Here is a 57671-nt window from a genome sequence, read left to right as displayed (position 1 = left end):
GTCATTGAACTGCTTGGGCTTCTGCTGTGCCTGTGGGCCGGTCATCTGCATCGGCATACGACCCGTGCCGACCTGGAAGTCGACGGCTGCTGCGCCGACACCGATCAGAGAAGGACCTGCCTGATTCCCGTGGGCACCTTCCGGAGCGCCAACTGCACCCAACCCGTGACAAGTGGCGCAGTTTGCAACGAAGAGCTTTTCGCCCTCTTCGATGTCCTGTGCCGAGTATGTGGTGGTTGTCGCCTGGGCCTCGTTGACCGTACCGGCTACGGCGTAAAGACCGCCGGTAACCAGCAGACCCATAAGCAACAGGGCAATGGCCGCCAGCGGATGTCGCCGCTTTTGCGAAAGTGCCTTCACTTCGTGGTTCCTAACTCTGTGGTGCGTGTGCGTCGAATGCAGCTTCTTGAAATTCTGTCCTTCGTAGAAGAACAGTCAAGTAAGGCTTACTTCAGGAAGTAAATGATGATGAACAGTGCGATCCAAACCACATCGACGAAGTGCCAGTAGTAGGAGGTAACGATCGCTGAGGTCGCTTCAAAGTGCCCAAACTTCTTCGCGACATAGGCACGGCCGATGATCAGCAGGAATGCGATCAGGCCGCCAGCGACGTGAAGACCATGGAAGCCTGTAGTGATGTAAAACGCCGAGCCGTAGGCATTCGAGGAAAGCGACACTCCTTCTGACACGAGCATCGCGTACTCATAAGCCTGCACCGACACAAAGATGGCGCCCATGAGGAAGGTGAGCAGGAACCACTCGACCATTCCCCATCTGGCGACATTGAAGGGGCTGCCGGTTCGGCGGGCCTGAAGGCGTTCGGCCGCGAACACACCAAACTGACAGGTGAAGGAGCTGGCTACCAGGACGATGGTATTGACCAACGCGAACGGAACGTTGAGTTTTTCCGTTTCGGCGGCCCACATCTCTGGTGAGGTGGCTCGCAGGGTGAAGTACATAGCGAAAAGGCCGGCGAAGAACATCAGCTCACTGGAAAGCCACACAACGGTTCCGACGGAAACGAGGTTTGGACGGTTCAGCGTAGGATGCGCCGGGGTACTGGGGGCGTGGGTTGCAGTTGTCACATAGTCATTATGTCTATAAATCCGCCCAGTTCACCAATGCATCGGAACGCGTGGCGAGCGCCGAACGTTCCCAAGCCCCGGTATTCCGCGGATTGTCGGCAAAGTTAATATTCAGGCAGTTTCTACAATTCGTAGATAACCTAGGTGTGTGAGCCCTATTAGTGATGCCAAGACTGCCCTTCAATGGCCCGTTCTGATCTCGGCGCTGATCGCCGGCGACAACCTCAGCCGAGAGCAAACTCACTGGGCGATGAACACGATAATGGCCGGCGAAGCCACCGACGCGCAGATGGCAGGGTTCCTGGTGGCGCTCCGGGCGAAGGGCGAGACGGTCGACGAACTGACGGGCCTGGTCGATGCAATGGTCAGCAATGCCCGTCCGATTGACATACCGGGCGAGAAGCTCGACATCGTCGGAACCGGCGGCGACCGGCAGAACACCGTGAATATCTCGTCGATGGCCGCACTCGTTTGTGCAGGGGCCGGAGCACGCATCGTCAAACACGGAAATCGTGCTGCATCTTCGTCTTCGGGGTCAGCGGACGTTATCGAAGCACTCGGCGTGCGCCTGGATCTCCCCGTCGACAGGGTGGCTCAAGCCGCGGTCGAGGCCGGCATCACCTTCTGCTTCGCCCAGGTATTCCATCCGTCCATGAGGTATGCGGGTACAGTTCGCAGTGAGCTCGGGGTGGCTACGGCATTCAACTTCATGGGCCCCATGACGAATCCGGCGCATCCGACTGCATCCGCCATCGGCGTCGCCGACGCCAGGCTGGCACCCCTCATCGCGGGCGTCCTTGCTACCCGCGGACAGCGGGCGCTGGTATTCAGGGGAGGGGACGGTCTTGATGAGCTCACCACCACCGGCCCATCCATGGTTTGGGAAGTCCGCGACGGCAAGGTAAGCGAAACAGAACTCGACCCGCTCGATCTTGGCATCGCGCGTGCCACGCTCGATGACCTGCGCGGTGGAGATGCGGCCGCCAATGCGGAAGTAGTCCGGCGCACGCTGGCCGGCGACCGCGGCCCAGTGCGTGACGCCGTCGTTCTTAATGCTGCTGCTGCCTTGGTCGCTTTGGATGAGTCCGCCGAAGGAACTCTTCAAGAAAGGCTGGCGAAGGGTCTCGCCCAAGCTGTTGAAGCAATTGACAGCGGATCCGCAGCCGCGGCACTTGACCGTTGGATCAAGGTCACCCAGTAGGCCTGGCCCAAGACATTAAAGGCGTGTGGCCGGAGGATGAATCCTCCGGCCACACGCCTTGGTTCAGTTAGTGGTCGAATCCCAAAGAGAAGGCCGCGTCAAGGTCATGTTGGGAATAGGCGCGGAAGGCGATGTGCGTGGTTGTGGCTTGAACGCCCTCGACCTTGGAGAGCCGGTCCGCGATCACATCGGCAAGATCCTCATGCTTGGTGACCCGGGCAACGGCGATCAAGTCCCATTCACCGGTAACCGAGTAGACCTCGCTGATGCCTTCGATCTCCGAAATCTCCTGCGCGGATTCCGGAATCCGGGATGCATCAGTCTGGATGAGTACAAACGCTGTAACCACTTTTGCTGCCTTTCATCGCACCATTTATGCCTACAACCGAGGTTATGCCAAGGTCCGGCTTTTGCGTATCTTCATGACCAGCGCCGCGACCAGGCGCCAGCCGACAATAAATACGCCCAGTACCAACAGGGTCACGATTTGGAACGACACCGCGAGTCCTCCGCCGGCAAGTCCGCGCAGGAGGAGTCCGAAAACGACCGCGGAAAGCCAAACAACGACGGCGGCCGACCACAGCGACATAGGCCGGCGCCAGGCTCGGCCAAGGAGCCAGCCGATAGCAGCGCCGCCGGCAAAAGGCGCGGCGGTCAAGAGGATTCCCGGCACGTCCAGGTCGTGTTCGTGGGTGTCGCGTCCGATCGCTGCAAAAAGGACGATGCACGCGATGTCTCCGGCGGAAGCGAGGACTATGCTGGCCGTAGATTGTCGGGGAGCGATTGCAGAAGTCTTCACGAATCAAGCCTACGTCCCATCTCGGCACTTCCTAGGTGCGGTCGGGGCGATGGAGGACTCGGAGGAATGGTGAAAATCACACAGATTGCACAGCATGCCTCGGATCTCGACCGGGCCCGGGCGTTCTACGGGGACTTGCTTCGGCAGGAAGCAGCGGCCGTTTTTGACCCGCCGGGACTGGTCTTTTTCATGCTCGACGGCGTCAGGTTGCTCTTGGAAAGGGAAGCGCCTTCCGCGCTCATCTATTTGCAGGTACACGATGTGCACTCGGAGATCACAAGGCTGAGGGACGCCGGGGTTGAAGTAGTGGCGGAGCCGCAACTTATCTTCCACCATGACGATGGGACGCTGGGGCCTGCCGGCAGCGACGAATGGATGGCTTTCATCAAGGACTCCGAAGACAACACCATTGGCTTGGTAAGTCAACCATTGAACTAGCCTTGTCTGCTGACAAACAAAGCTGTAGCATTGTTAGTATGCTCACAAGGATGACGTGTTGTTGTGTACGTATTGACCGTTGATCAACGTAAGTCCAGGACGCGGGAGGACCTCGTTGGCCCGGTGATGGATGAGCTTAACAAGGACGCGCTGCGGCCGTTGATTCTCCCGTTTGACCGAACGGCAGGCGATGAGATGCAAAGTCTTATTGATGATGCTTCCGTCGCCTTGAGCATCGCGATGGAGTTGGCCATTAGTGGTCATTGGAGCGTTGGTATCGGAATCGGGGAAGTGCGAAAGCCTTTGCCGGATAATACTCGGGCTGCGTCAGGGGAGGCATTCGAGCGGGCGCGCACGGCGGTGACGGCTGCTAAGAATGCCTCCGGAAATATCGCCGTTTCGGGTCAGCGCCCTATGGCTGCACAGGCGGAGGCATTACTGCAGTTGCTGGTCTCCGTGGCGCGAAAACGCAGTGCCATGTCAGTTGAGGCGGGTATTCTGAGCGACCAGGGCCTCACCCAGCAGCAGATTGCCCGCCAGCTGGGGATTAGCCAGCAGGCCGTCTCCAGCAGGCTTCAGAGCGGGTTGTGGCAGGAATCGCGAAGGGTCCAAGCGGTCGCAGAGTCCCTTCTGGAAGGTGCAAATCTGTGAGTCTTGCCAGTCTGATTCTGCTGTGTCTGGCTGCCCTCATAGCGGTTCCGATGTATGGAGAGCGGTTCCGCGGCAACGGGAACGCCCGCTTGTATTCACTCAGTGCTATTTCGCTTCTCTGGTTGGGAGTGGCGGCGTTGCTGGCCAGTATCAGCGAGGGTGGTCTGGGAGGCGGCGTCTATGCATTTGCCGTGGCCGCCGCGGCGCTGGGCGGCGGGCCGCTGACTGTCAGTATCCTCACCCTGTCTTTCAACGCCTTGCACCCGGAGAACCGGGAGAAAGCTGAGAAGGAGCCTGTCCTTCGAGGGGGTGCTTGGATCGGCGTACTGGAGCGGACAGGCATCTCCGTTACGCTGCTGGCTGGCTGGCCGGAGGGGCTGGCGGTAGTACTGGCGGTGAAAGGTCTCGGCCGATACTCCGAACTCGGCCAGTCCGGCGCTGCGGAGCGGTTCATTCTAGGAACCTTCGCCAGCGTGCTCTGGGCAGCGGCTGCCAGCGGAATCGCCGTATTGCTCCGCTAAGAGGCGCGACGTTGCTTCGCGTCGTCGCTGTTTTGTGGGGCTGGTAGCGACGGCGGGGGATCGGTGCCATTGCGGTTGAACCGGACGTATGGCATAACAGGCACATGGCCGCCGTCGACCGAATTCAGGCAGAAGTGTCACTCAGTTGCTCGGTTGCCCATGCGTGGACAGTATTCGTGCATGAAAAAGGCCAGTGGTGGCCGGAGATGGACTTCTGGCCGGTTGCGGGCTCGCTACTGACGGAGCACTGGGAACTGGACGGCGTTTCGTTTCAGGCCACCGGTGTGGTCGAAGACGTGGTCGAGGGGCGCCGGCTCGTCTTTTCATGGCGTGAGAGTGATTGGGAACGTCCGACTACTGTCGAGTGCACATTTGACTCAGACGGAATGGGAGCACGGATCTGCCTCAGTGAATCAGGGTTCGCTGCGCTGTCTGATGGAGAGTCGCTTGCAGCCGATCATCGTGCGGGTTGGGCTTATCACCTGCAGACGCTCAAACAGCATGTGGACGAAACCAGTACGCCTTACGGCATGGGGGAGAGGCAATCAACAGAGGGAGTGCCGGGGCCGTCATCGCAATGACAGCACGATGCCGGATGGTGCCCGTATTTCTCGCGATCGGAGTCGGCTGGCGCGACATGCGACGGCGATAGTTAGAGGTTGTGGGTGGGACCGGGGGTTTCGTCGTCTTCCAGCGGCTGCAGCTTGCTGTCCGGCGGGTAGAGGTTGGACCCAGTGCGGTCCTTCAGCGTCAGAGTGGCGATCAGCGAGGCCGCCACGAGCAGGAATAGGTACGTCGAGACGGCGACGGTGGTGTTGAACGTGCCCACCAGTGCGGTGGCGATCGTGGGGGCGAAGGCCCCGCCGAGCACCGCACCCATCGCGTAGCTGATGGAGGCGCCGCTGAGCCGGATCCGGGCCGGGAACAGCTCGGCGTACAGGGCCGGCAGCGGCCCGTAGGACAGCCCCATGACCGCGCCAAAAACCACCAAGGCGGCGACGACGAGGATCATCTCGGCGGTGTCGATGAGCAGGAAGAGCGGGTATAGCCAGGCGAGCATGCACGCCCATCCTATGATGTACATCTTGCGGCGGCCGATGCGATCGGAGAGTACCGCGGAGACCCAGGTTGAGACCAGCCAGGCCACCGAGCCGAGGGTGATGATGTTGAGGATAGCATCGGCGTTCAAGTCCAGCTGCCTGGTGGCGTAGCCCAGGATGAAGCCGCCGGTGAGCATGTAACCGGCAGCGTTATTGCCCATGAAGATGAGCGTGGCCTGGATAACCTGCTTTGGGTGATGGTGGAAGAGGGTGGACAGCGGCGCGGTCTCAGTCTGTTTCGTGGCCTCCAGCTCATGGAACACCGGAGACTCCTCGACGCGGGTGCGGATGTAGTGGCCGATCAGGATCAGAACGAAGCTCAGCAGGAATGGCACCCGCCAGCCCCAGGCCAGGAACTGCTCGTCGGTGAGCGTGGCGGCGAAGACGGCTGTGACCCCGGAGGCCAGAAGCATCCCGGCGGGAACGCCCAGCTGCGGAAAGGCTCCAAACTTGCCGCGGTGTTCGGCCGGGGCGTGTTCGACAGCCATCAGAGCCGCCCCGCCCCATTCTCCGCCGGCGGAGAATCCCTGGACGATGCGCAGGAACACCAGCAGGATCGGGGCCCACACCCCGATTGTGGCGTACGTAGGCAGGACGCCGATGAGCGTGGTACCTAGACCCATGAGGATCAAGGTGATGATCAGCACTACCCTGCGGCCATACCGGTCGCCCACCCGGCCCATGATGACGGCTCCGAGGGGGCGGAACAGGAAGCTGATGCCGACGGTGGCGAACGAGACGATCGAAGCCATGGTTCCCTGTAGCGGGGAGAAGAACAGCGGGGCGAGGACCAGGGCGGCGGCGTTGGCATAGATGAAGTAGTCGTACCACTCCACCGTCGTGCCGATCATCGTAGCCCCTGCCACCCTGCGCTGTTGAGGGGTCATGCGGCCGGTCTCTGTCGATCTGGCGTTCACGACGACTCCTTCGTCCGGAAGCGACGGGCTCGCGCGGGGAGGGCCGGCCGCCGGTTTTCGGTCAACAGGTGGCGGAGAGAATGATGGCCGGCGTCATTGCCCGCGACACGCCCAGTCTACGGCTTGCGCGTCGCGGAATGATAGGGCGCGGTGCACCACGACACGACGCAGACCGTCGGCGCCATCCAAGACCGGACGCCGGTGATCCCCGTCGCCGGGGCTCGGTCACGATCCGGCAAAGAACCTGATCTTTCGACAGTGCATCTGGCAAGATTGCGAGCATGATCGAGATGCCTCGGCCGCCCGAGCCACCCTCCCTGCCACAGGAAAAAATCCGGGAGCTGATCGCCTATGCCGACGGGATGGCCGTTTTCATGGAGGCTGAAGTGGAACTGGTCAACGAGCTGGGCAGGTCGGCTAGCGGGAACGATTTGGCACGGATTATCGGGGGCTGGAAGTTCACCGCCCTGGCCCTGCGTGAAAGCTACGACGGCCAGCTCTGAGGCGGGCAATTGCGTCCTCCCGATCAGCGGGCCACGCCATCAAGTGCCTCCTATATCCCGCGCCTGCCGCGGGATCGAACGTGGATCGTCGCAAAAATAGGGCCGAATACCACGCGGTCACTGACCTCTTGGGAGAGACCAACCCACCCGGCCTTCGTCGTCTTTCCTGCCGCAGACCGTGACGCGGGACCCGGACGGCACCATCAGGGAGATCAAGGAGCAGAGCGGCAAGGACATCTGGCTGTGGGGGCGCTTGAAGCTCATGTACTGCCTGTTGCACACCGGCGTTGTCACGAAGTCTGGATGCTGGTCTGCCCGGCGTAAGGAGGCAAGGCAACGAAACATTTCGAGGATCGGCAGGACCTGAAGCTGGTAGAGCGGATCGTCGCGTATCCGGCGGAGGGCTTCATCGCATCAGCCTTCCCCAGAAGCGGCGAGTGACGCAGGTGGCGGGCCGCGCCATAGGGGGAGTGCCGGCGAGACGTGCCTTCCTCGGCAGGCCGCTTCAGTGATCGACCTAATCCCGAGAAGGAGCCGACATGCGCAAGTCCGCGGCAGCGATCTGGCAAACTGTGCATTCCGAAAGGCGGCGGCTCGCAGCTGATCTCACTGAGCTGCGCAACGACCAGTGGCGCGTCTCGTCTCTCTGCCCGGGATGGGATATCCACGATGTCCTCGCGCATTTAGTCGACACGGCACTGACCGGCCGGGTCTCCTTCGTCCGTGGCCTGCTGATTGCCCGCATGGACTTCGACCTGGCAAATGAGAACGGCATTGCCCGAGAGAAGCGGGAGGATCCGCAGGACACACTCGGCGCGCTACGGGAAGCTGCATTCCTCAGTCGCACACCGCCGGCGAACCTCTCAACACGCCTGGTCGAGGCCATCGTGCACGGAGAGGATATACGCCGGCCCGTGGGCATGGCCGGATGCTACCCCGAACTTGCCGTCGCCCAAGCCTTGGCCTACCAACTGCGCACCCCTGTCTCCTTTGGAGGTGGACGCGAACGGGCAGCAGGATTGCGACTAATCGACAGGAAGACCGGCGCAAGCTGGGGGCAGGGTGACGAGGTCGAGGCCGACTCCATCGACCTGCTGCTGGCAGTCTCCGGGCGCCTGGTGCCCCAAGAGAGGCTCAAAGGCACCGGCGCATCCCGACTGGTCGCGGCGGCAGCAGTCACATCAACTGCGCATGAATCGCGTCACCGAGGAGAAGTGGACGAAGCGATATGACGCGATGGCAGAACGACCGGCTCTGGGCGTTGGCGCACGCCGAGCGAGCCGCCCTGGCAGAAGACCTGTCGGGCCTCAGCGCCGAGCAATGGAGGCACGGCACTTTGTGCGGGCACTGGGATGTCGAGCAGGTCGTGGCCCACCTCACGGCCGCTGCCAGCTTGAACCAGTGGCAGTGGCTTCGCAGCATGCTCGGCGCGCGTTTCCGCCCCGACGTGCATAACCAGCGTCGGCTGACGGAGCGGTGCGGCCGGACACCGGCAGAAACGCTGGACTTGTTCCGTACTGTTGTCAAAAATACAACGGCACCTTCCGGACATATACCCGCCTACCTTGGCGAGGTCGTCGTACACGCTCAAGACGTCCGCCAGCCCCTGGGGCTTCACCGCGCACCGAGTGTCGAGGTGCTGACACCAGTGGCCGAATTTTTCGTCCGCCGCAACTTCACCGTCGCCAGCCGGACGAACGTCGCCGGCCTGCAGTTGCGGGCAGATGACGGCCTATTCGCCGCGGGTAGCGGTCCTTTGGTGACCGGTTCGACCCTTGCTCTGGTGATGAGCATGGCCGGCCGCGAAATTTATCTCGACGAGCTCGATGGCCCGGGCGTGCAAACCCTGCGGATGCGCCTCCAAGGTGCCAAGGCTTCTCATCACTCATTCAGAACCATCCGGGACCACGAGGGGGAGCCTCAGTGACTGCATTAGATGCGATAGCCAAAGTACTACTTGACATAATGTAGATTATCGGCGAATTATTTAAGCGGCTGGGAGTGGCGGAATGCCAGCGTTGCTCGGTGGCATAGAGGCGATGCGGTGGGAACTTCGGTTCCGCCCCGATGGCGACGCCTGCACCATAACTTTGCTGATGCTATTCACGGTGCGATTCGTGCAGTCGATCAACGACGACGATTGATGGCGTTACTTTGCATGAGCGTATTTCTGACCGCGTGCGTGGTTTTCAACGAGTAATCCTGCAGAGGCATTACTCCATGCGTGCTGGCTTGGATAACCCCAAATCAGCACAACTTGACATAACTAGTGCACCACCCTTGTACGCCCGGTCGTCGTCGTTGGACCTACATAGTCCAGCGGCCTGACCTGGCCGCAGCACCTGCTGAGCGATTTGCTGCGGGCAGTCTTCAGATGGCAAGCAGGTTGAGGGACGCGTCGTGGTGCTGGTCCGGGATGTCAGCGCCGCCATTCGGTAGGCGACGCGCCACCACTCCCCCGGCCATTATCCGTCGTGAGTCGGGGCGGCGACGACGCGCAGCACGGTAGTCGCCGCCCTTGGAGATCAAGCGCCCACGTAGGTGGCGAGATGCTCGCCGGTGAGGCCAGCGCGGGTGGTAACAAGCTCGGAGGGTGTTCCTTCGAAGACGAGGCGGCCGCCGTCGTGGCCGGCACCGGGGCCGAGGTCGATGATCCAGTCGGCGTGCGCCATGACCGCCTGATGGTGTTCGATGACGATGACCGATTTGCCGGCGTCGACGAGCCTGTCGAGGAGGCCGAGGAGTTGCTCGACGTCGGCCAGATGCAGCCCCGTGGTCGGCTCGTCGAGGACGTAGATGTCACCCTTTTCCGCCATCTGGGTGGCAAGCTTGAGCCGCTGCCGTTCGCCGCCGGAGAGCGTGGTGAGGGGCTGGCCGAGGCTGAGGTATCCCAGTCCGACGTCGGCGAGCCGGTCGAGGATTTTGTGGGCGGCAGGCGTGCGTGCCTCGCCCTCGTTGAAGAACCCCTCGGCTTCTGTCACCGACATTGCGAGTACTTCGGCGATGTTCCGGCCGCCCAGGGTGTATTCGAGCACTGCTGCCTGGAACCGCTTCCCCTCGCAGTCCTCGCAGGTGGATTCCACAGTGGCCATCACACCGAGGTCGGTGTAAATGACGCCGGCGCCGTTACAGGTGGGACAGGCACCTTCCGAGTTGGAGCTGAAGAGCGCGGGCTTCACGCCGTTGGCCTTCGCGAACGCCTTGCGGATCGGCTCGAGCAAGCCGGTGTAGGTGGCCGGGTTGCTCCGCCGTGAGCCACGGATTGCACCCTGGTCGATCACCACCACACCGTCGCGCCTGGCAACCGAACCGTGGATCAGCGAGCTCTTGCCGGAGCCGGCGACACCGGTGACAACACACAGCACCCCCAGCGGGATGTCGACGTCGACGTCCCGGAGATTATGTGTTGACGCGCCGCGTACCTCCAGCGCGCCGGACGACTGGCGCACTGTTTCCTTGAGGCTCGCCCGGTCATCGAGGTGGCGGCCGGTGATGGTGTCACTCCCCCGCAGCCCCTCTACGGAACCCTCGAAGCAGACGCTGCCGCCCGCGGTGCCCGCGCCGGGCCCAAGGTCGACGACGTGGTCGCCGATCGCGATCGTCTCCGGCTTGTGCTCGACGACGAGCACCGTGTTGCCTTTGTCCCGCAGCTGCAGCAGCAACTGGTTCATCCGCTCGATGTCGTGCGGGTGCAGACCGATGGTCGGTTCGTCGAAGACGTAGGTGACATCGGTGAGCGATGACCCGAGGTGGCGGATCATCTTGGTGCGCTGTGCTTCGCCGCCGGACAGGGTGCCGGCGGGCCGATTGAGCGAGAGGTAGCCCAGCCCGATCTCTTTGAAGGAGTCCAGCAGGTGCTGCAGCCCGTTGAGCAACGGGGCCACCGACGGCTCATCGAGGTCCCGGATCCATTCGGCGAGATCGCTGATCTGCATCTCGCAAAGGTCCGCGATGTTCTTGCCCTTGATCTTTGAGGACAGGGCTTCCTGGCTCAGCCGGGTGCCGTCGCACTCGGGGCAGGTTGTAAAGGTCACCGCCCGTTCCACGAACGCACGGATGTGCGGCTGCATCGCCTCGACGTCCTTGGAGAGCATGGACTTCTGGATCTTCGGGATCACGCCCTCAAAGGTGAGGTTGACCCCTTCCACCTTGATCTTTGTCGGCTCCGAGTAGAGCAGTTTGTGGAGCTCCTTTTGGGAGTACTTCCCGATCGGCTTGTCCATGTCCAAGCCGGCACCACTGAAGATGCGTCCGTACCAACCGTCCATGCTGTACCCGGGAACCGTGAGAGCGCCCTCGGCGAGCGACTTGGTGTCGTCGTACAGCGCTGTCAGATCGAAGTCGTTAACGGCGCCCATGCCCTCGCAACGCGGGCACATGCCGCCCAGCCGGTTGAAGGTCGCCTTCTCTGCCTTGGTCTTGTTGCCGCGCTCGACCGTGATCGCTCCGCTGGCCTTCACCGTAGGCACGTTGAAGGAGTAGGCATTGGGTGAGCCGATGTGCGGATCGCCAAGCCGGCTGAAGAGAATGCGCAGCATCGCGTTGGCATCGGTCGCGGTGCCGACCGTGGAGCGCGGGTTGGCGCCCATGCGCTCCTGATCGACAATGATCGCGGTTGTCAGGCCCTCCAGATAGTCGACGTCGGGGCGCGCCAGCGTCGGCATGAAGCCCTGCACAAAGGCGCTGTAAGTCTCGTTGATCATGCGTTGGGACTCCGCCGCGATCGTGGCGAAGACCAGCGAACTTTTGCCCGAGCCCGAGACACCCGTGAAGACCGTCAACCGGCGTTTCGGGAGCTCGACGCTGATGTCCTTGAGGTTGTTCTCGCGTGCGCCCTGTACACGGATCAAGTCGTGGCTGTCGGCAAGGGGCAGCGCAGGCGACTGAATATCCGTGTTGGTGACCATACTCATCGTGTCTCCATCTGTCATGGGGACGCCGCGGCTGTCTTCGACGGCGTCGTCCGGATCGGTCTAACCAGGTTCGTGCGGTGCTTCAACGGTCCACTGTCTACCTTAATCGACGTCGCCGCCCTCGTGTTTTGAACGTACGATGGCTGCATGTGGACGGGCCGGCAGCTCCTGCCGTTACAGGGCAGGAGCTGCCGGACATTCCTGCTGTTTCTGGTGGCGGTTTTTTCGCTGGCATCCTGCAGCTCCGGCGCTCCGGAATCTTTCCGCGACGCCGCATCCCCGGACCCGTCCGGCGGCCAATCCATGCAGCAGGACGGGCCTCCGGCCACCGTCGAGCAGCTCAGCGCGTCTGTTGGGGCCGCGGACGGCAGCAACAACGACGACGGCGTTGTGCTGCTGACAGTGGCGAACAGGTCCGAGGCAACCGTGCTTGTCCTTGCCGTGACCCTGTACTCACCGCGCTTCAGCGGTGGCACGGACTGGGTGCCGGACAGGTCCGGCGGAACGCGGCTCAGCCCCGGGGACAGCCTGTCCGTACCTGCCGCCTTGCAGCCTGTCCGCTGTCAGGAGGGCCTGGATCACCCCGAGGCGACCATTGCCATCACCGTGGACCGGGCCGAAACGGGATCGCTGACCGTGGAAGTCGCCGCCGCCGATCCGCAGGGCGTGTTGGAAGCCAGCTACCGGGACGGCTGTTCCAGCAGCGCCTGAGCAAACGCGCCTGAGCAATGCGCCGGAGCCAGTGCCTGGGAGCCTCCGCCCAAAGCAGCCTCCGCCCAGGCCACCGGTCGCCTGGGACGTGGATAGGATCAAGGCTGACGGACATTACCGGAACGGACGGAGAAACGCATCGTGTCAGGACTGAGGGCAGCCGACATCCGCGCAGCAGTGGCAGCAGCGCTGGAGCGGGAGCAGCTGCCGCAGATCGTCCAGCTGGGACACCCCGTGCTGAGGCAGGCTGCGGTTCCCTATGACGGCCAGATCGAGGACGCCGAACTCCACGCCCTGCTGGAGCTGATGCGCCGGACCATGCATGCCGCACCGGGGGTCGGCCTCGCGGCACCGCAGATCGGCATCCCCTTGCGCCTGGCGGTATTGGAAGATCCAGCCACCGTGGGGCCTGAGATAGCCAGCGCACGCGAACGGCAACCGCTGCCGTACTTTGCCGCGATCAACCCGCACGTCCGCACCATCGGCGAGCACACGGCGTCGTTCTTTGAAGGCTGTTTGTCCTTTGCCGGCTACCAGGCCGTCGTGGAGCGTCACCGGATAGTGGAACTCGAATATCTCCGCGCGGACGGAACGGTCAGGACCGAAGAATTCATCGGCTGGCCGGCACGCATTGTGCAGCACGAAACGGACCACCTTGACGGCGTGGTTTACATCGACAAGGCCGCCACCCGCTCGTTGTGCACCAGCGCGGAATACAGCAGCCGCTGGGGGCAGCCGACCATCGAGCACGCCCGCCAGGAACTGCGCTTCTGAGTTCAGCCGGCGGCCGGTTCCAGTTCAGCGGTTTCGCCCGACCGCTGGGGCTGCCCGGCTTGGTTCCGGGCGGTGGGCAGGTATGTGGCCCACCAGCGCAGGATCTCGTCGAACCGCTGCTTGCGGTGCCACGGCGTCCCGGCGCGCGAAAGCTCGTGGTTCTCCCCGGGGAAAATCAGCAGTTCGGCCGGCACACCGTGCTGCTTGAGCGCCACGTAGTACCGCTGGGCCTGTTCCAGCGGGCAACGCAGGTCTTCCTCCGAGTGGATGATGAGCGACGGCGTCCTGACGTTGCCGATCTGGGCAAACGGATTCTGGCTGCGGATGCCCTCCTCATCGGTCCCCGTGTATTCGCCAGAGAAGAACCAGCCGATGTCGCTGGATCCCACGAACGACGGCGGATCCAGATAGCCGCGCTCAATGATCGCGGCCGCGAAACGGTGGTCCTGGGAGATGGTCCAGGCGGTGAGATAGCCGCCGTAGGAACCGCCCATCACACCCACCCGGTCGCGGTCCAGCTGCGGATACTTCTCCTGCGCACCCTCCAGGAACGCGAGCACGTCCACCAGATCCACCGTACCCATGGCTTCCTTGATGGCCCGGCCATGCGCCTGCCCGTAGCCGGCGGCGCCGCGTGGATTGCACATCAGCACGGCATATCCGGCCTCCACGTAGACCTGGGCCTCGTCGAAAAGCCCCCAGCCGTACTGGGCAAAGGGTCCGCCGTGGATGTTCAGCAGTACCGGATGCGGGCCCTCCCCCTCCGGCAGCAGCACCCAGCCGTGCACCGGGTACCCGTCGGCGGCGGTGAAGGTCTCCTCCCGCAGCTCCGCCAGCGGCGATGCAGCGCGCAGGGCGGCGGAAAAATCGGTGCGGACATGCAGGCCCTCCGGGGTCACGAGCCCCACATCCCCGGCGGTACCGGGATCGGTAAAACTCACGACAAGCGATCCGCTGGCAGCACCTGCCCCGGTCACCTGGCGCTGGCCGTTCACCAGAACCTGCAACTCTCCCGCGGCACTCACGCGCAGCAGTTCCACGGATCCGCGCGTGCTGTTCATAACGACGACGGCGTCATCGGCCACCGCGACCAGCTCACCGCTGGTTGCACTCAGGTCGATGGTCTCGGCGTCGGTCAGCCTGCGGGCCGGAGCGCTGTTGTCCGTGGGCGCTACATAGAGGCCGGTGTTTTGTGCGACGAAGTCCGTGCCGCTTTCGCCGAGTTCGCTGCCCAGGAAGAACAGCCAGCGGCCGTCGGAACTGGGCGCCGGCAGGTCGGCGGCAAAGCGCTGCGCCGGCTGGTCCCGCAGGTTCGTGTGCTTGCGCAGATCCACTCCGTCCGTGTCGATGGAGTAGATGTCCGAGACCAAATCGCTGTCGGCCTCTGCATGCAGGGCGGCGCTGAAGTAGATGCGGCCGCCGTCGGCTGAGAACTGCGGCGATTGATGGTCCGCCGCGCCGCGGGTCAGCTGGACCGGCTCCGGCAGCGGCTGGAATTTGCGGCCCTCATCTTCAGCCTGCTTCTTCGCCCGGCCTGTCGGGGTTACCGGCGGTTCCGCCTGCAGGTCGGGCGCAGCCAGGCGGAAGAGCTGGGCGCGCTTGTCGTTGGTGTACCCGGCTCCGTTCAGGCGGTACTTATAGCCGGTGATCAGCCGGGCGTCCTCCGCGTCGGCACCGAGTCCCTCCACGATGCCGTAACGTCCTTCTTCCGGTACCGGTGCGGCAAAGACCAGACACGCCGAATCCGGCGACCACGCAAAACCGGAGACACCGAGCTTCCGGTCAGTCAGCTGGACTGGTTCCCCTCCCCTGCTCTCGACGGCGAAAAGCTGGGGCGCTTCCCCGGGTGCAGCGCGCAGGAAAGCCAAAGTGCCCCCGTCGGGCGCAAATTTCGGGGCGGTATCGCGGAAGCCGCGGGTCACGCGGCGCGGTGCACGGCCGTCGTTGTTCAGCGGTATCTCCCACAGCTGTCCGACATAAGCGTCCGCAGCGAAGTCCGGGCGGGTAACGGACACCACCGCGCGGTCCCCCTCGGGATGGATCGTCGGCGCGGAAACGGAATTAAGTAAAACAATCTCTTCAGACTTCATCTTTGTGAGCTTAGTCTCATGCCGGGTGCTTGGGCGAGTCACCTTTCGGTAACGTCGGCGACTGCCGTCTCGCTAGGATCGGTCTATGCCTTCACTCAGCGTGCCCTTGGAATCCGTCGACCTCCTGCTGTGCCCGGTGTGCGCCGAAGACATGCGGCCCAATGAGGGCTCGGTTGCGGGTGGGATCAGCTGTACGGCAGGCCACCGTTTCGACGGCGCCAAACAGGGGTACATCAACTTGCTCACCGGGCGCGGCACGTCTTTCACCCCGGACACGGCAGACATGGTTGCGGCCAGGTCCGCCTTCCTGGATGAGGGACATTATGACCCGTTGCTCCGTCAGGTCGCCGGTGCCGCTTCGGCATTGTTGGAAGGCGTCGACCGGCCGGTCATCGTCGACGCCGGGGCCGGTACCGGACACTATCTGGCTGCCGCCGTTGGAGCCGTGCCTGCGGCCAGGGCCGTGGCGCTGGATCTGTCCAAGTTTGCGCTGCGCCGCGCAGCGCGTTCAGTGCCGCAGGCACTGTGCCTGGTGTGGGACCTCTGGCGGCCGTTGCCCCTGGCCGGTGGTGCCGTCGATCTGATCATCAACGTCTTCGCCCCGCGCAATGCCGAAGAATACGCGCGGATCCTCAAGCCGGGCGGCCATCTGTTGGTGGTGACCCCGGCGCCCGGACATCTCGACGCCTTGAGGGCACGGCTCCCCCTGCTCGCCGTGGACGAGGACAAGTCGGACAAGCTGGCCGCGTCCCTGGCGCGGGACTTCACACCGGTGTCCGCGGACTCCCTGTCCGTGCCCATGCAGCTCAAGGGCGAAGATATGCGGAATGTGGTGATGATGGGGCCGAACGCCCACCATGCCGGCGCAGCTCTTGCGCCCGGCGATGCGGCGGCTGTGCACCAGGAACCGGAGACACCGGTGGAGGTCGAAGCCCGTTTTACCCTCAGCGTTTTCCGAAAGAGCGCCCGCTAGCGTCTCGAACGCAGGATCCGTTGCTCCCAGCGCGCCTGCTGTGATCACGAGTTGGCCACAGTTTCCGCGCTACAGCGAAGTTCGGGCTGGAAAGCGCCACAATTGCTGTCAAATCGGGCATGATGGTGCTGTGGACCACATGTCCGCTGTGGCATGTTCGTGGTCCCGCGTATCTACCTGCAACAGGGGGAACCGATGCTTGAATGGCTCGTTATCAACAGCTGGGTCCTCTGGCTGGCTCTGTTCCTTATTCTGGCGATCGTCGAGATGATGACGCTCGACCTGTTCTTCATCATGATGTCCTTCGGGGCTCTGATCGCCTTATTCACCGCACTGCTCGGCTGGCCGTTCTGGATCCAGGTGGTTGTTTTCTGCGTCGTGGCGCTGCTCATGGTTCTCGTGGTGCGTCCGGTAGGGCTGCGCCACCTGCGTCGCGGCCCCCGGGACCAGGCCACCAACGTGGACCGGTTGATCGGTGAATCGGCCATGGCACTGGAGCCGGTCACGGACCACTCCGGCATGGTCAAGATCGGTGGCGACACCTGGACGGCACGTTCGAGCGACGGCTCGCCAATTCCCGCGGGTGCCCGGGTAGCCGTGGCACGGATCGAAGGTGCCACTGCCGTCGTCTACCCTGCCGCGGAGCCAGGCCCTTATCCGGCGCAGTAAACCGGGCAAACGTCCGACCGGCACATCAACGCACTCAGCCTCACGGATGGCTCAGCATCCGGTCCTACGGCTGATGCGAATATCAACTGAAGGGTAGCTATGGATACCAATATCGGCCTTTGGATAGTGCTGCTGGTCCTGATCATTTTTATGTTCATTGTGTTGGTCCGTGCCGTCAGGATCATCCCGCAGGCGCGCGCGGGCGTAGTCGAACGTTTGGGTAAGTACCAGCGCACGCTCAATCCCGGGCTGACCATCCTGATCCCGTTCGTTGACCGGCTCCTGCCCCTGCTGGATCTGCGCGAACAGGTCGTGTCGTTTCCGCCGCAGCCCGTTATTACCGAAGACAACCTCGTCGTATCCATAGACACGGTCATCTATTTCCAAGTGACCGATCCCCGTGCCGCGACGTACGAGATCGCCAACTACATCCAGGCCGTCGAACAGCTGACCACTACCACGCTGCGAAACGTCGTGGGCGGGCTGAACCTTGAAGAGGCGCTGACCTCCCGGGACCAGATCAACGGCCAGCTGCGCGGTGTACTGGATGAGGCTACCGGCCGCTGGGGTATCCGCGTTTCGCGGGTGGAGCTCAAGGCGATCGACCCGCCGCACTCCATCCAGGATTCCATGGAAAAGCAGATGCGTGCAGACCGGGACCGGCGGGCGGCCATCCTGACAGCGGAAGGTGTAAAGCAGTCACAGATCCTCACCGCTGAAGGTGAACGACAGGCCGCCATCCTCAAAGCTGAGGGTGATGCTAAAGCAGCGATTCTCCGTGCCGACGGTGAATCACAGGCGATCCAGAAGGTCTTCGATGCCATCCACAAAGGCAATCCGACCCAGAAATTGCTCGCGTACCAGTACCTTCAGACGTTGCCCAAGCTCGCGGACGGATCCTCCAACAAATTGTGGATTATCCCCAGCGAAGTCGGCGAGGCGCTCAAAGGTATCGGCAGTGTCTTGGGGGCTGCGACGCCCGACGGGTCAAGCTCTGATGATGCCGACGGCGGTCCGGGCGAAGACCGCGCCAGTCCGACTCGAGGCCTGCTGTGAAATGTTCGCCTTTACCCATGCGGCCATTCCGGACTATAATTGGTTGTTTGCCGCGAAGCTGATGCCCGCTGCCGACCGGGAACAGTTGATGGTCCGGAAGCGTTGAAGGTAGTGCGGGTCATGCCGGGACGGTGCATTTCACCGCCCCACCATAAGACAAGAGGGAGAGATCATGAGCGATCGTAGCCTGCGGGGTATGCGTCTCGGAGCGCAGAGCATGGAGACGGAATCCGGTGTCGAGCCGGCGCCGCGTCAACGCGTGGAATACCGTTGCGAGGATGGCGAACAGGTCTTTGTTACCTTCGCCGCTGAGGCTGAGATCCCCCCGACCTGGGTTTCCAAGACCGGCAAGGAAGCGTTGCTCGTCAATGGCGAAAAGCCGGACGACAGCAATGAAAAGGCCGTCCGGACCCACTGGGATATGTTGCTGGAACGCCGCTCGGTCGAAGAACTGGAGCAGATCCTCGAGGACCGGTTGAACATTCTGCGTGAACGCCGCGGCGAACGCCGCTCCGCCTAAAAGAGGCATAGCTGAGGGAGGAGACCGGAAACGGTCTCCTCCCTCAGCGTTTAAGCCTTGCCGGTCAGCTTGCGCCAGCGGGAACGGAGTCCCCATTTCGTGACGAGGATGATCGATTCAAGTACGATACCGCCACTCATCTTCGAGTCCCCGAATTCGCGTTCCACGAAAGTGATCGGTACTTCCCGGACGTCGAGTCCGGCTTTGAGCGTCTTCCAGGTCAGGTCCACTTGGAAGCAGTAGCCGACGGATTCGACCGATTCGAGATCGATCTTCTTCAGCGTCTCCGCACGGAAAGCATTAAAGCCACCGGTTATGTCCTTGACCTGGACGCCGAGCAGGATCCGCGAATACAAGCTGCCGCCGAGTGAGAGCAGCTTCCGGTGCAGCGGCCAGTTGACGACCTTGCCTCCCCGGATCCACCGCGAGCCTTTGACCATGTCCGCACCGTGATCCAGGGCATCCAGCAGACGCTGCAACTCTTCGGGCTGGTGGGAACCGTCGGCATCCATTTCGACCAGAACGTCATAGCCCGCGTCGAGACCCCAACGGAATCCGGCGATGTAGGCTGCGCCCAGTCCTTCCTTGCCCTGCCGGTGCAGGACATGGACGGCGCTGTCTGCTGCGGCTGCCGCGTCCGCCGCCGCTCCGGTGCCATCGGGAGAGTTGTCATCGACGACCAGGACGTCTGTGGCGGGGGCTACGGCCCGGAGCCGGTCCAAGGTTCGAGGCAGGGACTCAATCTCGTTGTACGTCGGAATGATGGTCAGGACCCGCACTCAGCTGCCTTTCGATCTCGCTACTGTTGCCGCATAGTATGGCGCGGGCATGTCCGCGGGACCGGCCGAACGCCAACGGTCCAGTATATGTCATCGTTCCTTGGTCCAGTCGCGCAGAGCGGACAGCGTCGGCAGAAAAGAGGGTAGGTTCGCGCGCCTTCGGGCCAGGAACCGGATCCGCGAAGCGGACGGAACCTGTTTTCTACTGACGCGCAAACCTACCCGTTGGAAGCACCGGACATCCAGCCCCCGGGCAGAATCTTACTCTGCCGCCGACGTGCACCGCTCTGGTCCGGAGCCCGGCCTGGGCCATTGGCCTATCTAAAAATGACCCATTGAGCTAAAAGCTTACGTGGTCAGGACTGGGTGTCAATGTGGCCTTGACCTGCGCATTCTCCCATTTCTGCAGGTCAGTACGGCAAGTCGGAATACGTCCGCCTTGGAGAGTATTTTCCAGCTATTCCGTCGGCCACCGGCCCGTGCACCATCAGGAAGCCGGGTGAAGGTCTCCGTCGTAGATTACGTACCCGTCCACCACCGTGCGCGAACATACGGGCAGGGCCTCGGTGTCCAGCGAGGGCAGCATGGGTGTGCCGGCCCGCGCGTCCGTGCTCCAGGACGAAACTCTGCTGTCGGCCGTCTGGATGGAGAGCTCGGCCACATCCCACACGGCGAACGTGGCCGGTGTGCCGGGGGCCAACTGGCCCTGCATGGGGTTGGGCTCTCGCGCCGCCCGCCATCCGGCTCTGGTATGGGCAAGGAAAGCAGCCCGTGCCGAGATCCGCTGTTTCTGGTTGTGATGTTCCAGACAGGCTTTTACCGTTGCCCACGGGCTCTGCTCCGTGACTGGTGCGTCCGATCCCAGGCAGACTGGAACGCCTGCCGTCTGGAGTGTCCCGATGGCATTCATACTTAGGGACGTCTGCGCTCCGAGCCGGGATGCGTACATACCGTTCGTGCCGCCCCAATAGGCATCGAAGAGCGGCTGCATGCTGGCAGTGATTCCGAATTCCAGCAACCGGTCGACTGCCCCGGTCGACATCATCTCGACATGCTCGAACCGGTGCCGGGCCGAGCGGACCGCGGCACTTCCCACGCGGTCGGCTGCAACCTGCAGAGCCTCGATGGCCAGGTCGAGCGCTGCGTCACCAATGACGTGGAAGCCGCCTTGGATCCCCTCGATGGAACAGAGTTCGAGGTGCCGGGCGGCTTGCTCCACGGTGAGGAATAGCTCTCCCGCTTCGCCAGGCCGGTCTTGGTAGCCGCCGTGCACATAGGCCGTGTGTGAGCCGATGGACCCGTCAATGTTGAGGTCGCCGGCCAGACCCTTGAGTTTGTGTCCGAACAGCTCCAGGATATCTTGCAGCTGCTCCGCCGACTCCGCCAGCTGGCCCCAGTACGGAAGGATCCTGGGAAGCGAACGGTGTTCGTCGTCCGCTAGTGCAATCAATCCCAGCAGGTCCTCGGCGGGAGCAATATGTGGGGCACCCATTTCCGCCAGTGCCACATACCCTCGCGAGGCGGCGTGGTTCAAGGCCAGACGCTGTACCTCCCTCCGGCGGGCGGCCGATGGGTTATGCGCCGCTGAGCGGACCAGTTGAAGGGCGCGGGTACGGGCCAGTCCCGTGCCGTCCCAGCCTTCCTCAGCCTGCAACCCGAGCCTGGCGGCGAACGAGGCGGAAACGGCTCCCGAGTGCACGTCAACCCGGCTGAGGTACACGTCCCGTCCCCCGCCGGCGCGCTCAAGTTCGTCAGCTGTCGGCGGCCGGCCTTCGGGCCAGCGGCTCTCATCCCAGCCATGCCCGAGGACAGGGGACTTGTCTGAACCCGCAGCGCCGGCAACGGTGTCGAGGAGTTCGGCCAAGGAGTTGCAACGGGACAAGTCGAGCGAGGATAGAGCCAGGCCGGCGTCTGTGACATGCGCATGCGAATCCACGAACCCCGGGGCGACAAGCCGGCCCTGCAGGTCGATGATCTCCATCTTGCTGTCCGCGATTGACGTGGCTGCCTCTTCGGAGCCGATCCAGGCTACCGTTCCGCCGTCGACCAGCATTGCTGTGGCGTACGGATCCGCAGGACTGTAAACGGACCCGTTGCGGTACAGCGAAAGACCGGATGCTGCCGCGCGTTCGGGCAGCTGGGACTCACTCATGAAACTCCAATCAAAGGTAAATCAACAAAAAGGTTCATCACTGGAATCCGTTGGCGCAGTGCCGACGATCGGGCCGTGCAGTGGACCAGTCGCCGTTCTGATGAACGGCTTCCCTATTCGGCTACTGCGGAGTATGCGACCACACCGCGCCGGACCAGAACGATTGCCTGCCGGCTGAGTGCCGCCATCCTGGGGTCGATGTCGGGCACCTTGACCAGTTGGTCAAGCAGATCGATGACCTGTTTGGCCCAACGCACGAAATCTCCTGCCGCGAGTTCAGTCCCTTGGAGGGCGGCCAGCAGGGACCGTCCCTGCGCCCACTTGTACATGGGCCAGATGAGGCCAAGTTCTGGTTCGCCGCTGAGAGGCAGCTTGTGCTGTTCCTCCCTGTCGGTCAGGACCGACCACTCCTTAACCGCAATATCGACCGCTGTTTCCAGGGACACGCTCGGCATTTTCGGACGAATTCCGGTCTCCTCCCGTTTGGCTTGGAAAACCAAGCAGGAGACAAAAGTGGCGAATTCGGCGGCGTCCAGATCTTCAAAAGCACCGTTTTCAATACACAACGCCACGAGCAGGTCGCGATCGCCGTAAATCCGGCGGAGTCTGTTGCCGGCCGTACTGATTGTGACTCTTCCGTCCGGATGAGTTTCGAGGTAGTGATAGGTGTCCAGCAGGTCGCAGACGCGGTCAAAAGTTTTCGCAATGGTATTGGTGCGGCCCTGGATCTGCCCCATCAACTGGTCCGTCTCCCGCCGGAGCTTCCACCAGCGTTCGGACCAGCGGGCATGGTCTTCGCGGTCGCTGCAGCCATGGCAGGGGTGGGACCTAAGTTTCCGGCGCAGCTCCGTAATCTGTTGTTCCTGCCGTTCCGAACCCGGCAGCGCAAAACTCTGCCTGTCGCTTCCCCTCCGAGGAGGCCTGTTTTCATGCAACGCGTTACGCAGCGACGACGCCAGATCACGGCGTTCCTTGGGGCTGCGGCTGTTGAACGTCTTCGGCACCCGGATAGTGGAGAGGACCTCGACCGGCCCTTCGAGATCCTGCGCCGAAATTCGCCGAATCTGCTTGTCCATCGTCAAGACTGTGGGCCGCGGCTCGAAGCCGGACGCATCCGGGGTCAGGATCACGGCGTATCCCTCGCTTCGGCCGCCGGGAATATCGATGATGTCGCCCCGTCGCAGGCGTTCGAGGGAAGCGGCGGCCGCGGAACGCAAGTGCCGGGTCCGGGACTTTGCCGATTGGGTTTCCACCTCTTTCAGCTCCCGCCGCAACCTCGCGTACTCAGTGAAGTCGCCGAGATGGCATGTCATGGATTTGGCGTACCCGGCCAGAGATTCTTCCCGGCTGCGCACTTGCTTCGCCAGACCAACCACAGACCTGTCCGCTTGGAACTGGGCAAAGGAGGTTTCCAGGATTTCGCGAGCCCTTGGCCGGCCGAACTGGGCGATGAGATTGATCGACATATTGTAGGTCGGGCGGAAGCTGGAATTAAGCGGATAGGTGCGGCGCGAGGCAAGACCGGCCACCGCCGCAGGATCCGTTCCCGGCTGCCACAGGACCACCGCATGGCCCTCGACGTCGATACCTCTGCGGCCTGCCCTACCGGTCAGTTGGGTATATTCGCCGGCCGTGATGTTTACGTGGGCTTCGCCATTGAACTTGTCCAGCTTTTCCAGCACCACCGTTCGGGCGGGCATATTCACGCCCAGGGCCAGCGTTTCGGTGGAGAAGACGGCCTTGACCAGTCCGTCCGCGAACAGCTTTTCCACCACCTCTTTGAAGGTCGGCAGCATGCCGGCATGGTGGGCCGCCAGGCCCCGCACGAGCCCCTCGCGCCAGGTCCAGAAATCGAGCACGCCCAGATCTTCCTCAGGTATATCCTGGGCTGCTTCGTCCACCCGCCGGACGATCACATCGCGCTCGGCCTCGGTTGTCAGCCACAATCCGGCATCCAGGCATTGCCTGACGGCCGCATCGCAGCCGTTCCGCGAAAAAATGAAGGTGATCGCCGGGAGCAGGCCCTCTTTATCGAGCCGCGCAATAACCTGCGGACGTGAAGCCCGGCGCACTCGGCTCATGGGCTGCTGGGGCCTCGTGGGTGTACGTTTGCCCCGGCGTGCTCCAGCGCGACCCCAGTTGGCGGCCCTGTTGAGCTTCTGCTCGGAGTAGGCCAGTTCCAGCAGTTCGGGGTTTACCTCGAAGCGGTCCGCGGCTCCGGTCCCGGCCGACATGGCCGGCGCCGCCTCATCAAACGCAACGTCCGAGGCGAAGAGATCCAGGATGTCCGGCCCGACCATCACATGCTGCCACAGCGGAACGGGCCGGTGTTCCGATACAACCACGTCCGTATCCCCGCGCACGGTATCAAGCCATGCGCCGAACTCCTCCGCGTTGGAAACGGTGGCCGACAGCGATACCAACTGCACGCTGCTGGGCAGGTGGATGATGACTTCTTCCCAGACTGCGCCGCGGAAACGGTCGGCCAGATAATGGACCTCATCCATGACCACGTAGGCCAGCTCGTCCAGTGTCTGGGAATTGGCATAGAGCATATTGCGCAGCACTTCAGTGGTCATCACCACCACATCCGCGTTCGGATTGATGGAGACATCGCCGGTCAGCAGCCCGACGCGTTCGGCACCGTAGACGTGGACCAGTTCCGTGTATTTCTGGTTGCTCAACGCTTTGATAGGCGTGGTGTAGAAGGCCTTCAGGCCTCGCTGCAGGCCCATGTATACCGCGAATTCACCGATGACCGTCTTCCCGGCGCCGGTCGGCGCAGCCACCAGTACTCCCCTCCCCCGTTCCAGCGCCTCGCAGGCCTCCCACTGGAAGGGGTCCAGTTCGAATCCCAGGGTTTGCGTAAACGCGAAGAGCTTGGTCTTGGCATGGGCTGCTCTTGCTGTTGCCGCCCTGTACCGATCGGATGGGGAACTCATATTAGAAGCCTAATGGTATTAGCGGCGGAAGAGCGCTTCCACCGATTCAGGCTTCCGCGGGACCCTCAAGATCAGTCAGCGGCGTTGCCTTGTCTGCAGACGCTTCCACTTCCTCCTCGCGTTCCTTCTTTTTCCGTGCACGCCGCTTGTCGTTGAGAAGGCAAACGCCGACGGCGACGAAGAACAGGGCCAGCAGCGGGCCCGCCAGCAGGAACATGGACATGGCATCCGGGCCGGGCGCTGCCATCGCGGCAACCACACACACGACGAAGACGACGATGCGCCAGCTCTTGATGACTTGCCGTCCGCTGACAAGGCCGGCGAAGTTGACGCCGACCAGGACCACGGGCAGCAGGAAAGCCACGCCCAAGGACAGGAACATCCGCATGACAAAGGTCAGGTAGTCCGTTGCCAGGATCTGGTTCACGCCTCCCACGGGGGTGAACATGGTGAGAACCTTGACGATTTCAGGCAGCACAATCCAGCCAAAGTAGATGCCGAGCAGAAACAAGGGCACTGCGGCCACCATGAAACCGAGTGTGTAGCGGCGCTCTTTCTGCTTCAGCCCGGGAGTGATGAAGGCCCAGATCTGGTAAATCCAGACCGGTGAGCTAACAAGGAATCCCAGAAACAGCGAGACCTGTATCTTCAGGTCGAAGGGAGACCCCACGCTGCCGTAGTTGATTTCCGCCCGGCGGCCCTCAACGGACGAGATTTCGATCAGCGGTTGCTGGACCGCGACCATTACCGGGTCGTAAAGGAACCACCCCCCGATGGCGCCCAGAAGAATAGCAATGCCGGATACAATCAGCCGGTTCCGGAATTCTTTGATGTGCTCCTTGAGCGCCATCCGTCCTTCTGGATTGGCTTTACGGCCTTTGGTTCGAGACATTGGCCTTACTGCTGGCTGGGCGGCGTTCCGCCGTTCGCGTTCGGTGCCTGGTCGCGGTTGTTCTGGTTCCGGGGTGGATTAACCACGCGGCCTTCAACGGCGTCGTCGTCAGCGTCATCCTTGGACGGGTTTTCGTCCTTCATCTGCTTGACTTCAGACTTGAAGATTCGCATCGACTGCCCAACACTGCGGGCGAGGCCCGGGAGCTTCGGAGCCCCGAAGAGCAGCAGGACAATGATGACGAGAATGATGATTGTCCAGGGGTTATCGAAGAGTCGTCCCATTGGGTGGTTCCTTTCGTTTCGAATACATCCTACGTTATGAAAGTCTGACGTCTCTGAGTGACTGCCTCTGTCCGCGGGCAGCCCGTCTGGCTACGCGTTTGAGCCGTCTGGCCTCGCGCCGTTCCGCCTTCCCCGTAACGTAGATTTCCCGTGCCTCCGCCGGGTCAAGAAAGACTCCCGGAACAATGGTGCGTGGCTCGGCCGCCGGGCCGTTATCGGACACATCGAATCCCGACCCGAGCTTTCCCGCCGCCACCTCGAAATCCTGCAGAGTTGCCTTCAGCTGGCGGAACAGCCGGAAACCCAGGTAAACGACGAAGAGCAGTGCGAGGGCGCAAAGCGCAACCCAGAGCAGGATCCAGAACCACCATGACATGCTTACGAGTCTAGTCCGTCCAGCTTTGAATTTTCCGAATACAGCTCCAGCGCAGCCGCAAGCCACTCACGGGCAGCCAGCGCGAGGCTCGCAGGCTCGAGGACAGCAACCTCACCGCCGTGACGGGCTACCAGAGGTGTGATAATCGCCGTCGAACCCAGGCGAATCTCCGCCACAATGTCGCCGTTGTCCAGAAGGACGCGGCGTTCGGCGTTGTAGTGCTCGGCGAGCTCGGCCAATCGCGATGAGATCTTCAACACCACGAGTTCGTCAGTGTCTCTAGGGGTAAAGAGCGCCTGGGGAAATTGCGAACTGCGCGCCTCGGGCTGCTGGAAGTACTGCCCGGTCCTGCGCAGCGAACGGATTCTATCTGCCCGGAACTGCCGGATTGCCTGTTGGCCGTGGCACCACGCTTCTGTGTACCAATGGCCATCGACAGCGAACACCTGTACCGGGTCGATGTCCCGAACCGTCATCTCATCCCGGGAAGGGACCAGATACTCAATCGTGAGCGTCTCACCGGCAGCCACAGCATCCTGCAGGGCGAGGACTTCCTCCGTCCGGGCATCGGCGTCGAAGTCCGCAGCAATGGCACGGTGCATGCCATGGTCGCCGCCGGTCGCGTCCAGCAGTTTGCTCAACGCGCTGCGCAGTGCGGGCCGCTCCCCCACTCCCGGAACGGTTTCCAATGCCTGCAGGCCCACCACGAGGGACAATGCTTCGTCGATACTCAACCGAACGGGCTGGGCTATCTCCTCGGCGTTGCCGATATAGATGGAGCCGTCCTCCCAATAGGCGTCGATCAGCTGGTCCGGCCCATAGCCGGGAGCCCCGCAGACAAAAAGGAGGCTGAGATCCTTACCCAGTTGATCCGGGCTCACTCCGAACTTCTCGGCCGTCTCGTTCAGAGGAGCACCTGGATGGGCGCTCACATAGGACACCAGATCGAGGAGCCGCGGAAGGCGGTCCAAGGACGAAGATTTTGTCCGTGAAGGTCTCGCTGCGGTGCCGAGATCGTACGACGGCGGCGCTTGGGTCAGCGACGCTAGCGCGCCATTGAAACGCCGGATGACGGCGTCTTTCAGCTCGACCGGATCTACCGTATAGGCATTCGCGCCATGCGAGGCAACCTCTTCGGCAAACGTCTCGATGTCGCCGAACGTGCAAGTCACGGTATCCCAGCCGCTCGGCCCTGCAGCGACAGTCGGTGCGGCGGTCCGAAGAGAGTGTGCGTGTCCTTGTCGAAGGAGCAGGGTGGCGGTGCCCTGCTGCCTGTCGGGTACCAGCGACTCCAGCGCCGAGCGCATGGTGAACTCTTCGGGAACCAGGTATGTGCCGGAGAGCTTCTTGACCTTCGAACTTATCCGCGTCAAGCGGAAGGTGCGTTCGTCTCCACGGTCAAGGTCATTGCCCACCAGGTACCAATGGCCGAACCGGTTGCCCAAACCCCATGGTTCGACCCGCCGTACCGACACTTCGCCCGAACTGGCCGCCCGGTATTCGAACGACACCGGATACCTGTCCATGACGGCCTTCAGCAGTTCGTCGAAGGCTGGCTCAGCCGTGCGGATTCGGGGTTCAATTCCGATCAGGGAATCGCCTTCCGTAAGGGCGCCGCGGACGTCCAGTCGGCGAACTGCCCTGGCAGCAGCGGAGCCAAGCGAGGCCTGCTGCCATATGCGCGAAGCCAGCGACAGCACCGCCGATTCCTCCGGAGTGAAGGCGAGCTCGGGAAGCCGATAGGTTTCGCGGTCGATGCGGTAGCGCGTAACACCAGAGTCCAGGTCAAAGAAGGCATCCTCGGTGAAAGTTTGGACCGGAATGCCCATTTCGCGCAGGTCGTCCTTGTCCCGTTCGAACAGCCTGTTAAAGGCCTCCTCGCTCGGAGCCTCCTTATACGGAGGTATCAGCGCGCGGAGCTCTTCTTTGCTGTACCCGCGTCTGCGTTCCAGCAGGGCGATCAGAAGATTAAGCAGGCGCTCGGTTTTGGACGCGGACATAGCCTCAAGGGTACTTCCAGCTTCCTGATGCAAGCGAAGTTAACGACGGCGGGCGGAGTAACGATGAACTAACGTTACTCCGCCCGCCGCCAGGCCTCTGCGGTTACCGCACGCCCAGCAGGTCCACTACGAAGATCAGCGACTCACCCGGTGCAATGGCGCCACCTGCGCCCCGTTCGCCGTAGGCAAGCTCCGAGGGGATCTCGAGGCGTCGGCGGCCGCCGACCTTCATGCCAAGCAGGCCCTGGTCCCAGCCTTGGATAACCTGGCCAACGCCTACGCGAAAGTCGAGCGGCTGCCCGCGGTTCCAGGAGGCATCGAATTCTTCGCCGGTGGACCAGGCCACACCCACATAGTGGGTGGAGACGGTGTCCCCGGGCTTGGCCTCTGCGCCGGTGCCGACGATGAGGTCCTCGATGCCCAGCTCAGTGGGAGCATCCGTGCCCGGGAAATCGATTTCGGGCTTCTGGCGATCGTATTCGCGCTGTCCAAACGACATGTTTAAGGTACCTTTCCTAGCGGTTATGGCTGGTTGTTACTTTACTTCGACCAGTTCGACGTAGAAGATCAAGTCTCCTGAAGCGTCCCCTTGCCCTTGGACATATGCTAATTCCGTAGGAATAGACAGCATAACTTTTGCGCCTTCCTTGAGCCCGGTCAGCCCCTTGGTCCAGCCTTCGATAACCCCGTTGAGCGGGAACTCAGTCGGCTCGCCGCGGGAAAAACTTGAGTCGAACTCCTTGCCTTCGGCCCAGTTCCAGCCGGCATAGTTCGCCTTGACTGTGCTCTCGGCCGTGGCTTCCTTGCCGTCGCCCTCCTCGATCACCTGGACAATGAGGTCCTCCGGAGCCTGCGCGCCTTCCGGGATCTTGACTGAGGGGACACCGTCCTTATCGAAGCTAATCTCGGGCAGCTTGCCGGCCTTCTCCAACTCGGCTACCTCTGCAGGCTCGGCTTTTACTGCCTTGTCTTTGACCTGCTGGACTGAAACGACAAGCAGTTGCGGGTTGGAAGCAGGGGCACTGGCCGAAGTTTGCTCAGGCGGAGTGGCGTAGTAGGCGACCTGGGAGCCGGCCTTCGCCCCGATGAGGGCGTCGTAGAGGGCCGGATCGACGGACTTGAACTGTTCGTTGAGCTCGAGCGTCTGCGCGGCGATGCCGGAGTAGGTCTCACCGAGCTCTTCGCCAGTCACCGCGTCGACGGCCATCAACTGGTAGCGGATCCATTGCCCGTCGACGGCGCCTTCGCCTTCGCCCTCATTGACTACCTTGGCCGTGGATTCCGGCAGTTCCAAGGGTGCATCGAACTCGACTTTAGGGGCGGAACCGGCGTCAGTTGCGGTGATAGTCACGTCATCCAGACTGTCCGAACCAGAGCCTTCGCTGTCGGCACTGCTGCATGCAGTAAGCAACAGCGCAAAGGGCAGCATGGTCGCTAGTATTTTGCGCACATTTCAACTTTCGTGAGGTGCTGTCGGGGGCACGGCAGATCCGATGGACCCGCGTTGGTCATATTGTGACAGAGATAGCTGGACAGTTCCTCAAAGTGAGGCCAGCAGAGCCTCGACCCTGTCATCAACGTTCTTAAAGGGATCCTTGCACAGGATGGTCTGCTGGGAACGGTCATTGAGCTTCAGATGGACCCAGTCCACTGTGAAATCCCGACCGTGTTCGCGTGCGGCACGGACAAAATCCCCGCGGAGTTTGGCACGGGTGGTCTGCGGCGGATTGTCCACGGCCGATTTCACCTCGGGTTCCTGCACTACGCGAGCGGCCTCGCCACGAGCCTGAAGCAGGAAAAACAGCCCGCGCCGTCGTGAAATGTCATGGTAGGTCAAGTCCAGCTGCGAAATCCGGGCTGAATCCAGGTCCAGCCCGTGGCGCTGGCTGAAGCGATCAATGAGCTTCTTCTTAATCGCCCAGTCAATCTCCGTGTCGATTCCCGAATAATCCTGTGCTTCGACCGCGGCAAGAGTGCGGTTCCACAAGTCAAGAATCCGTTCCACATGGGGACTGTGCGCGCCGTTGGTTCGAACGAACTCCCGGGCTTTATCCAAGTACTCCTGCTGCATCTCGAGGGCGCTCATTTCCTTCCCATTGGCAAGTTTGAGCGGTTTGGAGCCGGTCAGGTCGTGGGAGATATCGCGGATGCTGCGGATGGGATTCTCCAGCCGGAGGTCGCGCATAATCACACCGGCTTCGATCATCCGCAGCAAAAGATCCACGGAACCGATCTTGAGCATGGTGGTGGTCTCGGACATGTTCGAGTCCCCGTTGATGACGTGCAGACGGCGGTAGTATTCGGCGTCCGCGTGCGGCTCGTCGCGGGTGTTGATGATGGGGCGGGAACGTGTCGTCGCCGAAGAGACGCCTTCCCAGATGTGGTCCGCCCGCTGGGAAAACGCATAGATCGACCCGTTCTGGGTTTTCAGCACCTTGCCGGCCCCGACCAGGACCTGGCGGGTGACCAGAAACGGAATCAGAATGTCCGCGAGCCGGGAGAACTCGAGTTTCCTCGGGATCAGATAGTTCTCATGGCTGCCGTAGGAATTTCCGGCGGAGTCCGTATTGTTCTTGAAAAGGTAGACACTGCCGTCAAAGCCCTCGTGCCGCAATCGGTCCTGCGCCTCGTTCATGAGGTCTTCGAGGATCAGCTCTCCAGCGCGGTCCTGTGCGATCAACTGCGCTACGTCGTCGCACTCTGCGGTGGCGTATTCCGGATGCGATCCAACATCCAGATACAGCCGCGAACCGTTGGTCAGGAAGACATTCGAAGACCGTCCCCATGTCACTACCTTGCGGAACAGGTAGCGGGCCACTTCCTCCGGCGACAGCGGACGCGAGTCCGGTGCAGAATAGGAGATGCCAAACTCGGTCTCGATGCCGAAGATCCGTCTGTCCATGTCAGTCCCCCAAAATATCCGTCACCTCTGCAATGGACAGCCGCCGGAAAGCCCGGCGGTTGCCGCGGCTGGACATCGGGTCCCGGTCAAGGACCGCTACTTCCAGCATTTCCGGGCCGAGCCGGCGCTGGCCGGGTGCCCGTCCGTTGTCAGGAATGTGGCCTTCCAACGCTCCCGCGGCCGCGCGGATGACCCCGGCAAAGCCCTGACCCGCATCCCAATTCGCCCGCAGTGTCTCATTCACCGCGTCGATCTCGCCGCCCATGACCACGTAATCCGGCTCGTCTGCGATAGAACCGTCGAACGTCAGCCGGTAGAGATGATCTTCCGCTTGCCGAAGTCCTACCTCGGCCACGGCCAGCTCCACTTCGAAAGGTTTACTGTCGGCGGTGAACACGGCGCCCAGGCTCTGCGCGTAGACGCTGGCGAGACCGCGTGCGGTGACATCCTCCCGATCGTAGGAATAGCCCCGTACATCGGCGTACCGAACTCCTGCCTGGCGCAGGCTTTCGAACTCGTTGTATTTGCCGACGGCAGCGAACGCGATCCTGTCGTAGATTTCGCCGATCTTGTGCAGCGACGGGGACGGGTTCTCGGCGACCAAGGCGATCCCCTCGCTGCAGCTGAGCACGACAACGGAGCGGCCGCGGGCGATGCCCTTCCGGGCGAAATCCGCCCGGTCTTTCATCAGTTGTTCTGGCGAGACATAGAACTGTTGGGTCATGGTTTATGCCTCCCGACCGGCCACGGCGCGCGAAGCGATCACGGCTTCGGCGGCGGCGGCAAGTACTCGTTCCGGGATGCGCTTCGCTCCGGCCGAATTTACTGCGTAGACCACCGGCCACAGCTGCCGGACCACATCCGGACCGCCGGTTGCGGAGTCGTCGTCGGCAGCGTCATACAACGATTCCACCGCGACAGACACGGCGCGGTCCTCGTCCATATTGGGCTTCCAGAGCTTTTTCAATGCCCCGCGGGCGAAGACGGACCCCGAACCCACGGAGTGGTGTTCGAGTTCCTCATAGCGCCCGCCGGTCACGTCGTAGGAAAAGAGCCGCCCCACATGACGGTCTGTATCGAAGCCCGCAAACAGCGGTATAACGGCCAGGCCCTGCATCGCCATAGGCAGATTGCTTCGGATCATGGCACCCAGCCGGTTCGCCTTGCCCTCCAGGCTCAGCAACGTGCCTTCGATCTTCTCGTAGTGCTCCAGCTCCACCTGGAAGAGGCGCGTGACGTCCAGAGCGATACCGGCCGTGCCGGCAATGCCCAGAACTGAGTAATTATCAGCAGGGAAGACCTTCTCGATGTGTCGGCTGGCAATCATATTTCCCATAGTTGCCCGCCGATCGCCGGCCATGATCACGCCCCCGGCGTACGTCATGGCGACGATCGTTGTGGCATGCGGCACCAGGTGTTCGGCATTCGAGCTGATGCCGGTCGCCGAACCGCGTACTCCGGGCAGCAGGTCAGGAGCACTGCGGGACAGATACTCGGAGAATGACGCCGTAGCCGCATGGGAAATTTGGGAAAATGTGGAACTATGTCCGCCAGCCGGCAAATTCATGGGCTACTGTCCGCCCTTCTGGACAAAACCGCGCACAAACTCCTCCGCGTTTTGCTCGAGGACACCGTCGATTTCGTCGAGCAGATCGTCCGTGCCTTCGGTTTCAGCCTGTGCAGCCGCGGCAGGGGCGGGCTCAGGTGTCTCCGGCGCCTCGTCGTACTCTTCTTCCTGAGTGCGGCCTTCTACGTTCTTGCGGTCCTGCGTTGCCATGACTGCCTCCTTGGTCAGATTCAACGGCTATTGAGTTCTTATTCTTTATGTTGCCACGTCAGGGGCGCTTTCCGGCCCGAGCAGCGCCGAAATAAATTCTTCGGCTGAAGCGGCCTGATCGAAGAGCGGTCCGGTGAGCGCGCGCGTGCCGCGCAAGGGCTCTCGGGTGGGAATCCGCTGCAGACGCCGGCGGCTCGGCAGGTCGAAAATGACCGAGTCCCAGCTCGCGCCGACCACTTCCTTGGGGAAACGCTCGATGCACTTGCCGCGGAAGTAGGCCCGGGTATCCGACGGCGGCTCATGCACTGCCTCGGCTATTTCGGCATCCGTCAGAAGCCGCTCCATCTTTCCCCGCTGGACCAGCCGGTAATACAGTCCCTTCTCGGGCCTGACATCGGAATACTGCAGATCGATCAGTCCCAGCCGGGAATCCGACCATTCCAAACCATCGCGGTCCCGGTAAGCCTGGAGGAGCTTGAGTTTGGCGACCCAGTCCAGCTGGGAGGCGGCCTCCATAGGATCGCGCCGCAGCGTTGACAGCAGCGCCCCCCACCGTGCCAGGACATCGGCCGTTTGCCCCTGGTCCGTACCGTGTCTGCGGCAGTGCGCCACTGCCGCTTCCAAATAGATTTCCTGCAGATCAAGACCCGTGACCATGGCGCCGTCCTTGAGCGCGACCTTCTGCTGCAGGGTCGGATCATGGCTGATGGCCTGCAAGGCCTGGACGGGTTCGCTCAACTGCACGTGCGGCGCCTCGCCGTGCTCGATCATGGACAGGACCAACGCCGTGGTGCCCAGCCGAAGGTACGTGGAGACCTCGCTCAGGTTCGCATCTCCAATGATGACGTGGAGCCTGCGGTACTTGTCCGCGACGGCGTGCGGTTCATCCCGAGTGTTGATGATGGGGCGCCGGATGGTCGTTTCCAGCCCTACTTCCGCTTCGAAGAAGTCTGCCCGCTGGCTGATCTGGAAGCCCCGGTGCCGGCCGGTCATGCCCAGGCCTACCCTGCCCGAGCCGCAAATGACCTGGCGGGAGACGAAGAACGGGATCAGCCCGGTCACTATTTGCCCGAACGGTAGGCTGCGAGGCATCAGGTAGTTTTCGTGCGCACCGTACGAGACTGCCTTGTTGTCAGTGTTGTTCTTGTAGATGTTGACCGGAGCGAAACCTGGCGTCCGCGCGATTTTCTGCAAAGCTTGGAGGACGACGACGTCACCGGCCTTGTCCCACAGCACCCCTGCCCGGGGACTGGTGACTTCCGGGCTGGAGTACTCCGGATGAGCGTGGTCGACATATAGCCTGGCACCGTTGCTGAGCACCATGTTCATCAAGACACCGGAGCCCGCTGACTCCTCGGAGTAGAAGTCGTTTGAGGGCGGACGTCCGCCGGACAAGGCGATCTGCTCCGCGTCAAGGACCGGCGGCATGTCGGTTAGCTGCGACGGATCCGCGTTCTCCCGTGCCACCGACCAGCCGCGGGCATCGTGCAGTGGTTCTTCATCGGTGTAATCCCAGCGCGTTCCCGCCAGGTTTCCCATACCGCTGCGGACGGTAGCGGCGTAGGCATTGATGATTTGGGAGGAGAGCACGGTGGAGTTGGCCAGCGGATCGCTCGGAGCATGGATCCCATACTCCGTTTCCGTTCCCATCACACGATTGACGCTCACAGATACTGCCCCGTATTCGCTGTCGTCTCGATAGACTTTCCGGCTTCCTGGCCGGCCTTGCCCTGGATGATAGTGCGGATGTAGGTGATCCGCTCGCCCTTCTTGCCGGAGATCCTGGCCCAATCATCCGGGTTGGTGGTGTTAGGCATGTCCTCATGCTCGCGGAACTCATCCACCACGCCACGGAGCAAATGTTCGATCCGCAGGCCCTTCTGCTGGCTGGTCAGGAGGTCCTTGATGGCGTTCTTCTTGGCCCTGTCCACCACGTTCTGGATCACGGCGCCGGAATTGAAGTCCTTGAAATAGAGCATCTCGGTGTCTCCGCTGGCATATGTGACTTCCAGATACTCGGTTGACTTCTCCGTGGCGTACATCGCTTCGACAGTGCGCTGGATCATCGCGTCCACCGTCGCCTGCCGGTCGTTGCCATGCTCGGCAAGATCCTCCACATGGATGGGAAGATCCGTGGTGATGTACTTGGCGAAGATGTCCGCGGCCGCTTCCGCGTCCGGGCGCTGGATCTTAATCTTCACGTCCAGCCGGCCGGGACGAAGGATGGCCGGGTCAATCATGTCCTCGCGGTTCGAGGCACCGATGACAATGACGTTTTCGAGCTTCTCGACGCCGTCTATCTCGCTGAGCAACTGCGGAACAATTGTCGTTTCGACGTCGGACGATACACCGGTGCCGCGGGTGCGGAAAAGCGAGTCCATTTCATCGAAGAAAACCACTACGGGGCTGCCGTCGGAAGCCTTCTCCCGCGCGCGGGCGAAGATCAGCCGGATGTGCCGCTCGGTCTCACCGACGTACTTGTCCAGCAGCTCGGGTCCCTTGATGTTCAGGAAGTAGCTGCGCGTTTCCTCCGTGCCGCTGCGCTCGATGGCTCGTGCTGCGAGGGAGTTCGCCACGGCCTTGGCGATCAGGGTCTTGCCGCACCCGGGAGGCCCGTAAAGCAGAATGCCTTTGGGCGCCTTGAGTCCGTGCTCGCGGTAGAGATCCGGGTAGAGGAAGGGGAGCTCAACGGCGTCGCGGATTTCGTCGATCTGGGGCCCGAGGCCGCCGATGTCCTGGTACGAAATGTCCGGGACTTCTTCCAGAATGAGGTTCTCCACCTCGCTCCGGGGGATCTTTTCGAGCGCGTAGCCGCTGCGCGCGTCGATGGAGACAGCGTCCCCCACACGGATCTTCACTTTGAGCAGGGTGCCGGAAAGTTTGACCACTCTCTCCTCGTCGGCCCGCCCGACCACCAGGGCGCGGTCCGCACCGAGCAGTTCCTTGATGGTGACCAGTTCGCCGGCGCGCTCGAACCCCAAGGCCGCGATGACGGTGAGGGATTCGTTCAGGAGCACTTCCTGCCCCGGGCTCAGCTGCGCGAGGTTGATCAGCGGACTGACGGCAACACGCAGCTTGCGGCCGGACTGGATGATGTCCACGCTTTCCTGCGTGGTCGCCGTAGTGGTTGCACCCGTGCGTGGGTGCTGCCGCCTGTTGACCTGGGTGATGGTGGCAAAACTGAAGGGGGTTTCGCCGTCGCGCTCCAGAGCATCCTTGAGTCGGACAATCTCGGCCTTGGCAGACTCCAGCATGGAGACAAGCCGTGCGTTGTTCTGCGTGGCCGACGCCAACTGCTTGTCCAGATTCCGGATCTTGTCCCGCAGAACATTGATCTGGCGCTGTGCAACAGTCAGCTCGGTTGTCTCTCCAGCCGGTGCCGATTGATTGGTCTGGTTCTGGTCTTCGTTCATCACCGCAACCTGCTCTCTGGAATCGGGTCCCTTGGTAAGACCCTAGCCGCCGATGCCCCGAGTGCAACACTTACTTGAGAAGGAAACGCCGGAGCCTCTCGGGGAATTCCGCTGATAGCAGTATGAACACCTAGTTGTTACTGGTCTGTAACCTGCCCGCCGGCAGCGTCGGGCTGATCGGCATTTTTGAAAGCGCCGCGTTGCACAGTGGAAGCGGCGTCCTTGGCAGCACGCCTGAGCCTTTTGTCCGACACGGCCCGCTCCCCCAGTGCCTCCGTATTCCACTGCTCGTCATCCGGTGCCCAGGTTTTTAGGTCTGCTGCCGAGAATTCCGACTTGGAGGCACGGCGCTTGGGAGTCAGCCCGGTGACGCCGTCGGCCAGCCGGCGCGCAGTGAGCAGGAAGCCGGTGTGGGCGACCATCCGGTGATCCGGGCGAACTGCCAGCCCTTCCAAATGCCAGCCGCGCACCATCGACTCCCAGCCGTCGGGTTCGGTGAAACGGCCGTCGGCCCGGATCGCTTCCGCCGTCCGCGACAGCTGCGTGACCGTGGCGACATAGCTGATCCACACCCCGCCCGGAGCCAGCACGGTTGCAACGGCGTCCAGACATTCCCACGGGGCAAGCATGTCCAGCACCACACGGTCCACACTGCCCGGGGCCTCCTGTTTGACCACTTCGTCCTGGAAGTCGCCGAGCGAGATATGCCAGGCCGGATGCGGTCCGCCGAAAATGGTTTCAACATTTCCCCGCGCGATGTCGGCGAATTCCTCGCGCCGTTCGAACGAATGCAGATAGCCCTGGTCGCCCACGGCGCGCAACAGCGAGATGCTCAGGGCACCGGAGCCCACACCGGCTTCAACTACGCGGGCGCCCGGAAAAATATCGGCCATCGTCACAATCTGACCGGCGTCTTTGGGATATACGACGGCGGCGCCACGCGGCATGGACAGGACGAAATCCGAGAGCAGCGGCCGCAGGGCCTGGTACTTATGGCCGGTGTCATTGCTGACCACGCAGCCTTCCGGCTGGCCGATCAGGACATCGTGCGTCAGGAAGCCCTTATGGGTGTGGAATGCGCCGCCGGGGGTCAGCGTAATGGTGTTCATCCGGCCCTTTTCGTCCGTGAGCTGTACACGCTCTCCGGAACGGAACGGGCCGCGGCGCTGGTCTGCTCCGTGCGGTGTGGTCGGTGAACTCATGCTGGTGCTACTTCCGATCGGTGGATGCTGATTATCGGCTGGGAACTGGGCGGCGTGCTGGTTACGAGGCTTTGCCGGTGATGGCCCGTACAACAGTTGATTGGCTGAGCAGGCCCGTAACCCGCCCGTCAGCGTCGGTGACCGCATATTCGGTTCCGGCAAGCCTGGCCAGGTACTGCACCAGTTCCTGTCCGGCAGCCCATTCCGGTATGTAGGCGCCGGGGGCCAGGGCACGGCTGACGGCGGCGGCCGGAGTACGGGCAGCCGCAGTCTCGGGAACCTGTTCAAGCGCGTGGCCGTCGACGATCGCCTCGGGCTGGCCGGTGGCGGCTGTCAGGATTACGAATGCGTGCGGCGCGCTGCGTGCTACGGCTTGCACCTGCTCCACATTAGAGCTGGCAGGCATGCTGATGGCAGGCTGTTTGAGAGCGCCGGCGCTGACGTGCGGCAGCCGCAGCCGCAACTTGGCGTTGGTAATGGAAGCACTCGCGCCCATCCAGAGGAATCCACCCACCAGAACCATGATCACCACGACCTGAAGATCGGGCTGGCGGCCCATGGCAAGCGGCACGCCGATGAATCCCGCCACGATGAGGATGACGATGATGCGTCCTGCCCAGCCGGCGGCCAACGTGCCCTTTTCCTGACTGCCGGTGATGCTCCAGACAGCTGACTCCACCAATCTGCCACCGTCCAGCGGCAAGCCAGGGAGGATGTTGAAGACCGCGACGAGCAGGTTGGCCCAGATGAAGATGTCCGTCAGGACCCAGGCCACGGCGTTGGCCTCCATGACGGGCATGAGCAGTGCGCCAAAACCGGCCAGCGCGAAATTGGCTGCGGGTCCGGACAAGGCAACTATCAGGGATTTGCCCGGAGTGGCCTTGAAGTTTTCGAACTGGGTATGGCCGCCCCAGAGATTGAGCACAATCTTCGCGGTCGGCCAGCCGAAAATTCGCGCGCTAAGTGCGTGGGCGAGTTCATGGACGAGGACGGAGAGCAGCAACAGCACGGCATAGCCGAAGGCCACCACATAGGATGCGTTGCCGAGTCCCGGGATGGCCCTGCTGACCTGAGGTCCGAAGGCGAAAACGATGAAGACAGCAATGATGAACCAGGAGTAGGCCAGCACGATGGGAACGCCGCCGATGCTGCCCAGCGGGATCCCCTCGCGGCGGGCCGGCGGTTTGGATTCAGGTGCGGAGTTGCTGGTGTCCGGGCTGTTCCCGGTGTCCGGCGACATGTTCATGCGCCTCTCCCGGCACCCTGAGCGTTGACGACATCCTGCTCCAGCAGCAGGTCCAGGTCCGTTAAGTCCTTGCCTGCCAAGCTTTCCCATCGGTACCGGCCCGGATCATCGGGGACCTCGACGACGTGAGGGATGGCCACGGTCACCAGTCCTGCGGCCTGGGCCGAGGTGGCACCCGGCACAGAGTCTTCAAGCGCTACGACACGTGACTTATCGAGTCCGGGGTCGGCTGCTGCGAGCTTGTCGAAGGCACGCTGGTACGGTTCCGGATTGGGCTTGCCGTGCTCCACCATGTCGCCGGTGATCATGAAGCGGAAGCTGCCCGCAGGCAGCGACCGGATGACCTCTTCGGCGAGGATGGTCTCGGACATGGTCACGAGCGCTGTCGGCACACCTGCCTCGTTGAGCTGCTTCAGCAGTTCCCTGGCCCCGGGGCGCCAAGGGATCTCGCGGCGCACCTTGGCGACGACGGCACTCAGCAGGTGGTCGATGATCTCCCGGACGCCCAGATCGACGCCCGCCTCCTGCAGGACTACGGCGGAAACCGGAAGCGCATTGCCGACCAGTCCGCGGCCTAGCTCGTCAGTCCAGACACCGCCGAATTTGAGGACCAGCTCCGTTTCGGCTTCGATCCAGTACGGTTCGGTGTCGACGAGGGTTCCGTCCATATCCCAGAGAACAGCCTGTACGCGTGTAGGATTTTCAGACAGCGCACCAGGGCGGTCGGGAGAAGCAGACATGCTCCAAGTCTACGGTCCAGCCGGCGCCGGGCACGCCTCCATACGCTGGCTATGCTCTACGCGAATCACTGTACCGCTCACTGACAACTCAACGGGCTGGGTTTAGGGTGAAGAAGTGAGCACTATGGACAGTAATGAGGCACGGGGCTTGCGGCGCTTGTTCCCGAAGCCGGACGGCGGAGACGAGCGGCGGCTAACTATCATGCTCGCCGCGTTTGAAGGCTGGAATGATGCCGGCGAGGCGGCAACCGACGCAGTGAAGTACCTCAGCCGGTTGTGGGACGGTGTCAAAGTGGCCAGTATCGACCCCGACTTGTACTACGACTTCCAGTTCACCCGCCCGTTGATCCGGCGTACGGCATCAGGGGACCGACGGATCAAATGGCCCACTACAAAGCTGACCCGCTGCAGCGTTCCGGATACGGACATAGACATTGTATTCGTGCACGGTGTCGAACCGTCATACCGCTGGCGGGCATACACCGCCGAGTTGCTCGCCCACGCCACTGAACTCGACGTCGATTGCCTTGTGCTGGTCGGGGCGTTGCTGGCCGATGTTCCGCACAGCCGGCCCATTCCGGTGACCATTACCAGCGAAGATGACACCGTCCGGGAGTCTCTGAATACGGAAGCCAGCCAGTACGAGGGTCCGACCGGGATTGTCGGAGTTCTTGCCGAAGTGGCCTCGCTGGCGGGAATCCCCACTCTGTCCCTCTGGGCAGCGGTGCCCCATTACGTCGGGCAGTCCCCTTCCCCCAAGGCCGAGCTGGCGATTCTGCAACGCCTGGAAGATATTCTGCAGGTTCCGCTGGATACCGCCGTGCTGACCGAGGAAGCCGAGGCATGGGAGCGCGGCGTCAACGAACTGGCCACGGAAGATCCGGAAGTCGCCGCTTATGTCCGGCAGCTTGAAGAGGCCAAGGACACAGCGGACCTGCCGGAGGCGACCGGCGAATCCATTGCCCGTGAATTCGAGCGTTACCTGAAAAAGCGCCGGAAAGAGTAGCCGGGCGGCAGCCATAAAGGCTCCGCCCGGCCGGCTTTAGCGGTGAGCGCTAAAGGACGATGCCAAGCAACGCGTCGAGCACCTTGGCAACGGGCGATCCGGCGGCCGCTTCACTATGGCTGCTGCCGTTGGGCATGGCTCCGGCCCAGGCGTCCACCGCGGCCAGCGCCGCAGGCGCATTCAGGTCCTCTGCCAAGGCGGCCCGTATCCCGTCGGCCAATGCGGCGGCGGATTCCTCATCCGAGTTACCTGCAGCGGCGCGCCAACGCGCGAGCCGCTCAGTTCCCGCCTGCAGCAGGTCATCCGTCCAGAACCAGTCGCTGCGGTAATGCTGGCCAAGCAGCACGGTACGGATGGCGGACGGATCCACGCCCTCCGAGCGAAGCTTCGACACGAGCACCAAGTTGCCCTTGGACTTGCTCATTTTCTCGCCGTCCAGGCCCACCATGCCGGCATGGACAAAGTGGCGTGCAAGTTCCGTTCCGGTCAAGGCATAGGCATGCCCGGCGCTCATTTCGTGGTGCGGGAAGCTCAGGTCCGAGCCGCCGCCTTGGATATCAAAGGTTTCCGGCAGGAATTTCCGGGCAATAATTGAACACTCGATGTGCCACCCGGGCCTGCCTTCGCCCAGCGAGCTGCCCGGCCACTTCGGCTCGCCCTCGCGGGCTACGCGCCACAGCAGTGCGTCCAAGGGATGCCGCTTGCCGGGCCGTTCAGGATCGCCGCCACGCTCGGCAAAGAGCGGCAGCATTTCCTCCTCGGTCAGCCGCGAGGTCATGCCGTTGTGCCAGCCGTCACCGGCCGCCGCGACAGAATCGAAGTAGACGTCGCCGTCCGGTTCGCCGCCGGTGCCGGGCACCCGGTATGCCAGCCCCTCGGAGATCAGTTGCTCGATTGCCGGAATGATCCATTCGATGGACTCGACCGCGCCGATGTAGTGGTCCGGCGGCAGCACATTGAGTGCCTCCATGTCTTCGCGGAATAGGTTGGTCTGGTCCTTGGCCAGTGCTTCCCAGTCCACGCCCGTGGCGTTGGCCCGTTCCAGCAGCGGATCGTCAATATCAGTGACGTTCTGCACGTACTGGACTTCCCGGCCGGCGTCACGCCAGTAGCGGTTCAGCAGGTCGAAACTGACATAGGTGGCGGCATGGCCCATGTGGGTGGCGTCGTAGGGGGTGATGCCGCAGACATACAACGAACCGGTGGGAGCGGGATCCAGTTGGACCATCTCCCCCGCGGCCGTATCAAAGAGGGCCAGCGTGTTGCGGCCTCCGGCGATCTGAGGCACTGGGCGCGCATTCCAACCAAACAATGGCTGTTCCTTCCGGTGAGAATCACGGTCCGGCGGGGACCGCCGTCGTACTTATGGCGTTGCTAGGCGTTGATGGCGCCGATACCAAGCAGGATGTACAGCAGCAACCCGAGCGCAATCCGGTACCAGACGAAGAGCTTGTAGCTGCGGGTTGAGACGTACTTGAGGAACCATCCGATGATGACGAAACCGACCACAAAGGCCACCAGCGTCGCCAGAGCGGTTTCGCCCCCACCGTACGGCCCGGGCTCGTTCCAGCTGGTAGCCAACTGGTAGAGCCCACTGGCAAATACCGCCGGAATCGCCAGCAGGAACGCATACCGGGCGGCCGCCTCACGCGTGTAGCCCATGAGGAGGCCTGCCGTGATGGTTCCGCCCGAACGCGAGACGCCCGGGATGAGCGCCAGCGCCTGGGCCAGACCGTACAGGATGCCGTGCTTATAACTGAGCTTATCCAGAGTCCGGACCTGCTTGCCGATTGTGTCGGCGATAGCCAGGAACAACCCGAAGACGATCAGCATGGTCGCCACGATCCACAGGCTCCGGAAGGACCCTTCGATCTGGTCCTCGAAGAGCAGGCCGAGCACACCGATGGGGACGGAGCCGATGATGATCAGCCAGCCCATCCGGGCATCCGGGTTGTTCCGCGGCACCTTCCCGGTCAGGGAGCCGAACCAGGACTTCACGATCTGGACGATGTCTTTCCAGAAATAAACCAGGACTGCGGTCTCCGTGCCCAGCTGCGTGATGGCGGTGAACGCGGCGCCGGGGTCCGAGGCGCCGGGCAGGAGTTCACCCGCAACGCGCAGATGTGCGCTGGAGGAGATCGGGAGGAATTCGGTCAGGCCCTGGATGAGTCCCAGAAAGGCCGCTTCTAGCCAAGTCACAACTTAGACCTTAAAGCACGACCACGGCTGCGGCAGAACCGGACGCCGCCGCCGTGACAAAGATCCTCCTACGGTATGAGCCGCCTACCACATGCGAGACTCATCCGCGGGTCAGTTCCCGCCTGCGGCGCGGCAGGCCGTAGGCTTTTGCCCATGGAGCAGAATCGGTTAGGTCATAGTGGGCTGAAAGTACCGCGCCTGTCGTTAGGCACCATGACATGGGGCCAGGAGACGGACGAAGAGAGCGCGGCAACGATGCTTCGCTCCTATCTGGATGCAGGAGGCACGCTGCTCGATACCGCGGCCGCTTATGCCGAAGGCCGCAGCGAAGCGATCATCGGTGCGTTTCTGGGAGAGCTGGTCCCCCGGCAGGAAGTCACTGTGGTTTCGAAAGCGGGGATGGTCCGCCGCGACGGCGCAAGGGAAGTGGATACCTCCCGAGGCGCAATGCTGCGTTCTCTCGACGCCAGCCTTGCTCGACTGGGCACGGACTATCTCGACGTATGGCTGGCGCACGTCTGGGACGACAACGCCCCACTTGAGGAAACACTATCCGCTCTGGAGTTCGCCGTGTCTTCCGGCCGCACACGTTATGTGGGAGTTTCCAATTACTCGGGCTGGCAACTGGCCCGGGCGGTGTCGCTGAGTGCCGTCCCGCTGGTGGCGGTGCAGTCTGAATACTCGTTGCTCCAGCGAACGGCAGAACGGGAAGTTATCCCGGCAGCGCGGGCTTTGGGAACCGGGGTCATGGCCTGGTCCCCCCTTGGCCGCGGCGTGCTGACCGGCAAGTACCGGAACGGCACACCGGCCGACTCGCGGGGGGCGTCTGAAAACAGGGCGGGCTTTGTGGAGCCTTACCTTTCCGGGAGGCCCGCCAGGATTGCCGAGGCGCTGGCAACCGCAGCACGGGGCCTGGATGTGCAGCCGCTTGAGCTCGCCCTGGGCTGGACGCTGGAACAACCCGGCATTGAGACTGCCGTGATCGGTCCACGGACACCCGGCCAACTGGAACAAATCCTCAAGGCTGCCCCGAAGAGCATCCCGGCGGAGATCGCTTCTGCACTCGACGATATCTCGGTACCGTAGTGCCTATATAGGAATGCAGTTGCGGGAGGACCTACTTTTCCTCAATTTCCAGATCGTCGTCGAAGGGGTCCATGACCTGTTCATAATCGTCATCGCCGTCGTCGTCCTCGTCTTCGGACTCGTCGTAAATGACCAGCGGCGTAACTTCACCGTACGCGTCGTAAAGTGCGTCTTCATAGGCTTCGAAGGTTTCCATTATGGAGGAGAACGCGGCCTCCACCGCAGGATCATCCTCACCGCGCCGGCTGGCGGATGCGGCAAGATGTTCCTCAAGGGCAGCTGTAAACGACTGGAGTGCGACACGCGGATCAATTGCCATGTAGTAGACGTTAGCTGTTGTGGGAAGAATAAGTGAAGAGATTGGAGGGCCAATGAGAGAACAAATTAGCACCGGCTCCATCCAGCGCGAACGCGACCACCTCCGCCAGTACGAATATCTTGTCCTGACGGTCAATAAGGGCGAATCTGTCAAGGAGGCCCGCCGGGCGCTGGCTGAGCATGCCGAATACGGCAAGTGGGACCTGATCCGGACCCGCTTCTACATGGGCGGCAGCCGCAAGTACTGGATGCGGCGGAAAGTCCTGCGCGTCGAGGCCACCGTCTGACCTGTTCCCGGGGCCTAGTCCTCGATAGGGCCAAGCCAGGCGTTGGCCACCGTGCCGTGCGCTGATTCGTCGTCCGAGGGGTGGTAAAGCCCGGCCAGCACATCCCGGTACAAACGCTCCAGCTCGCTGCCGCGGAAGTACCCGCCGCCCCCGGAGACCCTTACCGCGTGCTCGACGACGCGCTTTGCCGTTTCCGTCGCCCTGACCTTGACCGATGCCAGTTTGGGGAACCACATCGGCCCATGGTCGACGAGAGCGTCGACATCCCGGGTGATGGATTCCAGCTGTGGGTACAGGCCGTCCATTTCGATCGCAGCATCGGCAACGCGCCAGCGGATGTCTGGATCCTGCGCGTAGCTCTTGCCGGTCTTCAGGGATGTCCGTCGGCGGACGTTCTCCACGGCCAGTTCCACCCCTCGCGTCCCGATGCCGGCATAGACGGAGGCCAGCAGGATTTCGAAGCAACTGAAAATGCCGAAGATCAGCAGGTCCGGGTTTGGCCCGACCGGCAGCTTCCGGAAGATCCGTTCTGGCCCGGCGCGTACCCCTTCCAGCACCGTGGTATTCGACTGGCTGGCCCGCATGCCCAGCGTGTTCCAATCGTCCTTGATGCGGAAGCCCGGTGCTTTCCGGTCGATGAAGGCCCAGACCAGCTGTGGCTCGTCGCCGTCGTCGTCCCGCCCAAAAGTTCCCAGCTTCGTCCATACTGGCGAGAGACTGGTGAAAACCTTGGTTCCCGTGAAGGAATAGCCGCCGTCATCCTGGGGCGCAGCGACCGTGGTGGAGTCGAACAGAACATGATCGTTCCCGGCTTCGGATACGCCGAACCCGAAAATCTCGCCTTGGCTTGCTTCTTCGAGCACGAAGTCCAGGCTCCGGTCCCCGCGGGCCCGCATCACCTGGGCGACGCCGGTCCAGACCAGGTGCATGTTGACAGCCAATGCCGTGGCCGGGGCGGCACTGGCCAGCCGGAGCTGGGCCAGGGAGGCCTGCCGCAGGCCGTAGCCGAGCCCGCCGTCGGAAGCCGGCACAAGCATCTTCAAATAGTCCGCGGCCTGAAGATCAGCGAAGTCCTCGTGGCAGAAGGAGTTGGCCTCGTCATAACCGGCCGCCCGGGAGCGGAACGTGGCGAGCATCGCCTCCGGCAACAGCTCTTCAACTGCCTTGGTCATTGGTCCGTCCTGCACTAGTAAGTGGTCAGCAGCCGGTGCAGCACCCGCGTGCCGAACTTCAGGGAGTCCACGGGAACCCGTTCGTCCACGCCATGGAACATACCGGTGAAGTCCAGGTCATCGGGCAGTTGCAGCGGGGCGAACCCGTATCCGGTGATCCCGAGCCTAGCCAGCGACTTGTTGTCCGTCCCGCCGGAAAGCGTGTACGGCAGAACCACTGCGTCCGGGTCCTCGTGCCTGAGCGAATCCACCATTGCGTCCACGAGGTTTCCGGCGAACGGTACTTCGAGCGCCGAGTCCTGGTGGATGTAGGAGATGTCCACGTCCTCCCCCGCCAGCTCTTTGATCTTGGCCAGCACCAGTTCGTCCTGACCAGGCAGAGTCCGCGCGTCGATCCGGGCTTCGGCCAGGCCAGGTATGACGTTTTCCTTGTAGCCTGCTTTCAGCACGGTCGGATTGGACGTGTTTTGCAGCGTGGCGCCCACGAAACGTGCCACCGTGCCCAGTTCCTTGAGCAGGATGTCCGGATTGTCCGGATCGAATTCGACGCCGGTGAGTTCCGTTACGCCGTCCAGGAACCGGCGGCTGGTGTCCGTCAGTTCGATGGGCCACTGATGGGCGCCGATCCGGCCCACGGCCGCTGCCAACGTGGTCACCGCGTTGTCCGTGTTGATCTGCGAGCCGTGGCCAGCCCGCCCGCTGACGGCCAAGCGCAGCCATGCGATGCCTTTCTCAGCAGTCTGGAGGAGGTAGGCACGTTTCCCGCCGATGTTGGCAGAGAAGCCACCGACCTCCGAAATCGCTTCCGTGGCGCCGTCGAAAAGCTCGGGGCGGTTATCTACGGCCCAACGAGCCCCGTATTTGCCGCCGGCCTCTTCGTCTGCGAAGAAAGCGAATACGATGTCGCGCTTCGGCTTGGTTCCGGTTCTGGCCATGTCACGGGCCACGGACAGGATCATGGCATCCATGTCCTTCATGTCCACCGCTCCACGGCCCCAGATCAGACCGTCCTTTTCCTCGCCGCTGAAGGGATCGACCTGCCAGTCTTCTTTTTGCGCCGGCACGACATCCAAATGTCCATGGACCACTAGTGCGTCTGCGGAAGGATCTTCACCCGCCATACGGGTGACGACTGAAGCGCGTCCCGGAGATGACTCGAAAATTTCCGTGGACAGACCCACTTCCTCGAGCAAGCCTGCCGTGTACTCGGCGGCTGCCCGCTCCCCGGGGCCCGCATTGTCACCGAAATTGGAGGTGTCGATCCGGATCAGTTCCTGGCAAATGCGGACAACTTCATCTTGCGGACGGAGGGCAGGCATTTCGGGCTCCTTGCTGACGGGGGTGCTTGGCTCCAGCCTATCGATCTGCTTGGGTGGCGGCAGCCCGATGTTATGGAAACGCACCGGAACGGGGTTAGGAAAATCCCCGATTCAACACTTCGGCCAAAACGTGTTAGAGTTTTTCTCGCTGCTTTCGAAGGAATCGGTTCGCCGAAACTGAACGAAAACACCACCTGCGCGGGTGGCGGAATGGCAGACGCGCTAGCTTGAGGTGCTAGTCCTCTTATTGAGGGTGGGGGTTCAAGTCCCCCTCCGCGCACAGGGGAAAAACCCCGGAAACTGAACGGTTTCCGGGGTTTTTTGTTGCCTGTCCCCGAGCGGGCAGGTTTGCATCCACGTGGCTGCGAGAATACGACGACAGCCGTGCGAAGCCAGTTGCATAGCCTTTTGGTGGCCTTCATCGCATCGCGCAAGAGGAAGACCGGCGCAACAAACGATGTTGGGGACCGTAACTTCTTCGATAGTTTCCACCGGAGTTGGTGTGAGCGTCCAAGTTGATCATACGCAGCAGTCGCTTCTTCAGTTGGCTGGGTCTCAGTTGGTGAGGCGCAGCCTGCCAGCGGGGGCGGCCAGAGTGCGAGGAGTGTGAGAGCGCGTTCGGAGAAGGCGCCAACCTTTCAGACAGGCCGGTATGCAGCGTTGCCCCCGCGGACTCCCCCAAACAGCTCGACCGGGTCGTTCTCCATGTCCAATCCAAGGTCGAAAGCAGCAGATGTAGAAAGGTTTCAGCGACGCGGCCCCAAGGTGCTCGTCCGCCGATTTCGATGGCAAAACCCGGGGCCGCCGGGCTTGCGAATTAGCCCATTGTGCACCGAGTATTTGGCGCCTAACCTGAATTTAAGGGTAGGAGCTCGACATGGAATTGACCCTCTTCGTTATTGTCGTCGTACTGGCTTTCGCTCCTTTTGTGACGGTGATGTTCGGACCCAACCTAAGGGAAGACAAACCCGTCTCGCGGCGCCACCGCTCCGCTTCCAGCTTGGCTGCGTCGCAGCGGTCTAGGGAGAAAAGGCTTCCTGGAGGAGCCAGGCTTCCACTTCTCCCGTCTCCGTCGGGTGTCGGCGGAGGAACCAGCGCGCCAGCGCGCATGCGGTCGTCCCGGCGGTCCATGCGATCCAGGTTCCGCCGAGGTCCAGGGGATCATTCCCGCGGACCACGATGAACGGGTTTAGCGTCGGTACTGCCCCTCGTAGCTGTCCCGGAGGCCTTGCGCGGTGAACTGCTCACTGACCCGCTCCATCTCTTCCTGCGTGAAGGCGGCCATATCGTCGGCATAGGCGATCAGGCCCGGATCTTCTCCGGCTCCAGTTCGGGCGGATTCGGCGGCGGCATGTCGATCATGCAGGAATTGTGCCAGCTGGACTCCGGTAATAACAGGTGTCGAGCCGGAGCCTGCGGGTTGGGAAACGTAGGCTCCGGCTCGACCGGCCGTCCCTTCGGGGGAATTGTCGCTGCTGGAACGGATATACCTAGTGTCCAATCCATTCACCAGGCCGGTAAGCCCCGGACGAGGGGCGGCTGCACCCCTAGTTTTCGGGACCATTTCGCTCGGCGCTCCCTGCTGAAGGATGCTCCTTGTCCTAGAGCAGGACCCTCACGTTGTGCAGGATGACCTAGCGCTGCCGTGCCATGAGCCGAGACGAGCCGCCCGCGAATGTCCTGCGCGCCCGGGACAGGGCTGCCGACGACGGGACCTATAAGTTCGTGCCGAAGACCGGCGGCGAGTGGAGGATGCCGGCCACCATTCGAGGCCGAGGCGCGCTACGACAATGCCGTGCTGCAGTACAGGACCGAAACGCTCATGAGCGCGACGGTCTCGCTCGGCGGCACCGAATGTCGCCTCGCCAAGGGCGCGGCGACGGAGGAGGGCGCCACCTGAGGTGCCGCTAACTCAGGCCTTCATGAGAGCCGCCGGCTCATCGTTGGCGGTGCTGCCCGAGCCGAGGTAGCGCTCGATGCTGACGGGGCAGTGACCAAGCCCGCCACCCTGCCCCCGACGTCGGAAATTGATGATCTGGCCGGTTCTCCCGCACCCGCAGGTGCCGGTCTCGACGTCGCCCACATCGTCGGTGAGGAGGAAACCGGGATAGCTGGTGTTGAGGGAGTCCAGTACGGCAATGGTGCCGGTGCCCCCCGGAGCGAGCTCTTTGCCGATCTGGCCGGGGTCCCGGATGGAAATGTAGCACCACGGCGGGACGTGCTTGCGATGCAGGTGGCATTCGACAGCGAGCATGTTCGACTCGATCATCCCGTACATGTCGCGCACGTTCCCCGGGCGCACGCCGAGTAGGTCGTGGCACCGCTCCCGAAAGCCCTCGGCAGGGATGGCCTCGGCCGTGTGCCGCTTCCAACCGCCGAGCGTGATGATCATGCTGTACGGATCCAAGCGCACATTACTCTTCTCCTGCTCGAGGAACCGGAGGAGCCGCTCGATGAGGAACGGCGGACAGACGATGTGCCGGGTCATGTGGCCCTTCCACCGGCGCAGGTGCTCCAGAGCCTCCCTGACGTCGAACGCCTGGTCGGCAACTAGGTATACGTGGTGGTCGAAGACACTGTTCAGGATGTTGAAGTCCTTGAGCAGGCCCATCTCCGAGGCTTCAGAGTCCGAAGGGTTCAAGAATAGACCCGCGCCCCCGGACAGGCTGAAGAACTCCCGGTAGGTCCCGATCAGGCCAACCAGTGCCCGGGTCACTGTCTCGCTGTTGCGGCGGGCGACAGACGGGACACCGCGGGTTCCGCTGGAGCTGGTCTCGGTCTCAACGTCGGCCAGGGAGCAGGTGAGTAGTACTTGGGCGTCGGGACGCTTGAACATGCCGACCGGCAACAGTGGCAGGTCTTGCAGGTCATTGATGTCGTTGATCGCGGCGGGATCGACTCCCAACGCGTCACATTGGGCACGGTAAAAGCCGTTAAGGGCTTGGTGGTAGATCGCGGCGTCCCGTAGGACGTCGGTGACCGACCGTGCCCAGTCCTCAGGGGACTGGGCGTGTGCCTTGGACACATTCCCCAGCATCTGCGGTAACGAGAGCATTGTGTCACTCCTCGGTGGGTGCGAATTGATGAATTGGTTGGGCCGCCGGGTCAGCCGTATCGACGCAGCTCGGAAAAGAAGTCCTCGACCACCCGGAGCTGGCCGCTGCTGGCAAGTTCGTCGTAGACGTACTTGCCCACCGCCAGGTCGAGCACGCCCAGGCCGAACGGCGAGAACACCACGGGGCGGTTGTCCGCCGGCTTGACCCTGCCTTCCATGACGTCGGCCAAGGTGCCGTCCACGAAGTCCCGGTGGCCGACCATCTGCTCCACGAGGTGGGCCGACGTCCCGGCTTTCAGACAGTGGTCGACGTCGTCGAGGATGTTGGTCGACGCCAACAGGATCTCCGGGGCCAGGTCGCGGAGGGACACGTGCAGCACCAGTGGGTTGTGCGCAAACCACGTCGTGTCGTGAACGTGCGGTTGGCCCGCCACCGTGGCGAATACGACGAGATCGCTGCTCCGGATCAGCTCCTCGGGGCCATTGTGCACGGTCACCCGGGCTCGGGTGCCGCTGCGTTCGAGATAGCCCTTGAAGCCCTCCGCGCTCTCGCCCGAGAGGTCGAACACCCCGATCTCGTCGAAGGACCAGTCGGTCGCGTTCAGGAAGGTGTGGATGTAGCGGGCGATGAGCCCCACGCCGAAGAACCCGACGCGTCTGGGGCGCCCACGGCCTCGGCTGAGCCAGTCTGCGGCGGCGGCGGCCGAAGCAGCCGTCCTGGACGCGCTGATAATCGAGCTCTCCATGCAGGCGAAGGGGTAGCCCGTCGTCCGGTCGTTGAGGATCAACACCGCTGAGGCGCGCGGTATCCCCGACGCTACATTGTCCGGGAAGCTGGAGACCCACTTGATGCCGTCAACCTCGACCTGTCCGCCGACCGAGGCGGGCAGGGCGATGATGCGCGAGGTGGGCCGGTCCGGGAAGCGCAGGAAGTAGGACGGGGGATTCACCGAGTCTCCGGCCGCGTGCACCAGGTAGGTCTGCTCGACCAGTTCGACGACCTGCTTCTCCCGACCTTGGAGCACCTGCTGCACCTGGGCTCCGGAGATGACCGCGAAGGGGGGAACCGTTTTCGATTCCGCGGCGGCTGTCACTGGGGATATGGCGAATTCTGTCATCGTGCACCGTCCTGGGTATGGGTATCGAGATCGAATACATTGCGCGGCTCGGCCATGCCAACGAGGATCTCCCGTTGACCCTCGTACGCCTCGCGGCTGTGGGCCATGCGCACGTTGTCGACGAGCATGAGGTCCCCGGTCTGCCACGGCGTTCGCAGGGTGTGGGCCTCGTAGACCTCGTTCAAGAGGGCAATGATGTCCTCGCCGATCGGCTCGCCGTTGCCGAAGCGGGTGTTGAACGGCAGCCCGTCAGAGCCGTAAACATCCACCAGATACTCCCTCACCTCGGGCGCGATGGTCCATTCGCTCAAGAACGCGATCTGGTTGAACCAGCAGCGTTCGCCGGTCACAGGGTGCCGGACGACGGCAGGACGCCGTTGCCGGGTGCGGAGCTCCCCGTCGGGCTGCCACTCGAACTCGATCGCGTGGGCCCGACAGTAGCTCTCGACGGCAGCGCGGTCGGCGACCCCGAACGCCTCCTCGTAGGTGGCTCCGATATCCTCGTTGTAGCTGCGGGCGAGCAGCCACCCTTCGCTTTCGAACCGACGGACGATATCCGCCGGTATGGCGTCGAGCACCGAGCGGGCATCCGCGATGCCCGTCACGCCACCGACGCTGGGTGCCTGGAGGCAGGCGAAGAGCATCAGGCCGGGGAACTCGAGCGCGTAGCTGAGCTCGTGGTGCATGCACATAGGCTGGTTCGCGGGCCACGTGAGCGACGAGTACACGCCGTCCAGATAGGGCTGCCTGGTGGCGAAGGCCTCCCGGTCCGGCATGAGGCCGCCCGGAATCAGCCGCTGGTAAACTTCGGCCACCTGGGCTGGATCACTGAGGCCCAGCCCGCGGACCAGGATGGCGCCGCTCTCGTCAACCGCCGCGCGCAGCGCCTCGCGGTTCTCATCGGCCCACCGCACAGGGTCGTGGCCGTCCTCGACGGCGAGCATCGGTGCCCCACCGGCTTGGCGTTCCATGTCGAACTGGATCTTGGGTGAAGGAGACGACATCAGAGGTCCTTTCGTTTCACAGGTAGCGGATTGGAGTGTCTTGCCGGTGTCCGGAGCATGGAAGCGGGCTCTGCGGCGGTTCCCGCCGGCGTGGGCGCGGGCGGTTCGGCAGCGTCCTCCAGGGACGCAGCCTCGAGCAGGATCGCCAGGTCCGCGAGGACTGGCGTCTGCATGATGTCCTTGATGGACACGGCACGCTTGAGCAGGACGGCGAGCTTCACCGCGGACAGGGAAGTGCCGCCCAGCGCAAAGAACGAGTCCTGCCCGCCGATCCGACCCGCCGGTATGCCGAGGACGCTCGCCCATGCCCCGGCAAGCCGCTCCTCGGTGGCCGTGAGCGTCTCCGTGGGGGTGCCGGTCTCGGGGACGGCCTCCCGAGCCATGCGGGTCAAGACCTTCCGGTCGATCTTCCCGTTGCCGGTCAGGGGCAGGCTCTCCTGCCACCGGTACGCCGACGGAACCATATAGCCCGGAACCCGCGAGGCCACCTCGCTGTGGATCTCGTCGACTTCGAGCGGCCGGTCGCCAGAGTAGAACGCCACCAGGAACTTGGACTGCCCGCCGCCCTCGCCAACGACGACGGCGCCGTCGCGGACGCCGGGAACCCGCAACAGCGCATTCTCGATGTCGCCGATCTCGATGCGGAATCCGGAGATTTTGACCTGGTTGTCTCGCCGGCCAAGGTACTCCAGCTTGCCGTCCGGTGACCAGCGTCCATAGTCGCCAGCCCGGTAGAGCCGCGCCCCGTCCACATACGGATCAATGGAGTAGGCCTGTGCGGTGCGCTCCGGGTCGTTGATGTAACCGCGGCCCACGCACACCCCGGAGAAGGCGATCTCGCCCGGTGCTCCGAGCGGTACGAGCCGCTGCCGCTCGTCGAGGATATGGATCCGGACGTTCGGGATCGGCGGGCCCAGTGGCACGGAGCCGCCCGTGGGCGCTGCGCTCATCACCTCATGGTTCGTGTCGTCCGAGGTCTCTGTCAGTCCGTAGGCATTAACCAGCTTGACGTTCGGCATTACGTCGAACCAGCGGCGGACCAGCTCACGTTTCAGGGCCTCCCCGGTCGCGGAGACGCAGCGGAGGTGCGGGAGGGTACGGGGTTTGCCAGCCAAGTACGCGACCACCGCGTCGAGATACGACGGTACGACCTGGAAGACCGCCACCGCGCCCCGTTCCACCGTATCGACGAACCGCTCGACGTCGAGAATGCGGTCCTGCCCGACGATGAGTGTGCGGCCGCCGACGAGCAGGGCCGAGACCAGTTGCCACAGCGAGATGTCGAAGCATTGGGGGGCACTCTGGGCGACGACGTCGCCGGGGCCGATTCCCAGGTCCTCGATCTTGGCGTACAGATGATTCACCATCCCGTCGTGCTCGCACATCGCGCCCTTCGGTTCGCCCGTGGAGCCCGAGGTGAAGTAGACGTAGGCGAGTTGGTCTGGACGCACCTCCACGCCGAGATCGTCGGCGGCGTGCCCCTCAGACTCGATGTCCCCGAAGAGGAGTCTTGTGACCGAGGGCATCCCCTCGAGTGCTTCGTCCAGCGAGGCGGTGCTGCCTTCCTCGGTCAGCGCCATCCGGCTCCCGGCTCGGGTGAGCGTTCTGGCGATCCGGTCGGCGGGGAAGTGCGGTTCGATCGGTAGGTATGCGCCGCCGGCCTTGAAGATGCCGATGACCGCGGCCATCCATTCCAGGTCCCGCTTGGCGACGACCGCCACGACATCCTCCGCCTGTAGACCACGCGCCAGCAGGGCACGGGCCAGCCTGTTGGCGCGGGCGTTCAATTCCGCGTACGTCCACTCCCGCGTGTCCTGGGCCGCGGCGATGCGTTCGGGGTGAAGCTGGACGCGCTCTTCGAACAGCTGGTGGAAGCGTCGTTGGGGCCGGGGCCGCTCGGGTCCGGCCAGATGCTCGAGCTGGAGACGCCGCTCGTCAGGATCGACCAGGTCGGCATCGGCGGGCTCCACTTCGGGGTCGGCGACCAAGTGGCGGAGTGCGGCCAGGTGGTAGCCGGCGATCCTGAGTGCGGCATCGTCGTCGAGGACGTCCCGCCGGTACCGCAGCCGGAGCACCTCGCCCCCGGCCACGGTCCGGAGGGTGACTCCGAGGACGATACCCTCCGGCAGCTCTGCATCGTCGCCTTGAAGCGCTCCGAACACCACCTCGTACCCGGGAAATGCGGCCTCGTGGCGGGCTTCCCCGCGGCGGGCCTGCTCGGTGTCGGCTGGCCCGGCGCCGGCCCGGACCTGCCGGTCCTGTGCCTCGGCGACTAGGCTCCGCCAGGACGGGTGGCCCAGATCGAGGTTGCACCGCCAGATCCCCGCTGTGTCCATGCACCCGGTGGCGATGTCCGTCTCGCCGGACAAGGCCTGCAGTACCCGCGCGTGGGCCGCCAACCAGAGCGAGCCGGGCGTCGTGTCCAAGGCATGGGCCGTCAACTTCAGGGATGTGCGTAGCTCCTCGGGAACCGCCACCTCGACCTGCTCCTGTCCGGACTGGGGATCCAGTGTCCACCTGGGAATCGCCGTCGGGGCGACGGCCGGAAGGGCAGGCCGGCTGGTTGCCGGATCGGACGAGTGGTTGGCGGCGGTGCGGCAGGTCAGCGCAGAGGTGGTGGTCATGATACGGGCCTTTCCAGTGCGACGGGGGACGTGGCGGCGGCTCGGGCCTCTTCGGCCGGGTTGCCACCCCACAGGGATCCCGAGGTGAGGGTCGTCCCCTTCATTACGAAGGAGTCGGCAGCGACAACGGCACCGTCTTCGACGGTCACGCCGTAGTGGACAAAGGCCCCGACGCCAAGCGTGACGTCGTCACCAATGACGTTGTGGTCGGACTTGAACATTCCGTCCTCTTGGGAGTGGGATTGAACCGTACTGCCGGCGTTCAGCGTGCAGCGGGAGCCGATCGTCACCAGGCTCCGCTCGATAATTCCGCAGCCGTCGTCGAAGACACGGGCCCCAATCCGCACCCCCAGCAGACGCCAAGCCAGCGGCTTGAACGGCGTCCCGTTGAGGATGGCCATGTACCGGCTCTGGGTCATCAGCTTCCAGTACCGCTCGTGCCACCAGAAGTAGGGGTTGTAGATGGAGCAGAGCTGGGGCTGAAGCCGCCGGAACCCCGTTACGAGGTGCTCGATGCCGATGGGGACGAGCAAGCCGACGAAGAGCATCACGACGAACGACCCGCTGAGGGCAAGGAAACCAAACTGGTCGGACAATTCGAGGGCGGCGAACATTATCGCCATTGCAAGCGACATGTTGAACCAACGCGTAAGCATCAGGAGGGCCATAGTGTGCCGGTTGTGCTTGTTCTTGGCCGCGAGGTCCTGGCGGAGGTGGGTCCGGCTCGCATGCTCCTCGGGAAGGGCATCCCGCAGGACCGAGCGGGGAATCTCGAACGCAGGTGATCCGAGCAGGCCCACGTCATGGCGCACCGGTCCGTCGATGGGCACCATCACCTTGGTTGCGAGCAGGCAGTTGTCTCCGGTCTTGGCCCCGGCCGGGTAGAGGACGGCGTTGCCGAGGAAATTGTGGGCTCCGATCGCCGCCTCACTGACCTTAAACGACGTCGCCGAGTAGTCGGTGTTCATGAAAGACACCGCGTCGGCAATCATCGTCCCGCTGCCGATGGTCGAAAGGAACGGGTTATCGTGCTTGAACACCGTGCCCAGGTTCGAGCCGGTCTGCTGGACCTGCGGCTGCTTGTACCCAATGGCCCGCACGTAGTTCACGACGTACGAGCTGTCGCCGAACAACCCTCCAAGCAAGGGACTGTTGGTCAGCCTCGCCACCGCCCGCGCCGCCGCGTCCCGCAGTCCGAACAGCGGATACACCATGTCGGGCTTCACAGCGAGTTGGAGCACCCGCGGCACGGTCGTTATTACGACCAATGCCATGACCGTTCCGCCGAAGACGGCCAGACCGGCGAATGTAATGGCATCGGCGTAGAAGGTCCAGTCAGTGAACGCGAAAGGCTGCACCTCCAGAAGCGCCGCCACGCGCGGCTGCGCCAGGACGACCAGCGCGATCACCAGTCCGACCATGGTGCGGCCCACCCCAAGGGTGGAAACAAGTTGGGATATGGCGAACCATCCCCGCCGCCACGGCCGATAGGGCGTTGCCTCGACCCCGCTGTAGTCCACATCGGTGCGCCTGCCCGGCGAACCGTGCCAGTGCTCGCCCTCGGGGACGACTTGGCCGGTGTACAAAGTGGAGCGGTGGGCCAACTGCGAGCCGTCTCCCATTCCCGTGTCGATGTCCAGGACACTGCCCTCGCCGACGATCACGTCCCGGCCCAGCGTCAGCGCACCCAGCTGGATGACGCCGCCATGGGCGCGGTATCCGTTGAGGACCGCATCCTTGCGCACCACCGTCCCCTCCCCGATCGTGAGCAGGTCAGTGCAGACCGGCAGGCGATTGGTCAGGATCATCACGTTGCGGCCCACCTTCGCGCCCATGGCCCGCAGGTAGAAGGTCGTCAGCGGGGAACCGGTCATCAGCGATAGTGGCGAGGTTCGCATCAGGGTCTTGACCAGCCAAAACCGAAAGTAGGCGAGGCTCCAGATACGGATCTCCCGAGGCCGGAAGCGCCCGATGATGATCCACTTCGCGGCCACCGGCAGGATGCACAGCAGCACGAAAGTCGCCGCGGAGAAAGCGATCGACCGCAGGTAGATTTCCCCGAAGCTCATCCCGTGGCCTAGCCAGTTGTGGTTGCCCGGCCCCGCCTCCGGGAAGATCCACTGGTACCCTACGACCGCGAGCCAGCCGGCGAGGAGGCAGTAGCCGACGTAGACGAGCACCTGCAGGGCGCCGCAGGTGACGTACTCCCAGGTCCGCGCGTCCATCGGCCGCGACGTCTCCGGCACAGATGCCAGAGCCGGGGAGGGCTCCTGCCGCTGGTCTTGCTGCGGGGGGCGTTGCAAGGCCGCGGCGAGGGCGGAGATGTTCGGATTGCTGTAGACGTCCTTCATGGACACCTTGGGCAGGTCCGGCTGCTTACGCACGCGGGCGCAGAACTTGGCCATCACCAGCGAGTCCGCGCCCAGGTCCTGGAAAAAGTCGCTGCCAACGGGGACATGGTCAATGCCCAGCACGCCACCCAGCATCTCGGCCAGCTGGCCCTGCACGGGTGACGTCGCCGGTTTCGCTGGCGCCAGGGCCGCGGCCAGGGCCGAGATCGTTGAGTGCTGGTAGATGTCCTTGATGGAGACCGCCGGCAGGTCCGGCTGCTTGCGCACGCGGGCGCAGAACTTGGCCATCACCAGCGAGTCCGCGCCCAGGTCCTGGAAGAAGTCGCTGTCCACCGGGACATGGTCTCTGCCAAGCGCGCCGGCCAGCACTTCCGCCAACCGGTCCTGCACCTGCGCCGTCGCCGATGTCTCTTCCGCGGGTGCCAAGAACGCGGCCAGGGCCGAGATCGTTGAGTGCTGGTAGATGTCCTTGATGGAGACCGCCGGCAGGTCCGGCTGCTTGCGCA

The 57671-nt window shown here is 63.0% G+C and carries 53 protein-coding genes and 1 tRNA gene (1 of these 54 cut by a window edge); 18 read left to right on the top strand and 36 right to left on the bottom strand.

Annotated elements, in window-relative coordinates; translation table 11 throughout:
- A protein-coding gene (gene qcrC / locus AC3A4M_RS10500; protein WP_498635200.1) for a cytochrome bc1 complex diheme cytochrome c subunit crosses the window boundary here: on the bottom strand, window positions 1-360 show its start. 453 nt of this gene lie to the left of the window's left edge; 360 of the gene's 813 nt are visible here — the first part of the coding sequence; it begins with the start codon at window positions 358-360; its stop codon lies beyond the left edge, outside the window.
- A gap of 86 nt (window positions 361-446) precedes the next feature.
- Window positions 447-1085, bottom strand: coding sequence for an aa3-type cytochrome oxidase subunit III (ctaE, locus tag AC3A4M_RS10495; RefSeq protein ID WP_498733492.1), 639 nt, complete (start codon window positions 1083-1085; stop codon window positions 447-449).
- Between the two features lie 148 nt (window positions 1086-1233).
- On the opposite strand from ctaE, the gene trpD reads away from it, so the two are divergent.
- Entirely contained in the window at window positions 1234-2286 is a 1053-nt protein-coding gene (gene trpD / locus AC3A4M_RS10490) for an anthranilate phosphoribosyltransferase (protein ID WP_498735705.1), read from the top strand.
- A gap of 67 nt (window positions 2287-2353) precedes the next feature.
- Here the strand turns inward: trpD and AC3A4M_RS10485 are convergent, their stop codons facing one another.
- Both AC3A4M_RS10485 and AC3A4M_RS10480 read right to left on the bottom strand, forming a co-directional pair.
- Window positions 2354-2635, bottom strand: a complete 282-nt coding sequence (locus AC3A4M_RS10485) for an Lrp/AsnC family transcriptional regulator (RefSeq protein WP_498735704.1) — start codon at window positions 2633-2635, stop codon at window positions 2354-2356.
- Window positions 2636-2677: 42 nt separating this feature from the next.
- A complete protein-coding gene (locus tag AC3A4M_RS10480; protein ID WP_498735703.1) occupies window positions 2678-3085 on the bottom strand; it encodes a DUF3054 domain-containing protein in 408 nt (135 codons plus the stop codon).
- Window positions 3086-3154: 69 nt separating this feature from the next.
- On the opposite strand from AC3A4M_RS10480, the gene AC3A4M_RS10475 reads away from it, so the two are divergent.
- The 4 genes from AC3A4M_RS10475 (at window position 3155) to AC3A4M_RS10460 (ending at window position 5276) form a co-directional block, all read left to right on the top strand.
- Window positions 3155-3523 carry a VOC family protein gene (locus AC3A4M_RS10475; protein ID WP_498735962.1) on the top strand — a complete coding sequence of 123 codons (369 nt, stop codon included), beginning with the start codon at window positions 3155-3157 and terminating at the stop codon, window positions 3521-3523.
- 63 nt (window positions 3524-3586) lie between these two features.
- Window positions 3587-4174, top strand: coding sequence for a sigma factor-like helix-turn-helix DNA-binding protein (locus tag AC3A4M_RS10470; protein WP_498735702.1), 588 nt, complete (start codon window positions 3587-3589; stop codon window positions 4172-4174).
- Window positions 4171-4695, top strand: coding sequence for a hypothetical protein (locus AC3A4M_RS10465; protein WP_498735701.1), 525 nt, complete (start codon window positions 4171-4173; stop codon window positions 4693-4695). The genes AC3A4M_RS10470 and AC3A4M_RS10465 overlap by 4 nt, the downstream gene beginning before the upstream one ends.
- Before the next feature lie 104 nt (window positions 4696-4799).
- A complete protein-coding gene (locus tag AC3A4M_RS10460) occupies window positions 4800-5276 on the top strand; it encodes an SRPBCC family protein (protein WP_498733505.1) in 477 nt (158 codons plus the stop codon).
- A 71-nt stretch (window positions 5277-5347) separates the two neighbouring features.
- On the opposite strand, the gene AC3A4M_RS10455 is transcribed toward AC3A4M_RS10460, so the two are convergent.
- Window positions 5348-6682 carry an MFS transporter gene (locus tag AC3A4M_RS10455; RefSeq protein ID WP_498735961.1) on the bottom strand — a complete coding sequence of 445 codons (1335 nt, stop codon included), beginning with the start codon at window positions 6680-6682 and terminating at the stop codon, window positions 5348-5350.
- Between the two features lie 311 nt (window positions 6683-6993).
- Between AC3A4M_RS10455 and AC3A4M_RS10450 the strand changes: the two genes are divergently transcribed.
- The 3 genes from AC3A4M_RS10450 to AC3A4M_RS10440 all read left to right on the top strand — a co-directional run bounded on the left by AC3A4M_RS10450 (window position 6994) and on the right by AC3A4M_RS10440 (window position 9142).
- Window positions 6994-7215: a hypothetical protein gene (locus tag AC3A4M_RS10450; RefSeq protein ID WP_498735700.1), complete on the top strand. Its 222-nt coding sequence runs from the start codon at window positions 6994-6996 to the stop codon at window positions 7213-7215.
- A 539-nt stretch (window positions 7216-7754) separates the two neighbouring features.
- Window positions 7755-8447, top strand: coding sequence for a maleylpyruvate isomerase family mycothiol-dependent enzyme (locus AC3A4M_RS10445; RefSeq protein WP_498735699.1), 693 nt, complete (start codon window positions 7755-7757; stop codon window positions 8445-8447).
- The gene (locus tag AC3A4M_RS10440; RefSeq protein WP_498735698.1) at window positions 8444-9142 is read left to right on the top strand and encodes a maleylpyruvate isomerase family mycothiol-dependent enzyme; all 699 of its coding nucleotides are present in this window, start codon (window positions 8444-8446) and stop codon (window positions 9140-9142) included. The genes AC3A4M_RS10445 and AC3A4M_RS10440 overlap by 4 nt, the downstream gene beginning before the upstream one ends.
- Window positions 9143-9740: 598 nt before the next feature.
- Here AC3A4M_RS10440 and AC3A4M_RS10435 read toward each other — a convergent pair.
- Window positions 9741-12128 carry an ATP-binding cassette domain-containing protein gene (locus tag AC3A4M_RS10435; protein ID WP_498735697.1) on the bottom strand — a complete coding sequence of 796 codons (2388 nt, stop codon included), beginning with the start codon at window positions 12126-12128 and terminating at the stop codon, window positions 9741-9743.
- A gap of 213 nt (window positions 12129-12341) precedes the next feature.
- On the opposite strand from AC3A4M_RS10435, the gene AC3A4M_RS10430 reads away from it, so the two are divergent.
- Window positions 12342-12839 carry a hypothetical protein gene (locus AC3A4M_RS10430; RefSeq protein ID WP_498735696.1) on the top strand — a complete coding sequence of 166 codons (498 nt, stop codon included), beginning with the start codon at window positions 12342-12344 and terminating at the stop codon, window positions 12837-12839.
- A gap of 141 nt (window positions 12840-12980) precedes the next feature.
- Entirely contained in the window at window positions 12981-13613 is a 633-nt protein-coding gene (locus AC3A4M_RS10425; RefSeq protein ID WP_498735695.1) for a peptide deformylase, read from the top strand.
- 2 nt (window positions 13614-13615) lie between these two features.
- Here the strand turns inward: AC3A4M_RS10425 and AC3A4M_RS10420 are convergent, their stop codons facing one another.
- On the bottom strand, window positions 13616-15703 hold the full coding sequence (locus tag AC3A4M_RS10420; RefSeq protein ID WP_498735694.1) for a S9 family peptidase: 2088 nt from the start codon (window positions 15701-15703) through the stop codon (window positions 13616-13618).
- Between the two features lie 85 nt (window positions 15704-15788).
- Here AC3A4M_RS10420 and AC3A4M_RS10415 point away from each other — a divergent pair, with 85 nt between their 5' ends.
- From AC3A4M_RS10415 to AC3A4M_RS10400, 4 genes are all read left to right on the top strand, one after another.
- Window positions 15789-16676, top strand: coding sequence for a putative RNA methyltransferase (locus tag AC3A4M_RS10415; RefSeq protein WP_498735693.1), 888 nt, complete (start codon window positions 15789-15791; stop codon window positions 16674-16676).
- A 195-nt stretch (window positions 16677-16871) separates the two neighbouring features.
- A complete protein-coding gene (locus AC3A4M_RS10410; RefSeq protein WP_498735692.1) occupies window positions 16872-17345 on the top strand; it encodes an NfeD family protein in 474 nt (157 codons plus the stop codon).
- Window positions 17346-17444: 99 nt separating this feature from the next.
- Window positions 17445-18401 (top strand): SPFH domain-containing protein, encoded by a 957-nt coding sequence (locus AC3A4M_RS10405; RefSeq protein ID WP_498735691.1) that lies wholly within the window; start codon window positions 17445-17447, stop codon window positions 18399-18401.
- Window positions 18402-18573: 172 nt separating this feature from the next.
- Window positions 18574-18921, top strand: a complete 348-nt coding sequence (locus tag AC3A4M_RS10400) for an RNA polymerase-binding protein RbpA (RefSeq protein ID WP_074702362.1) — start codon at window positions 18574-18576, stop codon at window positions 18919-18921.
- A 50-nt stretch (window positions 18922-18971) separates the two neighbouring features.
- Here the strand turns inward: AC3A4M_RS10400 and AC3A4M_RS10395 are convergent, their stop codons facing one another.
- From AC3A4M_RS10395 to AC3A4M_RS10310, 18 genes are all read right to left on the bottom strand, one after another.
- Window positions 18972-19700: a polyprenol monophosphomannose synthase gene (locus AC3A4M_RS10395; protein ID WP_498735690.1), complete on the bottom strand. Its 729-nt coding sequence runs from the start codon at window positions 19698-19700 to the stop codon at window positions 18972-18974.
- 487 nt (window positions 19701-20187) lie between these two features.
- Window positions 20188-21852: an amidohydrolase gene (locus tag AC3A4M_RS10390; protein ID WP_498735689.1), complete on the bottom strand. Its 1665-nt coding sequence runs from the start codon at window positions 21850-21852 to the stop codon at window positions 20188-20190.
- A gap of 113 nt (window positions 21853-21965) precedes the next feature.
- Window positions 21966-24794 (bottom strand): DEAD/DEAH box helicase, encoded by a 2829-nt coding sequence (locus tag AC3A4M_RS10385; protein ID WP_498735688.1) that lies wholly within the window; start codon window positions 24792-24794, stop codon window positions 21966-21968.
- A 46-nt stretch (window positions 24795-24840) separates the two neighbouring features.
- Window positions 24841-25644 (bottom strand): twin-arginine translocase subunit TatC, encoded by an 804-nt coding sequence (tatC, locus tag AC3A4M_RS10380; RefSeq protein ID WP_264670246.1) that lies wholly within the window; start codon window positions 25642-25644, stop codon window positions 24841-24843.
- 47 nt (window positions 25645-25691) lie between these two features.
- Window positions 25692-25970: a Sec-independent protein translocase subunit TatA gene (gene tatA / locus AC3A4M_RS10375; RefSeq protein ID WP_139003520.1), complete on the bottom strand. Its 279-nt coding sequence runs from the start codon at window positions 25968-25970 to the stop codon at window positions 25692-25694.
- Window positions 25971-26004: 34 nt separating this feature from the next.
- Entirely contained in the window at window positions 26005-26346 is a 342-nt protein-coding gene (locus AC3A4M_RS10370; RefSeq protein WP_498735687.1) for a hypothetical protein, read from the bottom strand.
- Window positions 26347-26348: 2 nt separating this feature from the next.
- Window positions 26349-28346, bottom strand: a complete 1998-nt coding sequence (locus AC3A4M_RS10365) for a helix-turn-helix transcriptional regulator (RefSeq protein WP_498735686.1) — start codon at window positions 28344-28346, stop codon at window positions 26349-26351.
- 103 nt (window positions 28347-28449) lie between these two features.
- Window positions 28450-28845, bottom strand: a complete 396-nt coding sequence (locus AC3A4M_RS10360; RefSeq protein WP_139003523.1) for an FKBP-type peptidyl-prolyl cis-trans isomerase — start codon at window positions 28843-28845, stop codon at window positions 28450-28452.
- Window positions 28846-28881: 36 nt separating this feature from the next.
- Window positions 28882-29697, bottom strand: coding sequence for an FKBP-type peptidyl-prolyl cis-trans isomerase (locus AC3A4M_RS10355; RefSeq protein WP_498735685.1), 816 nt, complete (start codon window positions 29695-29697; stop codon window positions 28882-28884).
- A 189-nt stretch (window positions 29698-29886) separates the two neighbouring features.
- A complete protein-coding gene (gene pafA, locus AC3A4M_RS10350) occupies window positions 29887-31248 on the bottom strand; it encodes a Pup--protein ligase (RefSeq protein WP_498733536.1) in 1362 nt (453 codons plus the stop codon).
- A 1-nt stretch (window position 31249) separates the two neighbouring features.
- The gene (prcA, locus tag AC3A4M_RS10345; protein ID WP_498735684.1) at window positions 31250-31972 is read right to left on the bottom strand and encodes a proteasome subunit alpha; all 723 of its coding nucleotides are present in this window, start codon (window positions 31970-31972) and stop codon (window positions 31250-31252) included.
- A gap of 3 nt (window positions 31973-31975) precedes the next feature.
- Window positions 31976-32815, bottom strand: coding sequence for a proteasome subunit beta (gene prcB / locus AC3A4M_RS10340; RefSeq protein WP_498733540.1), 840 nt, complete (start codon window positions 32813-32815; stop codon window positions 31976-31978).
- Window positions 32816-32818: 3 nt separating this feature from the next.
- Entirely contained in the window at window positions 32819-33025 is a 207-nt protein-coding gene (locus tag AC3A4M_RS10335) for a ubiquitin-like protein Pup (protein WP_169998474.1), read from the bottom strand.
- Between the two features lie 45 nt (window positions 33026-33070).
- Window positions 33071-34675 (bottom strand): depupylase/deamidase Dop, encoded by a 1605-nt coding sequence (dop, locus tag AC3A4M_RS10330; protein WP_498735683.1) that lies wholly within the window; start codon window positions 34673-34675, stop codon window positions 33071-33073.
- A 14-nt stretch (window positions 34676-34689) separates the two neighbouring features.
- Window positions 34690-36438: a proteasome ATPase gene (gene arc, locus AC3A4M_RS10325; protein WP_498735682.1), complete on the bottom strand. Its 1749-nt coding sequence runs from the start codon at window positions 36436-36438 to the stop codon at window positions 34690-34692.
- Between the two features lie 137 nt (window positions 36439-36575).
- A complete protein-coding gene (locus tag AC3A4M_RS10320; protein WP_498735681.1) occupies window positions 36576-37640 on the bottom strand; it encodes a tRNA (adenine-N1)-methyltransferase in 1065 nt (354 codons plus the stop codon).
- Window positions 37641-37701: 61 nt separating this feature from the next.
- Window positions 37702-38880: a site-2 protease family protein gene (locus tag AC3A4M_RS10315; RefSeq protein WP_498735960.1), complete on the bottom strand. Its 1179-nt coding sequence runs from the start codon at window positions 38878-38880 to the stop codon at window positions 37702-37704.
- Between the two features lie 2 nt (window positions 38881-38882).
- Entirely contained in the window at window positions 38883-39626 is a 744-nt protein-coding gene (locus tag AC3A4M_RS10310) for an HAD family hydrolase (protein WP_498735680.1), read from the bottom strand.
- Between the two features lie 124 nt (window positions 39627-39750).
- Here AC3A4M_RS10310 and AC3A4M_RS10305 point away from each other — a divergent pair, with 124 nt between their 5' ends.
- Entirely contained in the window at window positions 39751-40632 is an 882-nt protein-coding gene (locus AC3A4M_RS10305; RefSeq protein ID WP_498735959.1) for a PAC2 family protein, read from the top strand.
- Window positions 40633-40681: 49 nt separating this feature from the next.
- Here AC3A4M_RS10305 and mshC read toward each other — a convergent pair whose 3' ends face one another.
- Both mshC and AC3A4M_RS10295 read right to left on the bottom strand, forming a co-directional pair.
- Window positions 40682-41944: a cysteine--1-D-myo-inosityl 2-amino-2-deoxy-alpha-D-glucopyranoside ligase gene (gene mshC, locus AC3A4M_RS10300; protein ID WP_498735679.1), complete on the bottom strand. Its 1263-nt coding sequence runs from the start codon at window positions 41942-41944 to the stop codon at window positions 40682-40684.
- Window positions 41945-42006: 62 nt separating this feature from the next.
- Window positions 42007-42831, bottom strand: coding sequence for an undecaprenyl-diphosphate phosphatase (locus tag AC3A4M_RS10295; RefSeq protein ID WP_498733550.1), 825 nt, complete (start codon window positions 42829-42831; stop codon window positions 42007-42009).
- A 153-nt stretch (window positions 42832-42984) separates the two neighbouring features.
- Here AC3A4M_RS10295 and AC3A4M_RS10290 point away from each other — a divergent pair, with 153 nt between their 5' ends.
- On the top strand, window positions 42985-43917 hold the full coding sequence (locus AC3A4M_RS10290) for an aldo/keto reductase (protein ID WP_498735678.1): 933 nt from the start codon (window positions 42985-42987) through the stop codon (window positions 43915-43917).
- Between the two features lie 31 nt (window positions 43918-43948).
- Here the strand turns inward: AC3A4M_RS10290 and AC3A4M_RS10285 are convergent, their stop codons facing one another.
- A complete protein-coding gene (locus tag AC3A4M_RS10285) occupies window positions 43949-44236 on the bottom strand; it encodes a hypothetical protein (protein WP_498733554.1) in 288 nt (95 codons plus the stop codon).
- Window positions 44237-44288: 52 nt separating this feature from the next.
- Between AC3A4M_RS10285 and AC3A4M_RS10280 the strand changes: the two genes are divergently transcribed.
- Window positions 44289-44522, top strand: a complete 234-nt coding sequence (locus AC3A4M_RS10280) for a DUF5703 family protein (RefSeq protein WP_074702386.1) — start codon at window positions 44289-44291, stop codon at window positions 44520-44522.
- 14 nt (window positions 44523-44536) lie between these two features.
- Here AC3A4M_RS10280 and AC3A4M_RS10275 read toward each other — a convergent pair whose 3' ends face one another.
- Window positions 44537-45694 (bottom strand): acyl-CoA dehydrogenase family protein, encoded by a 1158-nt coding sequence (locus tag AC3A4M_RS10275; RefSeq protein ID WP_498735677.1) that lies wholly within the window; start codon window positions 45692-45694, stop codon window positions 44537-44539.
- 14 nt (window positions 45695-45708) lie between these two features.
- A complete protein-coding gene (locus AC3A4M_RS10270) occupies window positions 45709-47013 on the bottom strand; it encodes a M20/M25/M40 family metallo-hydrolase (protein ID WP_498735676.1) in 1305 nt (434 codons plus the stop codon).
- 196 nt (window positions 47014-47209) lie between these two features.
- Between AC3A4M_RS10270 and AC3A4M_RS10265 the strand changes: the two genes are divergently transcribed.
- Window positions 47210-47293, top strand: a tRNA-Leu gene (locus AC3A4M_RS10265).
- 909 nt (window positions 47294-48202) lie between these two features.
- On the opposite strand, the gene AC3A4M_RS10260 is transcribed toward AC3A4M_RS10265, so the two are convergent.
- From AC3A4M_RS10260 to AC3A4M_RS10235, 6 genes are all read right to left on the bottom strand, one after another.
- On the bottom strand, window positions 48203-48514 hold the full coding sequence (locus AC3A4M_RS10260; RefSeq protein ID WP_498735675.1) for a hypothetical protein: 312 nt from the start codon (window positions 48512-48514) through the stop codon (window positions 48203-48205).
- A gap of 411 nt (window positions 48515-48925) precedes the next feature.
- A complete protein-coding gene (locus tag AC3A4M_RS10255; protein ID WP_498735674.1) occupies window positions 48926-50068 on the bottom strand; it encodes a LuxE/PaaK family acyltransferase in 1143 nt (380 codons plus the stop codon).
- A gap of 50 nt (window positions 50069-50118) precedes the next feature.
- Window positions 50119-51186: a 2,3-diaminopropionate biosynthesis protein SbnB gene (sbnB, locus tag AC3A4M_RS10250; RefSeq protein WP_498735673.1), complete on the bottom strand. Its 1068-nt coding sequence runs from the start codon at window positions 51184-51186 to the stop codon at window positions 50119-50121.
- Window positions 51183-52190, bottom strand: a complete 1008-nt coding sequence (locus AC3A4M_RS10245) for a TauD/TfdA family dioxygenase (RefSeq protein WP_498735672.1) — start codon at window positions 52188-52190, stop codon at window positions 51183-51185. Before AC3A4M_RS10245 ends, sbnB begins: the two co-directional genes overlap by 4 nt.
- Window positions 52190-54814 carry a non-ribosomal peptide synthetase gene (locus AC3A4M_RS10240; protein ID WP_498735671.1) on the bottom strand — a complete coding sequence of 875 codons (2625 nt, stop codon included), beginning with the start codon at window positions 54812-54814 and terminating at the stop codon, window positions 52190-52192. Before AC3A4M_RS10240 ends, AC3A4M_RS10245 begins: the two co-directional genes overlap by 1 nt.
- Window positions 54811-57671: Pls/PosA family non-ribosomal peptide synthetase (locus AC3A4M_RS10235; protein ID WP_498735670.1), on the bottom strand; the 2861-nt coding region annotated here is incomplete at its 5' end. The genes AC3A4M_RS10240 and AC3A4M_RS10235, both read right to left, overlap by 4 nt.

Source organism: Arthrobacter sp. Soil_C_60 (genome assembly GCF_057656375.1).
Note: the sequence above shows the minus strand (reverse complement) of the source record. Positions and strands in the feature narration are given on the sequence as shown.

Coding starts and splice junctions, on each gene's coding strand:
- AC3A4M_RS10460 (WP_498733505.1), top strand. CDS start 4,800: ATGGCCGCCGTCGACCGAATTCAGGCAGAAGTGTCACTCAGTTGCTCG.
- AC3A4M_RS10455 (WP_498735961.1), bottom strand. CDS start 6,682: ATGACCCCTCAACAGCGCAGGGTGGCAGGGGCTACGATGATCGGCACG.
- AC3A4M_RS10450 (WP_498735700.1), top strand. CDS start 6,994: ATGATCGAGATGCCTCGGCCGCCCGAGCCACCCTCCCTGCCACAGGAA.
- AC3A4M_RS10445 (WP_498735699.1), top strand. CDS start 7,755: ATGCGCAAGTCCGCGGCAGCGATCTGGCAAACTGTGCATTCCGAAAGG.
- AC3A4M_RS10440 (WP_498735698.1), top strand. CDS start 8,444: ATGACGCGATGGCAGAACGACCGGCTCTGGGCGTTGGCGCACGCCGAG.
- AC3A4M_RS10435 (WP_498735697.1), bottom strand. CDS start 12,128: ATGAGTATGGTCACCAACACGGATATTCAGTCGCCTGCGCTGCCCCTT.
- AC3A4M_RS10420 (WP_498735694.1), bottom strand. CDS start 15,703: ATGAAGTCTGAAGAGATTGTTTTACTTAATTCCGTTTCCGCGCCGACG.
- AC3A4M_RS10415 (WP_498735693.1), top strand. CDS start 15,789: ATGCCTTCACTCAGCGTGCCCTTGGAATCCGTCGACCTCCTGCTGTGC.
- AC3A4M_RS10410 (WP_498735692.1), top strand. CDS start 16,872: ATGCTTGAATGGCTCGTTATCAACAGCTGGGTCCTCTGGCTGGCTCTG.
- AC3A4M_RS10405 (WP_498735691.1), top strand. CDS start 17,445: ATGGATACCAATATCGGCCTTTGGATAGTGCTGCTGGTCCTGATCATT.
- AC3A4M_RS10400 (WP_074702362.1), top strand. CDS start 18,574: ATGAGCGATCGTAGCCTGCGGGGTATGCGTCTCGGAGCGCAGAGCATG.
- AC3A4M_RS10390 (WP_498735689.1), bottom strand. CDS start 21,852: ATGAGTGAGTCCCAGCTGCCCGAACGCGCGGCAGCATCCGGTCTTTCG.
- AC3A4M_RS10385 (WP_498735688.1), bottom strand. CDS start 24,794: ATGAGTTCCCCATCCGATCGGTACAGGGCGGCAACAGCAAGAGCAGCC.
- tatC (WP_264670246.1), bottom strand. CDS start 25,644: ATGGCGCTCAAGGAGCACATCAAAGAATTCCGGAACCGGCTGATTGTA.
- tatA (WP_139003520.1), bottom strand. CDS start 25,970: ATGGGACGACTCTTCGATAACCCCTGGACAATCATCATTCTCGTCATC.
- AC3A4M_RS10370 (WP_498735687.1), bottom strand. CDS start 26,346: ATGTCATGGTGGTTCTGGATCCTGCTCTGGGTTGCGCTTTGCGCCCTC.
- AC3A4M_RS10365 (WP_498735686.1), bottom strand. CDS start 28,346: ATGTCCGCGTCCAAAACCGAGCGCCTGCTTAATCTTCTGATCGCCCTG.
- AC3A4M_RS10360 (WP_139003523.1), bottom strand. CDS start 28,845: ATGTCGTTTGGACAGCGCGAATACGATCGCCAGAAGCCCGAAATCGAT.
- pafA (WP_498733536.1), bottom strand. CDS start 31,248: ATGGACAGACGGATCTTCGGCATCGAGACCGAGTTTGGCATCTCCTAT.
- prcA (WP_498735684.1), bottom strand. CDS start 31,972: ATGACCCAACAGTTCTATGTCTCGCCAGAACAACTGATGAAAGACCGG.
- prcB (WP_498733540.1), bottom strand. CDS start 32,815: ATGAATTTGCCGGCTGGCGGACATAGTTCCACATTTTCCCAAATTTCC.
- AC3A4M_RS10335 (WP_169998474.1), bottom strand. CDS start 33,025: ATGGCAACGCAGGACCGCAAGAACGTAGAAGGCCGCACTCAGGAAGAA.
- dop (WP_498735683.1), bottom strand. CDS start 34,675: ATGGGAACGGAAACGGAGTATGGGATCCATGCTCCGAGCGATCCGCTG.
- arc (WP_498735682.1), bottom strand. CDS start 36,438: ATGAACGAAGACCAGAACCAGACCAATCAATCGGCACCGGCTGGAGAG.
- AC3A4M_RS10320 (WP_498735681.1), bottom strand. CDS start 37,640: ATGAGTTCACCGACCACACCGCACGGAGCAGACCAGCGCCGCGGCCCG.
- AC3A4M_RS10315 (WP_498735960.1), bottom strand. CDS start 38,880: ATGTCGCCGGACACCGGGAACAGCCCGGACACCAGCAACTCCGCACCT.
- AC3A4M_RS10310 (WP_498735680.1), bottom strand. CDS start 39,626: ATGTCTGCTTCTCCCGACCGCCCTGGTGCGCTGTCTGAAAATCCTACA.
- AC3A4M_RS10305 (WP_498735959.1), top strand. CDS start 39,751: ATGGACAGTAATGAGGCACGGGGCTTGCGGCGCTTGTTCCCGAAGCCG.
- AC3A4M_RS10290 (WP_498735678.1), top strand. CDS start 42,985: ATGGAGCAGAATCGGTTAGGTCATAGTGGGCTGAAAGTACCGCGCCTG.
- AC3A4M_RS10285 (WP_498733554.1), bottom strand. CDS start 44,236: ATGGCAATTGATCCGCGTGTCGCACTCCAGTCGTTTACAGCTGCCCTT.
- AC3A4M_RS10280 (WP_074702386.1), top strand. CDS start 44,289: ATGAGAGAACAAATTAGCACCGGCTCCATCCAGCGCGAACGCGACCAC.
- AC3A4M_RS10275 (WP_498735677.1), bottom strand. CDS start 45,694: ATGACCAAGGCAGTTGAAGAGCTGTTGCCGGAGGCGATGCTCGCCACG.
- AC3A4M_RS10270 (WP_498735676.1), bottom strand. CDS start 47,013: ATGCCTGCCCTCCGTCCGCAAGATGAAGTTGTCCGCATTTGCCAGGAA.
- AC3A4M_RS10255 (WP_498735674.1), bottom strand. CDS start 50,068: ATGCTCTCGTTACCGCAGATGCTGGGGAATGTGTCCAAGGCACACGCC.
- sbnB (WP_498735673.1), bottom strand. CDS start 51,186: ATGACAGAATTCGCCATATCCCCAGTGACAGCCGCCGCGGAATCGAAA.
- AC3A4M_RS10245 (WP_498735672.1), bottom strand. CDS start 52,190: ATGTCGTCTCCTTCACCCAAGATCCAGTTCGACATGGAACGCCAAGCC.
- AC3A4M_RS10240 (WP_498735671.1), bottom strand. CDS start 54,814: ATGACCACCACCTCTGCGCTGACCTGCCGCACCGCCGCCAACCACTCG.